General features: G+C 64.9%; 51 protein-coding genes (2 of these 51 cut by a window edge). 29 read left to right on the top strand and 22 right to left on the bottom strand.

All coding sequences use genetic code 11. The features are described 5' to 3' along the window. From XH83_RS34710 to XH83_RS34700, 3 genes are all read right to left on the bottom strand, one after another. On the bottom strand, positions 1-601 hold the start of the coding sequence (locus XH83_RS34710) for an ABC transporter substrate-binding protein (RefSeq protein WP_194405046.1). It extends 626 nt beyond the left edge of the window; only the first 601 of its 1227 coding nucleotides appear in the window; it begins with the start codon at positions 599-601; the stop codon falls past the left edge of the window. 269 nt (positions 602-870) lie between these two features. Next, entirely contained in the window at positions 871-2109 is a 1239-nt protein-coding gene (locus tag XH83_RS34705; RefSeq protein WP_194405045.1) for an ABC transporter substrate-binding protein, read from the bottom strand. A gap of 144 nt (positions 2110-2253) precedes the next feature. Continuing rightward, entirely contained in the window at positions 2254-2610 is a 357-nt protein-coding gene (locus tag XH83_RS34700) for a DUF1304 domain-containing protein (protein WP_194408497.1), read from the bottom strand. A 99-nt stretch (positions 2611-2709) separates the two neighbouring features. Here XH83_RS34700 and XH83_RS34695 point away from each other — a divergent pair, with 99 nt between their 5' ends. Then, on the top strand, positions 2710-3252 hold the full coding sequence (locus XH83_RS34695) for a methylated-DNA--[protein]-cysteine S-methyltransferase (RefSeq protein WP_194408496.1): 543 nt from the start codon (positions 2710-2712) through the stop codon (positions 3250-3252). Between the two features lie 54 nt (positions 3253-3306). On the opposite strand, the gene XH83_RS34690 is transcribed toward XH83_RS34695, so the two are convergent. Next, on the bottom strand, positions 3307-3675 hold the full coding sequence (locus XH83_RS34690) for a nuclear transport factor 2 family protein (protein WP_194405044.1): 369 nt from the start codon (positions 3673-3675) through the stop codon (positions 3307-3309). Between the two features lie 198 nt (positions 3676-3873). Between XH83_RS34690 and XH83_RS34685 the strand changes: the two genes are divergently transcribed. After that, positions 3874-4761, top strand: coding sequence for a LysR family transcriptional regulator (locus tag XH83_RS34685; protein WP_246776380.1), 888 nt, complete (start codon positions 3874-3876; stop codon positions 4759-4761). An 86-nt stretch (positions 4762-4847) separates the two neighbouring features. Here the strand turns inward: XH83_RS34685 and XH83_RS34680 are convergent, their stop codons facing one another. After that, complete coding sequence (locus tag XH83_RS34680) at positions 4848-7640, bottom strand: [protein-PII] uridylyltransferase (RefSeq protein ID WP_194405042.1); 2793 nt, start codon at positions 7638-7640, stop codon at positions 4848-4850. 188 nt (positions 7641-7828) lie between these two features. On the opposite strand from XH83_RS34680, the gene XH83_RS34675 reads away from it, so the two are divergent. The 6 genes from XH83_RS34675 (at position 7829) to XH83_RS34650 (ending at position 14265) form a co-directional block, all read left to right on the top strand. Continuing rightward, a complete protein-coding gene (locus XH83_RS34675; RefSeq protein WP_194405041.1) occupies positions 7829-8800 on the top strand; it encodes an aliphatic sulfonate ABC transporter substrate-binding protein in 972 nt (323 codons plus the stop codon). 213 nt (positions 8801-9013) lie between these two features. Then, the gene (locus tag XH83_RS34670; protein WP_194408495.1) at positions 9014-9859 is read left to right on the top strand and encodes an ABC transporter permease; all 846 of its coding nucleotides are present in this window, start codon (positions 9014-9016) and stop codon (positions 9857-9859) included. A 17-nt stretch (positions 9860-9876) separates the two neighbouring features. Continuing rightward, positions 9877-10662, top strand: coding sequence for an ABC transporter ATP-binding protein (locus tag XH83_RS34665; RefSeq protein WP_194405040.1), 786 nt, complete (start codon positions 9877-9879; stop codon positions 10660-10662). A gap of 55 nt (positions 10663-10717) precedes the next feature. After that, positions 10718-11227, top strand: a complete 510-nt coding sequence (locus tag XH83_RS34660; protein WP_194405039.1) for an OsmC family protein — start codon at positions 10718-10720, stop codon at positions 11225-11227. Positions 11228-11409: 182 nt separating this feature from the next. Continuing rightward, positions 11410-12219, top strand: coding sequence for a hypothetical protein (locus XH83_RS34655; protein ID WP_194405038.1), 810 nt, complete (start codon positions 11410-11412; stop codon positions 12217-12219). A 369-nt stretch (positions 12220-12588) separates the two neighbouring features. Continuing rightward, positions 12589-14265, top strand: a complete 1677-nt coding sequence (locus XH83_RS34650) for a PAS domain-containing methyl-accepting chemotaxis protein (protein WP_194405037.1) — start codon at positions 12589-12591, stop codon at positions 14263-14265. 141 nt (positions 14266-14406) lie between these two features. Here XH83_RS34650 and mutS read toward each other — a convergent pair whose 3' ends face one another. Continuing rightward, the gene (gene mutS, locus XH83_RS34645; RefSeq protein ID WP_194405036.1) at positions 14407-17145 is read right to left on the bottom strand and encodes a DNA mismatch repair protein MutS; all 2739 of its coding nucleotides are present in this window, start codon (positions 17143-17145) and stop codon (positions 14407-14409) included. A gap of 216 nt (positions 17146-17361) precedes the next feature. Between mutS and pcaF the strand changes: the two genes are divergently transcribed. The 6 genes from pcaF (at position 17362) to XH83_RS34615 (ending at position 24126) form a co-directional block, all read left to right on the top strand. Further along, on the top strand, positions 17362-18570 hold the full coding sequence (pcaF, locus tag XH83_RS34640) for a 3-oxoadipyl-CoA thiolase (RefSeq protein WP_194405035.1): 1209 nt from the start codon (positions 17362-17364) through the stop codon (positions 18568-18570). 138 nt (positions 18571-18708) lie between these two features. Beyond that, positions 18709-19602, top strand: coding sequence for a dioxygenase (locus XH83_RS34635; RefSeq protein WP_194405034.1), 894 nt, complete (start codon positions 18709-18711; stop codon positions 19600-19602). A 128-nt stretch (positions 19603-19730) separates the two neighbouring features. Next, positions 19731-20432 carry a protocatechuate 3,4-dioxygenase subunit beta gene (gene pcaH, locus XH83_RS34630; protein ID WP_194405033.1) on the top strand — a complete coding sequence of 234 codons (702 nt, stop codon included), beginning with the start codon at positions 19731-19733 and terminating at the stop codon, positions 20430-20432. Continuing rightward, the gene (gene pcaG / locus XH83_RS34625) at positions 20433-21035 is read left to right on the top strand and encodes a protocatechuate 3,4-dioxygenase subunit alpha (RefSeq protein ID WP_194405032.1); all 603 of its coding nucleotides are present in this window, start codon (positions 20433-20435) and stop codon (positions 21033-21035) included. It abuts the gene before it with no gap. A 262-nt stretch (positions 21036-21297) separates the two neighbouring features. Further along, positions 21298-22986, top strand: a complete 1689-nt coding sequence (locus XH83_RS34620; protein WP_194405031.1) for a methyl-accepting chemotaxis protein — start codon at positions 21298-21300, stop codon at positions 22984-22986. Between the two features lie 48 nt (positions 22987-23034). Next, on the top strand, positions 23035-24126 hold the full coding sequence (locus XH83_RS34615) for a phosphotransferase (protein WP_194405030.1): 1092 nt from the start codon (positions 23035-23037) through the stop codon (positions 24124-24126). Between the two features lie 167 nt (positions 24127-24293). On the opposite strand, the gene XH83_RS34610 is transcribed toward XH83_RS34615, so the two are convergent. From XH83_RS34610 to XH83_RS34600, 3 genes are read right to left on the bottom strand one after another with little or no spacing between them, the layout of a single operon-like run. Further along, the gene (locus XH83_RS34610) at positions 24294-25850 is read right to left on the bottom strand and encodes an MDR family MFS transporter (RefSeq protein WP_194405029.1); all 1557 of its coding nucleotides are present in this window, start codon (positions 25848-25850) and stop codon (positions 24294-24296) included. A gap of 14 nt (positions 25851-25864) precedes the next feature. After that, positions 25865-27034, bottom strand: coding sequence for an HlyD family secretion protein (locus tag XH83_RS34605; RefSeq protein WP_194405028.1), 1170 nt, complete (start codon positions 27032-27034; stop codon positions 25865-25867). After that, complete coding sequence (locus XH83_RS34600) at positions 27027-27509, bottom strand: MarR family winged helix-turn-helix transcriptional regulator (RefSeq protein WP_194405027.1); 483 nt, start codon at positions 27507-27509, stop codon at positions 27027-27029. Before XH83_RS34600 ends, XH83_RS34605 begins: the two co-directional genes overlap by 8 nt. 157 nt (positions 27510-27666) lie before the next feature. Between XH83_RS34600 and XH83_RS34595 the strand changes: the two genes are divergently transcribed. The 6 genes from XH83_RS34595 to XH83_RS34570 all read left to right on the top strand — a co-directional run bounded on the left by XH83_RS34595 (position 27667) and on the right by XH83_RS34570 (position 33794). Next, entirely contained in the window at positions 27667-28161 is a 495-nt protein-coding gene (locus XH83_RS34595; protein WP_194405026.1) for a Fur family transcriptional regulator, read from the top strand. A 36-nt stretch (positions 28162-28197) separates the two neighbouring features. Then, positions 28198-29151: a DMT family transporter gene (locus XH83_RS34590; RefSeq protein WP_194405025.1), complete on the top strand. Its 954-nt coding sequence runs from the start codon at positions 28198-28200 to the stop codon at positions 29149-29151. 12 nt (positions 29152-29163) lie between these two features. Next, positions 29164-30447, top strand: coding sequence for a flavodoxin-dependent (E)-4-hydroxy-3-methylbut-2-enyl-diphosphate synthase (gene ispG / locus XH83_RS34585; RefSeq protein WP_194405024.1), 1284 nt, complete (start codon positions 29164-29166; stop codon positions 30445-30447). Between the two features lie 149 nt (positions 30448-30596). Next, positions 30597-31493, top strand: a complete 897-nt coding sequence (locus XH83_RS34580; RefSeq protein WP_194405023.1) for a TauD/TfdA family dioxygenase — start codon at positions 30597-30599, stop codon at positions 31491-31493. 144 nt (positions 31494-31637) lie between these two features. Continuing rightward, positions 31638-32975 carry a Rieske 2Fe-2S domain-containing protein gene (locus XH83_RS34575; protein WP_194405022.1) on the top strand — a complete coding sequence of 446 codons (1338 nt, stop codon included), beginning with the start codon at positions 31638-31640 and terminating at the stop codon, positions 32973-32975. Between the two features lie 3 nt (positions 32976-32978). Then, the gene (locus XH83_RS34570; protein WP_194405021.1) at positions 32979-33794 is read left to right on the top strand and encodes an N-acetylmuramoyl-L-alanine amidase; all 816 of its coding nucleotides are present in this window, start codon (positions 32979-32981) and stop codon (positions 33792-33794) included. Positions 33795-33803: 9 nt separating this feature from the next. Here XH83_RS34570 and XH83_RS34565 read toward each other — a convergent pair whose 3' ends face one another. From XH83_RS34565 to XH83_RS34555, 3 genes are all read right to left on the bottom strand, one after another. Further along, on the bottom strand, positions 33804-35411 hold the full coding sequence (locus XH83_RS34565) for a Na+/H+ antiporter (protein WP_194405020.1): 1608 nt from the start codon (positions 35409-35411) through the stop codon (positions 33804-33806). Between the two features lie 46 nt (positions 35412-35457). Beyond that, entirely contained in the window at positions 35458-36315 is an 858-nt protein-coding gene (bla, locus tag XH83_RS34560; RefSeq protein ID WP_194405019.1) for a class A beta-lactamase, read from the bottom strand. 216 nt (positions 36316-36531) lie between these two features. After that, on the bottom strand, positions 36532-36906 hold the full coding sequence (locus tag XH83_RS34555; RefSeq protein WP_194405018.1) for a nuclear transport factor 2 family protein: 375 nt from the start codon (positions 36904-36906) through the stop codon (positions 36532-36534). A 93-nt stretch (positions 36907-36999) separates the two neighbouring features. Between XH83_RS34555 and XH83_RS34550 the strand changes: the two genes are divergently transcribed. Together XH83_RS34550 and XH83_RS34545 are read left to right on the top strand one after the other, a co-directional pair. Next, complete coding sequence (locus XH83_RS34550) at positions 37000-37428, top strand: GFA family protein (RefSeq protein ID WP_194405017.1); 429 nt, start codon at positions 37000-37002, stop codon at positions 37426-37428. Between the two features lie 183 nt (positions 37429-37611). Then, positions 37612-39438: a caspase family protein gene (locus XH83_RS34545; protein WP_194405016.1), complete on the top strand. Its 1827-nt coding sequence runs from the start codon at positions 37612-37614 to the stop codon at positions 39436-39438. 32 nt (positions 39439-39470) lie between these two features. Here XH83_RS34545 and XH83_RS34540 read toward each other — a convergent pair whose 3' ends face one another. Together XH83_RS34540 and XH83_RS34535 are read right to left on the bottom strand one after the other, a co-directional pair. Further along, the gene (locus tag XH83_RS34540; protein ID WP_194405015.1) at positions 39471-40163 is read right to left on the bottom strand and encodes a DUF1345 domain-containing protein; all 693 of its coding nucleotides are present in this window, start codon (positions 40161-40163) and stop codon (positions 39471-39473) included. Positions 40164-40172: 9 nt separating this feature from the next. Continuing rightward, positions 40173-41096: a polyprenyl synthetase family protein gene (locus XH83_RS34535; protein ID WP_194405014.1), complete on the bottom strand. Its 924-nt coding sequence runs from the start codon at positions 41094-41096 to the stop codon at positions 40173-40175. A gap of 161 nt (positions 41097-41257) precedes the next feature. On the opposite strand from XH83_RS34535, the gene mtgA reads away from it, so the two are divergent. The 3 genes from mtgA (at position 41258) to XH83_RS34520 (ending at position 43074) form a co-directional block, all read left to right on the top strand. Further along, a complete protein-coding gene (gene mtgA / locus XH83_RS34530; protein WP_194408494.1) occupies positions 41258-41932 on the top strand; it encodes a monofunctional biosynthetic peptidoglycan transglycosylase in 675 nt (224 codons plus the stop codon). A gap of 163 nt (positions 41933-42095) precedes the next feature. Continuing rightward, positions 42096-42278: a 50S ribosomal protein L32 gene (gene rpmF / locus XH83_RS34525; protein WP_007598106.1), complete on the top strand. Its 183-nt coding sequence runs from the start codon at positions 42096-42098 to the stop codon at positions 42276-42278. 142 nt (positions 42279-42420) lie between these two features. Beyond that, positions 42421-43074, top strand: a complete 654-nt coding sequence (locus XH83_RS34520) for a hypothetical protein (protein WP_194405013.1) — start codon at positions 42421-42423, stop codon at positions 43072-43074. 6 nt (positions 43075-43080) lie between these two features. Here XH83_RS34520 and XH83_RS34515 read toward each other — a convergent pair whose 3' ends face one another. Further along, the gene (locus XH83_RS34515) at positions 43081-43341 is read right to left on the bottom strand and encodes a hypothetical protein (RefSeq protein WP_194408493.1); all 261 of its coding nucleotides are present in this window, start codon (positions 43339-43341) and stop codon (positions 43081-43083) included. Positions 43342-43561: 220 nt separating this feature from the next. Between XH83_RS34515 and XH83_RS34510 the strand changes: the two genes are divergently transcribed. Continuing rightward, the gene (locus tag XH83_RS34510) at positions 43562-45256 is read left to right on the top strand and encodes a bifunctional diguanylate cyclase/phosphodiesterase (RefSeq protein ID WP_194405012.1); all 1695 of its coding nucleotides are present in this window, start codon (positions 43562-43564) and stop codon (positions 45254-45256) included. 98 nt (positions 45257-45354) lie between these two features. On the opposite strand, the gene XH83_RS34505 is transcribed toward XH83_RS34510, so the two are convergent. The 7 genes from XH83_RS34505 to XH83_RS34475 form a co-directional block, all read right to left on the bottom strand. Next, positions 45355-46863 carry a tripartite tricarboxylate transporter permease gene (locus XH83_RS34505; RefSeq protein ID WP_194405011.1) on the bottom strand — a complete coding sequence of 503 codons (1509 nt, stop codon included), beginning with the start codon at positions 46861-46863 and terminating at the stop codon, positions 45355-45357. 3 nt (positions 46864-46866) lie between these two features. Next, positions 46867-47352, bottom strand: coding sequence for a tripartite tricarboxylate transporter TctB family protein (locus tag XH83_RS34500; protein ID WP_194405010.1), 486 nt, complete (start codon positions 47350-47352; stop codon positions 46867-46869). Positions 47353-47505: 153 nt separating this feature from the next. Further along, on the bottom strand, positions 47506-48483 hold the full coding sequence (locus XH83_RS34495; protein ID WP_194405009.1) for a tripartite tricarboxylate transporter substrate binding protein: 978 nt from the start codon (positions 48481-48483) through the stop codon (positions 47506-47508). Positions 48484-48686: 203 nt separating this feature from the next. After that, positions 48687-51554 (bottom strand): PAS-domain containing protein, encoded by a 2868-nt coding sequence (locus XH83_RS34490; protein ID WP_194405008.1) that lies wholly within the window; start codon positions 51552-51554, stop codon positions 48687-48689. 208 nt (positions 51555-51762) lie between these two features. Further along, a complete protein-coding gene (locus XH83_RS34485; protein ID WP_194405007.1) occupies positions 51763-52638 on the bottom strand; it encodes an acyl-CoA acyltransferase in 876 nt (291 codons plus the stop codon). Positions 52639-52676: 38 nt separating this feature from the next. Continuing rightward, positions 52677-53657 (bottom strand): amino acid--[acyl-carrier-protein] ligase, encoded by a 981-nt coding sequence (locus XH83_RS34480; RefSeq protein WP_194405006.1) that lies wholly within the window; start codon positions 53655-53657, stop codon positions 52677-52679. Positions 53658-53711: 54 nt separating this feature from the next. Further along, positions 53712-54929: an acyl-CoA dehydrogenase family protein gene (locus tag XH83_RS34475; RefSeq protein ID WP_194405005.1), complete on the bottom strand. Its 1218-nt coding sequence runs from the start codon at positions 54927-54929 to the stop codon at positions 53712-53714. A gap of 358 nt (positions 54930-55287) precedes the next feature. On the opposite strand from XH83_RS34475, the gene XH83_RS34470 reads away from it, so the two are divergent. The 3 genes from XH83_RS34470 to mtnA all read left to right on the top strand — a co-directional run. After that, positions 55288-55560, top strand: coding sequence for a phosphopantetheine-binding protein (locus XH83_RS34470; RefSeq protein WP_194405004.1), 273 nt, complete (start codon positions 55288-55290; stop codon positions 55558-55560). A 159-nt stretch (positions 55561-55719) separates the two neighbouring features. Then, complete coding sequence (locus tag XH83_RS34465) at positions 55720-56595, top strand: S-methyl-5'-thioadenosine phosphorylase (protein ID WP_194405003.1); 876 nt, start codon at positions 55720-55722, stop codon at positions 56593-56595. 30 nt (positions 56596-56625) lie between these two features. Beyond that, on the top strand, positions 56626-57184 hold the 5' portion of the coding sequence (gene mtnA / locus XH83_RS34460) for an S-methyl-5-thioribose-1-phosphate isomerase (RefSeq protein WP_194405002.1). The gene runs 548 nt beyond the window's last position; 559 of the gene's 1107 nt are visible here — the first part of the coding sequence; the start codon lies at positions 56626-56628; the stop codon falls past the right edge of the window.

Below are 57184 nucleotides of genomic sequence, written 5' to 3'. Positions count from 1 at the left end.
TGTCTCCAAGCCCGGCCTTGATGCCGTTCAGATAGTCTTTTCCGAGATCGTCGTTCTGGTAGAGGACGCCGACCTTCGCGTTCGGATGATTCTTGATGATGTACTGGCCGTAGATGCGGCCTTCGACGAAGTAGTTGGGATTGAAGCCCATCGTCCAGGGGAAGTTCTTGGGGTCGGTGAACTTCGATGCGCCAGTGGCCGCGAAGAGTTGCGGCACCTTCTTGGCGTTGAGATATTTCTGCACGGCCGCGTTCGAGGGGGTGCCGAGAAGCTGGAAGGTCAGCAGCACCTCGTCGCTCTCGACCAGCTTGCGCACCTGCTCCACGGCCTTCGGGGGCGAATAGGCGTCGTCATACTGGATCAGGTTGATCTTGCGGCCGTTGATGCCGCCCTGATCGTTGATCATCTTGAAGTAAGCGGCCTGGGTCTTGCCGATCGTGGCATAAGCGGAGGCGGGACCGCTGAACGGGTTGGTCTGACCGATCTTGATTTCGGTGTCCGACGCGCCGGGGTCATATTTCTTCTGGGCATTGGCCGCCGAGACCGACAGCGCCAAAGCGAGCGCCGTGCCAGTGACCAGATGCAAAAATCCGTTCCTCATTCGCAATTTCCTCGGTTTGTTATCGCGGACGATCTTTCCATCGCCCCGTCGGCGGCGGACGTCATCGCGGGGCGGGAGTGTGGCGGAGGCTCTGCTGCGACGCAAGATTACATGCTGGTCACGAAAGTGACTTTAGTCGAACCGACGCTGGGACCTTCAGGTATGGTTGACGGCGCGGCCAGCCGCGGAAAGCAGGACGCCCGCACCCCGGGGAGGGCGAGCGTCCGTTACGTGCTCTGTCCGGGCAGAGGCGAGGTATCCGGGTCTCGCTAGCCCGACGGTCCCGTGTCCTCGATGATCGGTCCGAACAGCTCCCAGCGTTCGCCGTTGAACTTCATCATCTGCATCTGCTTGTTGACGCGGAAGTCGTTCGGCCCGGTGTTGATCTTGATGCCGGGGAGCGCGAAGCTCGGCGTGAAGTTCTTGATGTTGGCGACCTGCTTCATGATGTTCTCACGCGTCAAGTCGTCGCCGCATTGCTTCAGGACCTGCACCAGCAACTCCGCCACCGAATAGGCATAGGTGTTGACGGTGTTGAGCTTGTCGCCTTCCGGGAAGTACTTGTCCATGAAGGCGAAGAAGGCCTTCACGCCGGGATCGTCCTTCCACTGCGGATCGCTCGGCTCCTTGCCATATTGGGTCGAGATGATGCCCTTGGAGATGTCGAGGCCGGCCGGCTTCAGCGTCGCCGAGATCGGGCTCGCATTGATGTCGAGGATGTGCACCGGCGTCCAGCCGAGGTCGGCCAGCTTCTTGATCGCCTGCGCCGCGAATTTCGGCGTCGAGGCATCGAAGAACACGTCGACACCCATCGACTTCAGCTTGACCACCTGGGAGTCGACGGTCGGGTCGGTGACCTCGTAGGAGACTTCGCCGACGATCATGTTGGCCTTGTCGCCGAGGCCGCTCTTGAGGCCCGCGAGATAGTCGCGGCCCATGTCGTCGTTCTGGTAGAGCACGCCAATCTTGGCGTTCGGATGCTCCTTGAGAATGTACTTGGCGTAGATCCGTCCCTCGGACACGTAATTGGGATTGTAGGCGATGGTCCAGGGATAGTTCTGCGGATCGTTGAAGCGCGCCGCGCCGGTCGAGGCCAGCAACTGCGGGACCTTCTTGCCGTTCAGATATTTCTGCACGGCCGCGTTCGCCGCGGTGCCGATCAGCTGGAAGGTGAACAACACCTCGTCGCCCTCGACCAGCTTGCGCACCTGCTCGACCGTTTTCGGCGGCGAATAAGCGTCGTCATACTGGATCAGGTTGATCTTGCGGCCGTTGATGCCGCCCTGATCGTTGATCATCTTGAAATAGGCGGCCTGGGTCTTGCCGATATTGGCGTAGACGGAATAGGGGCCGGAGAACGGCACCGTCTGGCCGATCTTGATCTCGGTGTCGCTCGCCCCGGTGTCGTATTTCTTCTGCGCGAAGGCCTGGCTTACAAGGGCCTGGTTCGCGGAGAACGCGACGGCGAGCGCCGCCGTGGCAGCTAGAAAGGCTCTGCGATTGTTCATGTGGGTGTTCCTCCAGACGGAATTTTCCGCCGATGGTCTTTTTCCGTTGATTGCAACGGTCGCCATCGCTGCCGTGGATTGTGGAGGAAGGTTCGCCGCCGCGCAAGGATCGCGGCGCTGCGCCGTAGCGTCTCAGGCCAGAAGCTAAGCCAGGAACAGCGCCGCCAGCGCGATCGCCGCCGGCAGCGCCTGCACCATCAGGATGCGGCTGCTGACGGTCGCGGCGCCATAGGCGCCGGCCACGATCACGCAAAGCAGGAAGAACGCCTTGATCTGGAACGCGAAGGCCGGGTTGCCGTGGACGAGACCCCAGATCAGTCCGGCCGCGAGGAAGCCGTTATAGAGACCTTGATTGGCGGCCAGCACCTTCGTGATCTCGGCTTTCTCAGGCGTGTTGCGAAACACCTTCAGGCCCTGTGGCTTGTCCCAGAGAAACATCTCCAGGATCAGGAAGAAGACGTGCAGCGCGGCGACCAGCGCCACCAGGACATTGGCGATCAGAATCAAGGTGAGCTCCCCCAAAGCGTCAGCTTTCGGGTGGACGTTACCATGGCCGGCATGGCAAGTGCGATGGGCGTGTTTCGATGCAATGGTGCCGCAATGGCCAGTCGGTCAACCAAATCCTCAGTCAGCTTCGGCCTCGATCGCCTGACGACGCCGATCGGCACCGCGTTGCTCGTCACCGACGCGGAAGGCGCGCTGCGCGCGCTGGATTGGGATGATTACGAGCACCGGATGCGAGAGCTCCTGCGCCTGCACTACGGCGTGGTGGAGCTGCGTGACCGGCCTGCGCCCGTTTCCATGCGGACGGCGCTGTCAGGCTATTTCGACGGCGATCTCGGCCAGCTCTCGGGCATCGCGTGGCGCATCGCCGGCACCCCGTTCCAGCAGAAGGTCTGGACCGCGCTCGCGCAAATCCCTGCGGGCACCACGATGAGCTATGGCGCACTCGCCGCGAAGATCGACCTGCCCAAAGCAATTCGCGCCGTCGGCCATGCCAACGGCTCCAATCCGATCAGCGTGGTGCTGCCATGTCATCGGCTGATCGGGGCGGATGGTTCGCTGGTGAAGTATGGCGGCGGGCTCGAACGCAAACGCTGGCTGCTGCGGCACGAGGGGGTGAAGATTCGGGAGTCCCTTTGAGAACGAGCGATCGTCGGGCGATCTCTTGGATGTTCTCCCTCTATGCCGAACTCGTCAGATTTCCGACGTCATCACCTTCTGCACGATCTTCCAGGTTCCATTCACCTTTAAGCACGACAACAGGTCCGTGAAGGAACGCGGCGGAATTTGCAGTTTCACCTTCAAGAGCGCGAGCTCTCTCTCGACATCTATCGACACGATCTGATCATCGCGCTCGCAGCCCTGTTGCTTCGGAGCCTTCATGTTGCGGACCACTGCCAGCCAGGCCGCAATCGGCGTCACGCCGACATTGCCGTCCTCGGCGACCTTCGTCACGGAACTCGATGGGTGGAATATGGACGCAAATTTCTCAGCATCCATTTCATAGGCAGCATCGAAATAGGTCTGCGCCAGGGAGCGCAAGGCAGAAACGTCCGTGTCCATGGTCTTCCTCGAGTTGTCGTGCCGGACTCATTCATGCGGCTCGGTCGGCTGTGCTGAGCCTCGACCTGCCCTGCGTTCAGGAAAGCTGCTGCAAGTCGTCTCGTTGCCCGCAAAGACCTACGGCAAAGTGCCTCATGAAACTAGATACCTTGCTTGGCATAGGCTCGTGAGCAATATTCATGAACGATGACCAACGAAATGAACGAACTCGCCGCGTTTGCGGTCGTAGCCAACGAACGAAGCTTTACACGCGCTGCGATAAAGCTCGGTGTATCCCAATCTGCCTTGAGCCATACAATCCGGAGACTGGAGCAGCGGCTAGAGTTGAAGCTGCTCGCCCGAACGACTAAGAGCGTTGCGCCGACCGCCGCCGGGGCAGCCCTTTTGGAAGACTTGTCTCCGGCCCTCGAGCAAATTCGTCAGGCCCTCGACAAGGCCCGAAGCGTTCGGCGTCGGCCCCAAGGCCGCCTTCGAATCGTGATGTCACGATCGGCCGCCGTGATGGTCTTATTGCCGCGGCTGAGAGCTTTCGCTGAGGCCTACCCTGACATCGTTCTGGACATTGTCACCGTCACTGGTCCCGTGGATCTTGTGGCGGGCGAGTTCGATGCCGGTATTCAGCTTGGCGAGTACATCCAAAAGGACATGATCGCGGTTCGTCTCACGCCCGACCTGCGGCTGGCGGTCGTAGGTTCGCCGCGATATTTCGCTTCACGACGCATTCCCGAAAATCCAAAGGACCTTAACGATCATCGGTGCATTACCTTGCGTCTTGCGAGCGGTCCATATCGGTGGGAGTTCGAGCAGGGTCGAAAGTCGGTCACGATCAACGTGAACGGCCCGCTGATCATTGACGATACTCACCTGGTGATCCAGGCGGCGCTCGCCGGGGTTGGTGTCGGACTCGCCTATGAGGAGCAGGTCGCCGGGTATGTTGCGCAGCGCCGCCTTATCAGGGTGCTGGAGGACTGGACGCCGCCAATTCCCGGCTTCTTCTTGTACTATCCCAGTCGTCAGCATCAACCGGCTGCGTTGTCGGCGCTAGTGAACGCGCTACGACTTTCCGGACAAGGGTCGGTGCGATGATCAGGAGAGGGGAAGGCGTGGCCTGCCGGCCTCTTCCCTTCTCAATCCGGGCGCCGCACCGCGGCCAGTCCGGACATGAGGAAAACTCACGCCGCCGGCGCCGCAACCGCCTTGTCGCCGGCCATCACATGGGTCAGCGCGCTCTTGATCGCGGCCTGGCGTGTCGGTGCGCTGATCTGGGCGCCGAGGAGGTCGGTGACGTAGAACACGTCGCGCGCTCGCTCGCCGAAGGTCGCGACGTGAGCTGACGCAATGTTGAGGTTGAGCTTGGAGATCGCGGTGGTCAGCTCGTAGAGCAGGCCGGGCCGGTCGAGGCCCGAGACCTCGATCACGGTGTAGCGGTCGGACCATTGGTTGTTGATGGTCACTTCCGGCTCGATCACGAAGGGTTTTGCCTTGCTGCGCACGGTGCGGCGGGCCACCACCTCGGGCAGACGCAGCTTGCCTTCCAGCACGTCCTCGATCATCTCGCCGATGCGGGTGGCGCGCCGTCCCTCGTCCTCGTCGCGGTCGTATTCCCGGGAGATCGAGATCGTGTCGAGCGCGCGGCCGTCGGTCGTGGTGTAGATCTGGGCGTCGACGATGTTGGCGCCGGCCGAGGCGCAGGCGCCCGCGATGATCGACAGCAGCCAGGGATGGTCGGCCGCGAAGATCGTGAGCTCGGTGACGCCGCGCACCTCGTCGAAGCCGACATTGATCGCGAGCTTGTGGCCGGCCTGCTCGCTGGAGCGGACGAAGCGCGCGTGGCGGATTTTTCGCGGCAGCTCGACCTTGAGCCAATAGGCCGGATAGTGCCGGCCGATATAGGCGTCGAGCTCCTCCGCCGGCCATTCTGCGAAGGCCATGCGGAATTCTGCGTGGGCGGACGCAAGACGTTTGCCCCGGTCGACCTCCGAGAAGCCGCCTGTGAGCACCGGCTCGGTCTCATAATACAGCGAGCGCAGCAGCTGCGCCTTCCAGCCGTTCCACACGCCCGGACCGACGCCGCGAATGTCCGCGGTGGTCAGGATCGTCAGGAGCTTCATCTGCTCGACCGACTGCACCACGGCTGCGAAATTCTCGATGGTCTTGCGATCCGAGAGGTCGCGCGACTGCGCGACCGTGGACATCGTCAGATGCTCCTCGATCAGCCAGGCGATGAGCTCGGTGTCGGCCGGGCTGAAGCCGAGCCGCGGGCAGAGCCGGCGCGCGACCTTGGCGCCGGCGATCGAGTGGTCCTCCGGCCGGCCCTTGGCGACGTCATGCAGCAACGTGGCGATATAGATCACCGCGCGGTGCTCGGGCCGCGTCTTGCGCATCAGATCGCTGGCGAGCGTGAACTCCTCGACGCCGCCGCGCTCGATGTCCTGGAGGAAGCCGATGCAGCGGATCAGATGCTCGTCAACGGTGTAGTGATGATACATGTTGAACTGCATCATCGAGACGATCTTGCCGAAGGCGCGGATGAAGTGGCCGAGCACACCGGTCTCGTTCATCCGCCGCAGCACGATCTCGGCGTTGTCGGAGGTCAGGATCTCCATGAACAGCCGGTTGGCCTCGGGATTTTCGCGCATTTGCGCATTGATCAGGCCGAGCGAGCGCGTGACGTCGCGCATCGCGTCCGGATGGAAGGCGAGGTTGTTCTTCTGCGCGAGCCGGAAGATCCGGATCAGATTGACCGGATCGTGCTTGAAGACATCCGGGGCTGCGACGTTGATGCGGTTGTTGTCGACGATGAAGTCGTCGCTGTCGGGGACGCGCCGTTTCGCCGCGGTCGGCCGCAGCCGCGCCATCATCCGGCTCAACACCGGCGCGGGCTTGGCCTGCTGGTCCTCGAGCTTGGCGCAGAGGATGGCGGTGAGGTTGCCGACCTCCTTGGCGACAAGGAAATAATGCTTCATGAAGCGCTCGACGTCCTGCATGCCGGGATGCGAGGTGTAGCCGAGCCGTACCGCGATCTCGCGCTGGAGGTCGAAGGAGAGGCGTTCTTCGGCGCGACCAGAATAGAAATGCAGATTGCAGCGCACCGACCACAGGAAGTCGGCGCAGCGGCGGAAGCTGCGATATTCCTGCGCGTCGAACACCCCGCGCTCGACCAACTCGTCGGTGTCGCGCACGCGGTAGACGTATTTGGCGATCCAGAACAGCGTGTGCAGGTCGCGCAAGGCGCCCTTGCCGTCCTTGACGTTGGGCTCGACCAGATAGCGCGACTGGCCGCCGCGCCGATGGCGCTCCTCGCGCTCGGCGAGCTTTGCGGTGACGAATTCCGACGCGGTGCCCTGCACCACCTCCTTGTCGAAGCGCGCGACCAGCTCGTCGTAGAGCGGCTTGTCGCCGGTCAGGAAGCGGGTCTCCAGGATGGCGGTGCGGATCGTCATGTCGCCGCGTGCCTGCCGGATCGATTCGTCCACCGAGCGCGTGGCGTGGCCGACCTTCAGCCCCATGTCCCACAGGCAGTAGAGGATGGCTTCGGCGACCTGCTCGCCCCAGGCGGTCTGCTTGTAGGGCAGGATGAATAAGAGATCGATGTCGGATTCGGGCGCCATCAGGCCGCGGCCGTAGCCGCCGGTCGCGACCACCGCCATGCGCTCGGCGCCGCTCGGGATCGGCGAACGGTAGAGATGACGGGTCGCCGCCGAATACAGGATGCGGATGATCTCGTCCTGGACGTGACAGAGCCGCTCGGCGCAGCGGCGGCCGTGGCGGTCCTTCAGAAGGATGTCCTGCGCCGCGGCGCGCGCCGCGACCAGCTCGGCCTTGAGCAATTGCGCCATGGCCGTGCGGAACGCGTCTTCGCGTCCCCCATGCTTTTCGACAAGCGCATCGACGGCGGCGGTGATCCGCGCAGTATCGAAACGCTCGTCCACCTCGGCCTTGTGCTCAGTCGCGACGCTGTCCATGCCTCACCGGATATAAGAGGTGACAGGCGCTGTCACCCGCCATTCTCTGGCAATAGTCGTTCCATGCTGGAAAGCGGCGGCTTCGGGCAAATCTGTTCTCGGCCGGCGGGCTTTCAAGGGGCGGATTTTCTCGTTGATTTCTAGATTTAACTCATTGAAAAACAATGAAGTTTTGGAGGAGGCTGGGCATGACTGGGATGACACGGCGCATTCTGCTGGCAGGCGCGATTGCGCTCGCGGTGGCGCCTGCGGCAAAGGCGGCGGATCCGCTCAAGGAAATCCGCATCGACTGGGCGACCTACAACCCGGTATCGATGGTCCTGAAGCAGAAGGGCCTCTTGGAGAAGGAGTTCGCCAAGGACGGTATCACCATCACCTGGGTGCAGTCGGCCGGCTCCAACAAGGCGCTCGAATTCCTCAATGCCGGCTCGATCGATTTCGGCTCGACCGCGGGGTCGGCGGCGCTGGTGGCCAAGATCAACGGCAACCCGATCAAGTCGATCTACGTCTATTCGCGCCCTGAGTGGACCGCGCTCGTGACGGGCAAGGATTCCAAGATCGCTGGCGTTGCCGATCTCAAGGGCAAGCGCGTCGCGGTGACGCGCGGCACCGATCCGCACATCTTCCTGGTCCGCGCGCTGCTCAGCGCCGGCCTCACCGAAAAGGACATCACGCCGGTGCTGCTGCAGCACGCCGACGGCAAGACCGCGCTGATCCGCGGCGACGTCGATGCCTGGGCCGGCCTCGATCCGATGATGGCGCAGGCCGAGGTCGAGGAAGGCGCAAAGCTGTTCTATCGCAAGGCGGACGCCAACACCTGGGGCATCCTCAATGTGCGCGAGCAGTTCTTGAAGGATCATCCGGACGCCGCCCGCCGCGTGCTTGCGGTTTACGAGGAGGCGCGAAAGTACTCGCTGGCCAATTACGACGATCTGAAGAAGACCTTCATCGCCGTGACCAAGCTTCCCGAGGCCGTCGTCGACAAGCAGCTCAAGGAGCGCACCGAGCTCACCCATAGCCGCATCGGCGCACCCCAGCGCGAGTCGATCCTCGCCGCCGGCCTCGCCCTGCAGCAGGCCGGCGTCGTCGATGCCAAGGTCGACGTGAAGGCGACGCTGGATGCCTTGATCGACGATCAGGTGCCGTTGCCGACGAATTGATCTTCTTTTACCCTCCCCCCTTGTGGGGGAGGGTGGCTTCGCAAAGCGAAGCCGGGTGAGGGGTATCTATCCTCACGATCAGTGTTGCGAGTGGAGAGAACCCCTCATCCGGCGCTTCGCGCCACCTTCTCCCACAAGGGGAGAAGGAAGGGCAGCGGTGGCCGCGGCAAGAGTAGTGTTGCATTCCCCGACCAGACGCGCTTGCTAATGGCCATGATCTCCGACGCGCCAGTGCTGCAACAGACCTCGGAACCAGCGGAAAGCGCTGCCTTGCCTTCGCGCCTGTCGCGCTATGCGCGGCCGATGTTGGGGCTGCTGCTGCCATTGATCCTCGCGCTCGGCTGGGAACTCCTAGTCTGGCTCGGCTGGTCCAACGGCCGGCTGGTGCCGCCGCCCTCGCGCGTGTTTGCCACCATCGCCGAGCTTGCCCGTTCCGGCGAGCTGGTCCGCCACATCACCGCGACGCTGTGGCGCGTCGCGCTCGGCTTCGCCTTCGGCGTGGTCGCGGGCACGGTGCTTGGGGCCATCTCCGGTTATTGGTCGCTGGCGCGGCGGCTTCTTGACCCCACTGTACAAGCCTTGCGCGCGATCCCCTCGCTGGCCTGGGTGCCGCTGTTCATTCTCTGGCTCGGCATTTTCGAGACCTCGAAGATCGCGCTGATCGCGGTCGGCGTGTTCTTCCCGGTCTATCTCGGCGTGATGGGCGCGATCCTCTCGGTGGACCGCAAGATCGTCGAGGTCGGCCGCACGTTCCGCCTGTCCGGGCCGGCCATGATCCGCCGCATCCTGCTGCCTGCGGTGCTGCCGGCCTATGTCGTGTCCTTGCGCGTCGGTCTCGGCCTCGGCTGGATGTTCGTGGTGGCCGCCGAGCTGATCGGCGCCTCCGAGGGCCTCGGCTATCTCCTGCTCGACGGCCAGCAGCTCGGCAAGCCCGCGCAGATCCTCGCCGCGATCGTGATCTTCGCCATCCTCGGCAAGCTCACGGATTGGCTGATCGAGATTGCCGCAGCGCCGTTCCTGCGCTGGCAGGACGCCTTCGGGCGTGCCAAAGAAACTTGACAAGGGGGCGTAACGCGATGCTGGCGCTCGACCGGGTCAGCAAGACCTATCCCAACGGCGTGCATGCGCTGGCGCGCTTCTCCGCAGAGATCAAGCAGGGCGAGATCATCGCCATCATCGGCGGCTCCGGCTGCGGCAAGTCCACTTTGCTCCGCGCCATTGCCGGTCTCGACCGCGCCAGCTCGGGCACGGTGAGCCTCGACAACGAGGCGATCTCTTCGCCGCATGCCAAGATCGGCATCATCTTCCAGGAGCCGCGGCTGCTGCCTTGGCTCAGCGTGGCCGACAATATCGGGTTTGGCCTTGCCGACCTGCCTGCGGTCGAGCGGCGCCAGAAGGTCGCGCGCGCGCTCGAGCGCGTCGGCCTCGCCGAGAAGGCGCAGGCCTGGCCGCGCGAGCTGTCGGGCGGGCAGGCCCAACGCGTCGCGATCGCACGCGCGCTGGTGCCACAGCCGGAGGTGCTCCTGCTCGACGAGCCGTTCTCGGCGCTCGACGCCTTCACCCGCCGCGACCTTCAGGATCATCTGCTCGACCTCTGGGCCGACACGCGACCGACGCTGATCCTCGTCACGCATGACGTCGACGAGGCCGTGGTGCTGGCTGACCGCGTGCTGGTGATGCGGCCGCGGCCGGGCCGGCTGTTCGACCAGATCGAGATCAATCTCGGCCGCCCGCGCGACCGCAATTCGCCGCTGTTCGAGACTTTCAAGCGAAGTGTGCTGACGTCACTCGACCGGTCGCTCGACCGCAACGTGCCCGACCGTGACGCAACCCAGGGTCCCGGTCAGGCCATGTGGTGGTGACAATTTCTCTCTAAGCCGGTACATCGAAGAGCAATTTTTCCCGGGAGAGAACGAGATGGATGCCGCAGAGCTGCGCCAGATGCAGGCCCCGATCAAGGAGCGCTACAAGACCGATCCCAAGACCGCGCTGATCACACTGAAGGCCAAGGGCTCGACCGACAGCGAGGGCATCGCCTGCAAGGTCGAGACCGGCCGCGCCATCGCGCTTGCGGGCCTGCATCCGGCCACTGGCGGCTCCGGCCTCGAGCTCTGCTCCGGCGACATGCTGCTCGAAGCCCTGGTCGCCTGTGCCGGTGTCACCCTGAAATCGGTGGCGACCGCGATCGAGGTGCCCTTGAAGACCGGAAATGTCTATGCCGAGGGCGATCTCGATTTCCGCGGCACGCTCGGCATCGACAAGGAGACGCCTGTCGGCTTCGCCGAGATCCGCTTGCGCTTCGAGGTGGACACCGACGCGCCGCAGGACAAGCTCGATCTCCTGCTCAAGCTCACCGAGCGCTATTGCGTGGTCTATCAGACCATCAAGAACGGCCCGAAGGTCTCGGTGTCGATGCAGCGGATGTGAGGCGAGGGTCGTAACCCGATCATTGGTGTCGTCCTGGGGCGCGCCGCCTGGCGTGAGCCCGGGACCCATAATCCCAGGCCGTCGCGATTTCAGACGGTTGTTTGCCTTAGCTCTTAAATTACGCCGGCCTGTGGCTATGGATTCCGGGCGCGCGCTTCGCGCGCCCCGGAATGACAGATAGAATGTCCCCCGACCTCCACTTCATCCTCCTCCTTGTCCTGCGCATGGCGATCGCGGCGACCTTCGTCGTGACGGCGTCGATCATCACCGAGCGGTCGGGGCCGGTGATCGGCGCGCTGGTCGCGACCCTGCCGATCTCGGCCGGTCCTTCCTACGTCTTTCTCGCGCTCGACCACGACGCCGCCTTCATCGCGCAAGGCTCGCTCGCGAGTCTTCCGATCAATGCGGCGACGATCTTCATGTGCCTCACTTACGTCGTGCTGGCGCAGCGGCACAGCCTTCTGGTGAGTTGCGGCAGTGCGGTCGCGGTCTGGATCGTGCTGGCTTCCATCATCCGTCAGTTCGACTGGTCGCTCACCGCGGGGCTCGCCGCGAACCTGATCGCCTTCGGCATCTGCATTCCCCTGCTGGCCGGCTACCGCCACGTGAAGATGCCGCTGGTGACGCGCCGCTGGTACGACGTGCCGATGCGAGCTGCGCTGGTGGCGACCCTCGTCGCCATCGTGGTCTCGACCTCGGGCTGGGTCGGTCCCCGCATCAGCGGCATCATCGCGCTGTATCCCGTGGTGTTCTCCAGCATCATGGTGATCCTGCATCCGCGGATCGGTGGCCCGCCGACCGCCGCGGTGCTCGCCAACTCCGCCTGGGGCCTGCTCGGATTCGGCACGGCGATCGCCGTTCTACACGTTGCGGTCGTGTTATTCGGCTCGGCCGTCGGCCTGTGTCTCGCGCTCGGCACCTGTATCGCCTGGAACCTGACGCTGTGGGCGATCGGCCGGCGAGCAATGCACATGGCGCGACGACAGCCGTGAGACTACGGACATGCGCGACACCCCGTCGCGAAAAGTCGTTCCGGCGTGCCCGATTGGCGATGCCGCATCTTCGCAAGCCATTGAATGAGATGCGTCATTTCAAGTCGTGACGCCGGCCGGGACTGACTGCTACACGGGCGGGGGCCGTTCCACTTCCGCTGATTTCCGACACTTCTATTAGAACTTTGTTCGAGCTTTTCCCTTACGAACAATAATGCGTACCCGCTTCCGGCGTGATCGGCGCGGACGTGCCCGAGCTGCATCCGAGTGCAGGGACTCGCGCTAATTGCAATTTGAGTGCGGCTGTTTCGCCGCGAGAGTCGCTTCCCCCAAGAGCAGTCCACGTCATTTCGAGATGGAGATTCTTTGATGTTCGGTCGCAAGTCCCAGATTGATGCGCAAGCGCGGCTCGATGCGATCGGCCGCTCCCAGGCCATCATCGAATTCAATCTGGATGGCACGATCATCACGGCCAACAAGAACTTCCTCGACGCCCTCGGCTATCAGCTTGGCGAGATCCAGGGCAAGCATCACTCCATGTTCGTGCCGGCCGACCAGCGCGACAGCGCCGAGTACAAGGCGTTCTGGGCCGCGTTGAACCGTGGCGAGAGTCAGGCGCGCGAGTTCAAGCGGATCGCGAAAGGCGGCCGCGAAGTCTGGATCGAAGCAGCCTACAATCCGGTACTCGACGGCAATGGCAAGACGGTGATGGTCGCCAAGATCGCGACCGACATCACCGCGAAGAAAATGCGGAGCATGACCGATGCTTCGAAGATCGCCGCCATCGGCCGCGCCCAGGCCGTGATCGAGTTCAGGCTCGACGGTACCATCGTCACCGCCAACGAGAATTTCTGCAAGGCGCTCGGCTATTCGTTGTCCGAGATCGAGGGCAAGCATCACAGCCTGTTCGTGGCCGAGACCGACCGCAACAGCGCGGCCTATCGCGAATTCTGGGCCGCGCTCAACCGCGGCGACTACCAGGCCGGCGAGTTCAAGCGCATCGGCAAGGGCGGCAAGGAGGTGTGGATTCTCGCGTCCTACAATCCGCTGCTCGACGAGGCGGGCAAGCCCTACGGCGTCGTCAAGTTCGCGACCGACGTGACTGCGGAGAAGCTGAAGAACGCGGATCTAGCCGGTCAGATCGCGGCGATCGACAAGGCGCAGGCCGTGATCGAGTTCAACATGGACGGCACGATCATCACGGCGAACGGCAATTTCCTCGGTGCGCTGGGTTACTCGCTGGCCGAGATCAAGGGCAAGCATCACAGCATGTTCGTCGAGCCCAGCGAGCGCGACGGCTCTGCCTATCGCGAGTTCTGGGCCGCGCTCAACCGCGGTCAGTACCAGGCGGCCGAATACAAGCGCATCGGCAAGGGCGGCAAGGAGGTCTACATCCAGGCGTCCTACAATCCGATCCTCGACCTCAATGCCAAGCCGTTCAAGGTCGTCAAATATGCCACCGACGTCACCAAGCAGGTGCTGGTCCGGATGGGCAACGAGCGCGTGCGCGGCATGATGGAATCCGTCGCGGCGGGTTCGGAGGAGCTGAACGCCTCGGTGCGCGAGATTTCCGAGGCGATGACCAAATCCCGCGAGACCGCGATGAGCGCGGTGGACCAGGTCGCCTCCGCCGACGCGCAGGCGCAGCGCCTCACCGAAGCTGCGCAGTCGATGAGCGGCATCGTCGAGATGATCAACAGCATCACCGGCCAGATCAACCTGCTCGCGCTCAACGCCACGATCGAATCCGCCCGGGCCGGTGAAGCCGGCCGCGGCTTTGCCGTGGTCGCCTCCGAAGTGAAGAGCCTCGCCAACCAGGCCAAGCAGGCGACCGACAAGATCGGCCAGGAGATCGGCAGCCTCAACGGCATCTCCGGCGATGTCGTCAGCGCGCTCGGCTCGATCAAGCAGGCGATCAACAATGTCAGCGAATACGTGACATCGACCGCGGCCGCCGTCGAGGAGCAGAGCACGGTGACGAACGAGATGTCGACCAGCATGCAGCGCGCCGCGGCCGAAGCGGCCGCGATCGCGGCGAGGGCGTAGTTTCCCTCGAGTCATTCCGGGGCGATGCGCAGCATCGAACTATGGTGCGCAATTGCGCACCTAAGAAACTCGAGATTCCCCGGTGCGCAATTGCGCACCTGGGGTCTGGTCCTTCGGACCATCCCGGAATGACCGTTCCCTTCACTGCTTCGGCAGCCTGGCCTTCAGCGCATAGAGCGCATCGAGCGCCTCGCGCGGCGACATCTCGTCCGGGTGCAGCGCCTTCACCGCTTCCATCAGCAGCTCGGCCTCGCTCGGCGGCGCGGCTTCCGCCGCGGCGCGCGAGGGCACGGCGAACAGCGGCAGATCGTCCACCAGCGCGCGTGCGGTCTGGCCGCGGTCCTGCGCCTCCAGCTTGGAGAGCACGGATTTCGCGCGCGTGATCACCGCGGGCGGCAGGCCGGCGAGTTTTGCCACCTGGATGCCGTAGGAGCGGTCGGCCGAGCCCGGCAGCACCTCGTGCAGGAACACGACATTGCCCTGCCACTCCTTCACCCGCACGGTGGCGTTGAACATCCGCGGCAGCTTGGCCGAGAGCGCGGTCAGCTCGTGATAATGCGTCGCGAACAGCGTGCGGCATCGGTTGCTCTCGTGCAGATGCTCGATCGCGGCCCAGGCGATCGAGAGGCCGTCGAACGTCGCGGTGCCGCGACCGATCTCGTCGAGGATCACGAGCGAACGCTCGCCGGCCTGGTTCAGGATCGCCGCGGTCTCGACCATCTCCACCATGAAGGTGGAGCGGCCGCGCGCGAGATCGTCGGCGGCGCCGACGCGCGAGAACAGGCGGTCGATGATGCCGATCCGCGCGCGCGCCGCCGGCACGAAGCTGCCGATTTGAGCAAGAAGGGCAATGAGCGCATTCTGGCGCAAGAACGTCGATTTGCCGGCCATGTTGGGACCGGTGAGCAGCCAGAGCTGGCCGGACTTCTGGCCAGGCGCCGGTGACAGATCGCACGCATTGGCGATGAACGGCTCGCCATTGCGTTTCAGGGCTTGCTCGACCACGGGGTGGCGGCCGGCTTCGATCGCAAAGCCGAGGGAGTCGTCGACGTCGGGTCGCACATAGTGATCGTCGACCGCGAGTTTGGCGAGCGACGTTGCGACGTCGAGCAAGGCGAACGCATGGGCGGCGGCGCGCAGATCGTCGCTGATCGCCATGGCCTTCGCGGACAGGCGCTCGAAAATCTCGAGCTCCAGTCCAAGGGCACGATCGCCGGCATTGGCGATCTTGGCCTCGATCTCCCCTAGTTCCGACGTGGTGAAGCGCACCTGCCCCGCCAGCGTCTGGCGGTGGATGAAGGTCGCGTTCAGCGGCGCCGACATCAGCTTGTCGCCGTGCTGTGCGGTGACCTCGACGAAATAGCCGAGCACGTTGTTGTGGCGAATCTTGAGGCCTTTGACGGCGGTCGCGTCGGCGTAGCGGGCCTGCATCGAGGCCACCACCAGGCGCGAGGCGTCGCGCAGGTTTCGTGCCTCGTCGAGGGCGGGCTCATAGCCCTGTCGGACGAAGCCGCCGTCGCGCTTGATCAGCGGTAGCTGCTCGTCGAGCGCGCTGGCAAATTCGGCCGCCAGATCGCGCGACGGTCTTTGCAGCGCCGCCATCACCGCGGCGATCTCCTGCGGCGGCTGGTCGAGCTCACCGAGCCGCGCCAGCACCTGGTCCGCGGCGATGATGCCGTCGCGGATGCCGGCGAGATCGCGCGGTCCGCCGCGGCCGACCGAGAGACGGGCCAGCGATCGCGACATGTCGGGCGCGCCGCGCAAGATGCTGCGGATGTCTTCGCGCGCCGCCGGGTCTGTAACGAAGGCGCTGACCGCATCCAACCGCCGCGCGATCGCGGGCGCGTCGGTCAGCGGTGCCGCCAGCCGCTGCGCCAGCAGGCGCGAGCCGGCCGAGGTCACGGTGCAGTCGATCGCGTCGAGCAGCGAGCCGCGGCGTTCGCCGGCAAGCGTCCGCGTCAGCTCGAGATTGGCGCGGGTGGCGGGATCGATCGCCATGGTCGCGCCCGACGCTTCACGCGCGGGCGGCGACAGCGGCGGATGCTTGCCGACCTGGGTGCGGTCGACATAGGTGACGGCTGCTGCTGCCGCCGTGGCTTCGAGCCGCGTCAGTTGCGCCAACCCGTCCATGGTCGCGACCGCAAAATAATCGCACAGGCGCTTCTCGGCGGTGGCGCCGTCGAAGACGTCGCGGGTCAGCGGCGTCACGGCCGGCAATTCGCGCAGGGTCTGTCCGAGCTCGCTGTCGTTATAGAGTGCGTCGGTGACGATCGCCTCGTTCGGATTGATGCGCGCCAGCGTCGCGGCGAGCTCGCCGCCCGAACATTCCGTGACCATGAATTCGGCGGTCGAGATGTCGATCCAGGCAAGGCCGAAGCGATCGCCGCCGCCGGAGGCGCGGGCGCGAGCGATCGCGAGCAGGTAATTGTTGGCACGCGCGTCGAGCAGATTGTCCTCGGTCAACGTGCCCGGCGTGACCAGCCGGACCACGCCGCGGCGAACCACGCTCTTGTTGCCGCGCGCTTTCGCAGCGGCGGGATCCTCGGTCTGCTCGCAGACCGCGACGCGGTGGCCGGCCGAGATCAGGCGGTGCAGATAATCCTCGGAGCGCTCGACCGGCACGCCGCACATCGGGATGTCGGCGCCCTGGTGCTTGCCGCGCTTGGTCAAGACGATGCCGAGCGTCCGGGAGGCGATCTCGGCGTCTTCGAAGAACAATTCGTAGAAATCGCCCATCCGGTAGAACAGCAAGAGGCCCTGGTGCGCCGCCTTGATCTCCAGGTACTGTTCCATCATCGGCGTGACGCGCGCGGCGGCTTCCACCGGCGCTGCGGGCGCTTCGTCGGCGGGCGGGAGGGGTATCGGCTGTTGCACTGTCATGGGCGGCGCAACCTACAAAATTTCGGCACCTGCTCCTATCGCTTTGGCCGCTAGGAGCGGGTTTTCCACGTTGTCCGCATTGCGGCATGCGTGGCCGGCGTGCAGCCCCCTCGGAACACGCGTGTATCAGTCAATTGACCTGCCGGGGGCACCCTCCTAAAACTCCGCCGACATTGAAGAAATTGGGCCGAACCGCGGCATTCAGGGAGAACAACGATGCGTGACGTCTTTATTTGCGATGCCGTGCGGACCCCGATCGGCCGCTTCGGCGGCTCGCTCGCCAAGGTGCGCGCCGACGATCTCGCCGCCGCCCCGATCAAGGCGCTGATGGCCAAGCATCCCAATCTCGACTGGGCGCAGGTGGACGAAGTCTTCTTCGGCTGCGCCAACCAGGCCGGCGAGGACAACCGCAACGTCGCGCGCATGGCGCTGCTGCTCGCGGGTCTGCCGGATTCGGTTCCCGGCCAGACCCTGAACCGCCTCTGTGCCTCCGGCCTCGATGCGGTCGGCGCCGCGGGCCGCGCCATCCGCTCCGGCGAGATCGAGTTCGCCATTGCCGGCGGCGTCGAGTCGATGACCCGCGCACCCTTCGTGATGGGCAAGGCGCAGGAGGCCTTCTCGCGCTCGGCCGAGATCTTCGACACCACGATCGGCTGGCGCTTCATCAATCCGCTGCTGAAGGCGCAGTACGGCGTCGATGCCATGCCGGAGACCGGCGAGAACGTCGCCGAGGAATTCCAGGTTTCGCGCGCCGACCAGGACGCCTTCGCCATCCGCTCGCAGCAGCGCGCCGGCAAGGCGATCGCGGCGGGTTATTTCGCGGAGGAAATCACGCCCATCACGATTCCTGGCGGCAAAGCCGGTCCTGTTACGGTCGACAAGGACGAGCATCCGCGTCCCGAGACCACGCTGGAAGGTCTGGCAAAACTGAAGCCGATCGTGCGCAATCCCGGCACGGTGACCGCCGGCAATGCCTCGGGCGTCAATGACGGCGCTGCTGCGATGATCCTGGCCTCAGAGGCTGCGGTGAAGAAGCACGGCCTGACGCCGCGCGCGCGCATCCTCGGCCTGGCCTCGGCCGGCGTGCCGCCGCGCATCATGGGCATCGGCCCGGTGCCCGCGACCCGCAAGCTGATGGAGCGCCTCGGCAAGAAGATCAGCGATTTCGACCTGATCGAGCTCAACGAAGCGTTCGCCTCGCAAGGCATCGCCTGCATGCGCCAGCTCGGCGTCGCCGATGACGCCGATTTCGTCAATCCGCATGGCGGCGCCATCGCGCTCGGCCACCCCCTCGGCATGAGCGGCGCGCGCCTCGCGCTCACCGCGGTGCACGGCATGGAAAAGCGCGGCGGCAGGCTGGCGCTCGCCACCATGTGCGTCGGCGTCGGCCAGGGCGTCGCGGTCGCGATCGAGAAGCTGAACTGACCGAACGCTTTGCGTTCGGTCATCCCGGAGCCGCCCGATGAGGCGGAGTCCGGGATCTCGAGATTCCCCGGTGCGCAATTGCGCACCTGGGGTTTGGTCCTTCGGACCACCCCGGAATGGCTGGGAGAGATTGGCGCCATGATCATCGAGCGCGAGCAGGACGTCACGGCTGCTGCACTGGCGGTGATGGAGCGGACCTCCGATCCGCGTATGCGCCAGATCATGCTCTCTCTGGTCAAGCATCTGCATGCCTTCGTCCGCGACGTCCGCCTGACCGAGAAGGAGTTTCGCGACGCCACGGCCGTTATCGCCGAGCTCGGCAAGCTCTCGACCGACACGCACAATGAAGTCGTGCTGATGGCAGGCTCGCTCGGCGTTTCATCCCTGGTGTGCCTGCTCAACAATGGCGATCAGGGCAACACGGAAACCGATCAATCGCTGCTCGGGCCGTTCTGGCGGCTGAACTCGCCGCGGGTCGAGAACGGCGGATCGATCGTGCGCTCCGAGACCCCCGGCGCGCGGCTGTTCGTGAACGGCCGTGTCGTCGACAAGGACGGCCGTCCCCTTGCCGGTGCCGAGGTCGATGTCTGGCACGCCTCGCCCGTCGGCCTCTACGAGAACCAGGATCCTGAGCAGGCCGACATGAACCTGCGCGGCAAGTTCACGACCGACCAGGACGGGCGCTTCTCCTTCCGCTCGGTGATGATGGTCGGCTATCCCATCCCGACCAATGGCGTGGTCGGCGGCTTGCTGGCCGCGCAGGGCCGGCATCCCTATCGACCCGCGCATCTGCACGCCCTGATCTTCAAGCCCGGATTCAAGACGCTGATCTCGCAGGTCTACGACCCCGCCGACCCGCATATCGACAGTGACGTGCAGTTCGGCGTGACGCGGGCCCTGATCGGCAAGTTCCAGCGCCATGAATCGCCGCATCCGGCAGTGCCTGATGTCGCCGCGCCCTGGTATTCGCTCGACCACACCTATCGGCTCGAAGCCGGCGAGGCCACGCTGCCGCGGCCGCCGATCAAATAGGGCACCCCAGGCCAAATCCGGCGCGCGGGCGGGCCGCGAAACCGGCTTCCCCAAATTAGTTATGTCATATAATGATTGGCGGAAGTGTTGACCGGCCGGACCGAGAATGGCCGGGGAGGAGTCCGCCAATGACATTCATCTATCCGACCGACAGCAACAAGGCGCATCCGCTGCCGCTGTCGCCCGACTACAAGAGCTCGATCAAGCGCGCGCCGAACAAGCCCTTGATCCCGATGCGTCATACGCTGTCGGAGCTGACCGGACCGGTCTACGGCCATGAGACCGTGCGCGAGGGCGACAGTGATCTGACTACGCAGCATGCCGGTGAGCCGATCGGCGAGCGCATCATCGTTCACGGCCATGTGCGCGACGAGGACGGCCGCGGGGTACCGAGCTCATTGGTCGAGATCTGGCAGGCCAATTCCTGCGGGCGTTACGTCCATGTCCGCGACCAGCATCCGGCGCCGCTCGATCCGAATTTCACCGGCGCGGGCCGCACGGTGAGCGACGCCTCCGGCTATTATCGTTTCGTGACGATCAAGCCCGGCGCCTATCCCTGGGGCAATCACCACAATGCCTGGCGTCCCGCGCACATCCATCTGTCGGTGTTCGGCCATTCCTTCGTCACGCGCCTGGTGACGCAGATGTACTTCCCGGCCGATCCGCTGTTTCCGTTCGACCCGATCTTCAACTCGGTGCCGGACGAGAAGGCGCGGGCGCGCATGGTCTCGTCCTTCGACCTCGAGAATACCCAGCCCGAATGGGCGCTGTGCTACCGCTTTGACATCGTGCTGCGCGGCAAGAACGCCACCCCCATGGAGAACCATTAAGTGCAAGAGTCTGGGAAGCCTGATGGGATCACGCCATCGCAGACCGTCGGCCCGTTCTTCAAATACGGCCTGACGCCGACCGGCGAGTACGCCTGGAACGACGCGTTCATCAACTCGACGCTGACCCCCGACGTCACGGGCGATCGCATTCGTATCGAAGGCCGGGTGTTCGACGGCGATGGCGTCGCTGTGCCGGATTGCATGCTGGAGATCTGGCAGGCGGACGCGCAGGGCCGCTTTGCCGATCCGCAGGACAAGCGTGCGCTGCCGAATGCGAGCTTCCGCGGCTTTGCCCGTTGCGGCACCGACAAGGACGGCAATTACGCATTCGAGACCGTCAAGCCGGGCGCGGTGCCGAATCCCGACGGCAAGCCGCAGGCGCCGCACATTCTGCTTGCGGTGTTCGGTCGCGGCATGCTGCGGCATCTCTACACCCGCATCTATTTCAGCGACGAGGCCGGCAATGCCGCCGATCCCGTGCTGGCGCTGGTGCCCGCCGATCGGCGCGCCACGATCACCGCCGTGCGGGAGGCCGGCAAGCCCGTGTATCGGCTCGATCTGCGGCTGCAGGGCGACAACGAGACGGTGTTCTTCGACGTGTGAAGGCTTGGCGTGCCGCGGAGGGGCGCTCCTCGGCACGCAGGTCTCATTGAGCGCATCGAAGCCGACCTCGGGTCGCGCCGTGCCGGAACGACTGTCTTTTGGATCTGTGCGTCAGCTCTACTGACTCAAATACCGATAGCTTGACGCCAAATTCCCGTACTTATGCGGGGATCGCGCGATGCAATTCCCGCGCGAAGCAATCCCGTATTTACCGTATCCGGTTAGGGTGGCTGCAGTTTGGACGCCGCCCCGGATTGTTTTCATGAAATTTCGTCTGTCGTTGTCCTCTGCGATCATTGCGTTTGGGATCGTTCTCGCCATCGGCTTCGCCGCCGTGGTCTCGACCAGTCTGTACGCCCTGAAAGAGCTCAAGGTCGGCGGTCCGCTCTACTCGGACATCAAGCTGGGCAACGACCTCATCGCGGACATTCTGCCGCCGCCGGAATATGTCATCGAGGCCTATCTCGAGGCGACCCTCGCCATGCGCGAGCCGGATCAGCTGGCGGCCCACGGCGAACGCCTGGTTCAGCTCCGCAAGGACTATGACGAGCGCAAGGCATTCTGGGTCTCCTCCAGCCTATCGGCCGACCTGAAGACGGCGCTGGTGTCGAAATCCGACGCCGAAGTGCAGAAATTCTGGAAGGCGTCCGACCAGCTCCTGCCGGCGCTCAAGGCCAAGGACGCAGCTGCGTCCGAGCGCATCTACGCGCAGCTCAAGGATGCCTACACCGCACATCGCGCCGTCATCGACAGCATCGTCGAGAGCGCCAACAAGCAGAATTCCGCCATGGAAACGCTGGCCGCGGGGCGCGACAGCTCGATGCTTTGGATCCTCCTCGGAGTCTCCGCCGCCGTCCTCGCTTTCGTTGCCGCGGGCCTGCTCGGCGTCGCCGTCGGCGTGGTGCGCCCGATCGTGCGCATGACGGAGACGATGCAGAAGCTCGCGACCGGCGATCTCACCGCCGACATTCCGTTCGCCCACCGCCAGGACGAGGTCGGCTCGATGGCGGGTGCGCTTCTGGTGTTCAAGCAGGCGGCGGGCGAGAATTCCCGCCTGCGCGAGGAACAATTGCGCCAGGAACAGGAGGCGGCGCTCGCCAAGCGCGGCGCCCTGCATCAGATGGCGGAGACCGTCGAGCGCGAGACCGGCCGTTCGGTCGACACCGCGAGCGCGGCGAGCCATGGCGTGGAGCGGGCTGCGTCCAGCCTGTCAGAGATCGCAAGTTCGCTCTCCGCGCAGTCGCAGGCCGTCGCGGCGGCCTCCACCCAGGCCCTCGGCAGCTCGCAGACCGTCTCGGCCGCGGCCGAAGAGCTCAGCGCCTCGATCCGCGAGATCGCAAGCCAGGTCGCGCGGACCAGCACGGTGACGAAATCGGCGGTCGCCGGCCGCGAGCAGGCGCGCTCGACCATCCAGGCGCTGGCCGGATCGGTGAAGAAGATCGCCGAGGTCTCCGACCTGATCGGCGGCATCGCGGGCCAGACCAACCTCCTGGCACTCAACGCGACGATCGAGGCGGCGCGCGCCGGCGAGGCCGGTCGTGGCTTCGCCGTGGTCGCCGCCGAGGTGAAGTCCCTGTCGGACCAGACCGCCAAATCCACCGAGGAGATCGCGCGGCTGATTGCCGAGATCCAGGCCTCGACGCAGGCCGCGGTCGATGCCGTCGAGACGATGGGAGGGCACATCGTCGAGATCGACGGCGTCGCCACCTCTGTTGCCGCCGCGATGGAAGAGCAGGACGCCGCGACGCGGGAGATCACGCGCTCGATTTCCGAATCGGCGTCGGCCGCCAAGGAGGTCTCGGCCAAGATCGGAAATGTCAGCCGCGACGCCGCTTCCGTGAACGAGCGCGCCGAGGAGGTCAGGCGGGCGATCGCCGGCATGGCGGCCAATCTCGAACAGCTCCGGTCGGTCGTGGTCAGGACCGTGCGCGAATCGACCGCCGCGGCTTGAGCCGGGCGCGATGCCTGCCGCTGGTGCCGGCGGTTGTGATCGTGCAGTATGGAGCGGCACGGGGGCATCGTGGTTATGACACCTCCACAATTGCCTGACATCATTGAGCCGGCTCGGCTGACGGCCGCGCTACGCCGGGGCGGCGTGCTGGATGCCGGCGCGGTGCGCGAGGTAAAGGTGCTGCACCAGCGCGACACCGTCGTGTCCCATATCGTCCGGCTTGGCCTGCGCTATGTCGGCGAATCCACGGGTGCCCCGCAATCGCTGATCCTGAAGACCGCGAATTCCGCGTTCGCCGAGAAGCTTGCCAATGGCGGCCGGCGCGAGGTGGAGTACTACACGCAGCTGGTGCCGAATATGCCGCCGGGACTCGTGCCACTCTGCTTCGACGGACATTTCGACGAGGACAGTCTCGCCTGGCATCTTCTGCTCGAGGACCTCACCGACAGCCACGACGTCGCGGCGGCCTGGCCGCTGCCGCCATCGCGCGAGCAGACGATCGCCATCATCACCACGCTCGCACGTTGGCATGCAGCCTGGTGGGACCATCCGGGCCTCGGCGACACCGTCGGCACCTTCGCGAGCCCCGAGGACAGTGCGGAGCGCATCGAGACCTTCGCGGGCCATTACGACCGCTTTGCAGATTCTCTCGGTGACCGCCTCAGTGAGGAACGGCGTATCCTCTATCGCCGCCTGATCGATCAGTCGGACCGGCTGTCCCAGCGCTACCACTCGCGCCGTCACCTCAGCATCACCCATGGCGATGCCCATGTCTGGAATTTCCTGCTGCCGCGCTCAGGCGTTGCCGATACCGCGCGCATCTTCGATTTCGACCTGTGGAGCATCAACGTTCCAAGCCACGACCTCGCCTATATGATGGCGATGCATTGGTATCCGGAGCGCCGGCAAGCGCTGGAACGCGCGCTGCTCAACCTCTATCACGACACGCTGATCGACAGCGGCATCACGGGCTACACGCGCGGCGCGCTCGATCGCGACTACCGCTGGGCGGTGCTCTGGCAGATCACGCGGCCGGTCTGGCAGTGGAGCTTCAACATCCCGCCGGTGATCTGGTGGAATAATCTGGAGCGGATATTCGCGGCGGTGGATGATCTGGGCTGCGAGGAGTTGCTAGGGTGATCTCTCGTGCCCCGGACGCAGCGCAGCACTCCCGGCGATGCGAAGCATCGTCCGGTGTGATGCGCTGCTGAGCCGGGCCCAGATCCGACAGCAGAATGGTCCCGGTTCTGCGGCGCATCGCTCCGCGCTGTACCGCGCCCGGGACACGAGATCGCGTGAAACTGTGCCTACTCTATCACCGCATGTTCCGGCCCGGCCGCCTGCTTGCGCAGCGTGGCCTTGGTCGATCCGATCAGCAGAGCGAGCGGGATGGTGCAGAGGATGAAAAGCATCACCAGCTGGTAGTCATGCGCGAAGGCGATGATCTGCGCCTGCACGCTGACCATCCGGTCCGCCATGGCGCGGCCGGCGTCGGTGGACAGATTGATCAGGCCACGGACGTCGGGCATCTGCAGCGCGTGGTTGAACGGGTTGATGTGCTCCGACAGGATTGCGTAGGTCCGCCGCGTTCCCTGCGTCAGCTGCGCGATGACGACGGAGATGCCGACCGAGCTCGCGACGTTGCGCATCAGGGTCAGCATCGCGGTGCCGTCGGTGCGCAGCTCGTTCGAGAGCGTCAGGAACGCCACGGTCGAGAGCGGCACGAAGACGAGGCCGAAGCCAAAACCCTGGATGACGCTGACGGTGACGATCTCCGGCACCTGGGTCAGGTCGGTCCAGCCCGTCATCTGGTACAGCGAGCCCGCGGTCAGCGTCAGGCCGGAGATGATCAGCGTGCGCGCCTCGAAATAGCGCATCATGCGGCCGACCAGCATCATGGCGAAGAAGGTGCCGAAGCCGCGGCTCGCCAGCAAGAGGCCGGCGGTGATGATGGGATAGCCGATCACGTTCTGCATGTAGGGCGAGGCCAGCGCCATGGTCGAGAACAGCACGAGCCCCATCACGACCATGAACATGCAGCCGGTGACGAAGTTGCGATCCCGGAACAGCGCGAAGCGGATGAACGGTGTCGAGGTCGTGAAGGAGTGCGCCAGGAAGAAGTAGAAGGCGACGGCCGAGACGATGAACTCCGCGAGGATCTCATTGGATTCCAGCCAGCCTAATTGCTCGCCGCGGTCGAGCGCGAGCTGCAGCGCGCCGATCGCAACCGCCAGCGCGGCGAAGCCGAACCAGTCGAATCTGAGGCTGAAATCCTTCCGGGTCTCGTCCATGAACACGATCAGGCCGAGCACCGTGATGAAGCCGAACGGCAAATTGACGAAGAACACCCAGTGCCAGGAATAGGTCTCGGTCAGCCAGGCGCCGAGCGAGGGGCCCATGATCGGACCCATCATCACGCCCATGCCCCAGATCGACATCGCCTTGGCGCGCTCCTGAAGCGTGTAATAGTCGAGCATCACCGATTGCGACAGCGGCACCAGCGCCGCGCCGAACACGCCCTGCAGCAGGCGGAACAGCACCATCTGGTTGATGTCCTGCGCGAGGCCGCACAGCACCGAGGCCATGGTAAAGCCGGCCGAGCAGATGATGAAGATGCGCTTGCGGCCGAAGCGGTTGGCGATCCAGCCCACCGGCGCCGTCATGATCGCGGCGGCGACGATGTAGGAGGTCAGCACCCAGTTGATCTGGTCCTGCGAGGCCGACAGCGTGCCCTGCATGTAGGGCAGGGCGACGTTGGCGATGGTGGTGTCCAGCGCCTGCATGATGGTCGCGGTCATGGCGCAGATCGTCACCATGTTCCGGCGCAGGCCGGGGACCATCAGATGGGCATTGGGACCGGACATCCGATCAGTCCTTGTCAGTCTTTATCTTGATCTTGGCTCGCGGTCGCCGACAGGCCGAGCAGGCCCGCGAGCGAGCGCTGATGGCCGGTGTCGATGGTGGCGTACACGCTCATGCCGGCCTTCAGCTTCCGCACGTATTTGTCGGTCTCGTCGAAATAGATGCGGATCGGCACGCGCTGGACGACCTTGACGAAATTGCCGGTGGCGTTCTGCGGCGGCAGGATCGCGAATTGCGCGCCGGTGCCGGGCGAGAGCGAGCCGATCTTGCCCTTGAAGACATGGTTCGGGAACGCGTCGACCTCGAGCGTGACGGGCTGTCCCTCGGTGACGTGCGTGAGGTCGCTCTCCTTCGGATTGGCGTCGACCCAGGGATGGGCGACGTCGATGATCGAGAAGACGGGCGTGCCCGCGGTGACGAAACGGCCGAGCTGAATCTGCTCGACCTGCGTCGCCACGCCGTCCATCGGCGCGCGCAGCACGGTGTGGTCGAGATTGCGCTGGGCATCGTCCAGCTTGGCTTTCGCCTGAGCGTAGGGCGGGAATTGCTCCAGCGGCAATTCCGCGTCGCCGAGCAGCTGCGTCTTGGCGTTGGAGAGTTGCTGCTTGATGTATTGCGCCTGCGCGCCGGCGGTCACCAGCGCATTCGAGGCGTTGTCGAGATCGAGCTGCGAGCCGTAATTGTTCTTCACCAGCGCCTGCTTGCGCTCGACATCGCGCTTCTTCAGATCCATGCCCTGCTGGGCGAGATCCAGCATGTCGCCATAGATCTTGATGTTGGCGACGAGGTTGTCATAGGTCGTGCGCGCTTGGGCGAGCTGCGCCTTGGCTTCGTCCACCGCGTGGCGAAACGGAACGGGGTCGATCTCGAACAGCTCGTCGCCGTGCTTGACCGACTGGCCTTCCTTCACGACCACCTTCAGGATCTTGCCGGAGATATCGGGCGTCACCAGCACCTTCTGGGCGCCGACATAGGCGTCATCGGTGCCGACATAGCGGCCGCCATGCAGGTAGAAGGTGAGGCCGCCGATGGCGGCGGCTACAGGCAGCACGACCAGCAGCAGGAAGCGGCGATAGCGGCGCAGGCCTGCGACCAGGCGGCGGCGCGGATCGGTGCCGGCCTTCTTGGTCGGCTTGCCGCTGTCGGTCTTCTGTTCGGGCTGGAATTTGAGGACCTGGTCAGCCATAGCGCTGCTCCTTACGTGCTTGCTCCGCGCCCGACGTCTGGATCGCGTTGCGCACGTTTTCCTTGATGGTTTCGAGCTGGGTCAGGAGACGGTGGGCGTCGGCCGGGCTGATGCCGTCGAGCGCGTTCGCGGTGAGCTCCGACTTCAGGCCGCTCATCCGGCCGAGCAGCTGCCGGCCGGCCTTCTTGAGGTGCAGGCGCTTGACGCGCCGGTCCGAGGCATCGTTGCGCCGCTCGATCCAGTCATTGTCGCAGAGCTTGTCGATCAGGCGGGTCAGCGTGATCGGCTGCATCTCGAGCAGCTCGGCGAGCTCCGACTGCTTCATGCCTTCGCTGCGCTCGACCTTGGCCAGCACGGCCCATTGCGCGCGCGTGATGCCGAAGCGCGAGGCTTCCTTGTCGGCATAGACGCGCAACAGGCGGTAGAGCTCACCTAGCGTAAACAGGAAATTCTGGTCCACGGACCCGCGGCTCATGAGCTTGGTCTCCAATAAGCTTGGAATATAATAAGCAAGCTTATGATTGTTGCACGGTGGCTTACCGGGTGGCTGTCCCGCCATGAGAGCATGGCTGACAGCCGCCGCGCCCGTCGCGCTTTGGGTTCCATCGGCGAAATGCTAGAAGCTGTGTCGCATGACCCCCGCGAAGACGGCCTTTCCCGCGCCAGACCACGATCACGGCCGCTGCACCGCGGATGCGCTGGCGCATGCCGAGGAGGTCTGCGAGCAGCGCGCGCAGAAATTCACGCCGATCCGGCGCCAGGTGCTGGGCGCCTTGCTCTCCAGCCACCGTCCGCTCGGCGCCTATGAGGTGATCGACGAATTGGCCAAGTCGATGCCGCGGCCGGCGCCGATCACGGTCTACCGGGCGCTCGATTTCCTGATGGCCAACGGCCTCGTGCACCGCATCGAAAGCCGCAACGCCTACCTCGCCTGCGCCGCGCACGACCATGACGCGACCTCGGCGGTGGCGTTCCTGATCTGCGAGCGCTGCGGCCTGGTCGGCGAGATTCCCTCGGCGTCCTTCGCCGGCGATCTCAATGCCGCGGCGCGCAGCTCGGGCTTTGCTCCCAAATTGTCCGTGGTGGAGATCACGGGCGTCTGCACCCATTGTCAGAAAGCTGCTTGAAGCAACAACGGCGCAAAGCCGGATTTCCAGGAAGACATGTCCGCAACCCAAGCCAACCTATCCGCTGCACGCCCCCTCAGTGCCGGCGCCATTGCCCTGATGCTCATGCTGTGCCTGACCTGGGGGTTCAACCAGATCGCGGTGAAGCTGGTGCTGCCGGACATCCCGCCGATGCTCCAGGCCACGATCCGCTCGGCGGGCGCGCTGCCGGTGCTGTTCATCATCGGCACGCTTCGCGGCGTCAAATTCTTCGAGAACGACCGCACGTGGAAGCCGGGCCTGGTCGCCGGGCTGATGTTCGGCATCGAATTCGTGCTGATCTTCCAGGGCCTGCGCCTCACCTCGGCCTCGCGCGCGGTGGTGTTCCTCTACACCGCGCCGTTCTTCGTCGCGCTCGGCTCCTATCAGGTGCTCGGCGAGCGGCTCGGCGCCTCGCAATGGCTGGGCCTTGCCATCAGCTTTGCCGGCGTCGCGCTCGCAATCGGCGTGCCGCAGCCCAATGTCGATTCACATGTGCTGCTGGGCGACCTCATGATCGTCGGTGGTGCCGCGCTGTGGGCGGCGACGACGCTGGTGGCCAAGGGCACGCGGTTGCGGTTCGCTGCGCCGGAGAAGGCGCTGGGCTATCAGGTCGCCACCTCGATCCCCATCCTGGGGCTGGCGGCCTGGCTGTTCGGCGAGACCATCACCCACACCCCGGCGCCGCTCTCGCTCGGCCTGATGGCGTTCCAGGCGATCTGGGTGGTTGGAACCACGTTCACGCTTTGGTTCGCTCTGGTGAAGGCCTATTCGGCCAGCAAATTGTCGGCTTTTACCTTCATCACCCCTTTGTTTGGCGTGGTGGGTAGCTATTTCATCATGCACGACACCCTAAGCTTGGCGTTCGGGGCGGCTGCTGTCCTTGTAATTGCTGGGCTTTTTCTGGTTAACCGTCCGAGCCAAACGGCTGCGGCGCCAGCTGATGCATTGCTGAACGTCACCAAAACCTGATATTTGGACCCCATGAACAAGCCCGAAACCACCATCGATTCCGATCTCGCGGGACCCGCACCGCGCCATCGTACCACCCAGGTCAAGGTCGGCGACGTCGCCGTCGGCGGCGGTGCGCCGATCGTCGTGCAGTCGATGACCAACACCGACACCGCCGACATCGACGGTACCATTGCCCAGGTCGCAGCGCTCGCGCGCGCCGGCTCCGAAATGGTCCGCATCACCGTGGACCGCGAGGAAGCTGCGGCCGCCGTTCCGCACATTCGCGACGGCCTCGCCAAGCGCGGGATCACGACGCCGCTGATCGGCGACTTCCACTATATCGGCCACAAGCTGCTCGCGGCCTATCCGGCCTGCGCCGAGGCGCTCGCCAAGTACCGCATCAATCCCGGCAATGTCGGCTTCAAGGACAAGCGCGACACCCAGTTCGCCGACATCATCGAGATCGCGAACAAGAACGGCAAGCCGGTCCGCATCGGCGCCAATTGGGGCTCGCTCGACCAGGAGCTCCTGACCAAGCTGATGGACGAGAATGCCGCCTCCGCCAATCCGCGCGACGTGCGCGCGGTGACGCGCGAGGCCATGGTGCAGTCCGCGCTGCTCTCGGCCGCGCGCGCCGAAGAGCTCGGCATGCCCAAGAACCGCATCATCCTCTCCGCAAAGGTCTCGGCGGTGCAGGATCTGATCGCGGTCTATCAGGACCTCGCCAGCCGTTCCGATTACGCCATCCATCTCGGCCTCACCGAAGCCGGCATGGGCTCGAAGGGCATCGTGGCGTCCTCGGCCGCGCTCGGCATCCTCTTGCAGCAGGGCATCGGCGACACCATCCGCATCTCGCTGACGCCGGAGCCCGGCGGCGACCGCACCCGTGAAGTGCAGGTCGGCCAGGAGCTCTTGCAGACCATGGGCTTCCGCACCTTCGTGCCGCTGGTCGCGGCATGCCCCGGCTGCGGCCGCACCACCTCGACCACGTTCCAGGAGCTGGCCCGCTCGATCCAGGATTTCATCCGCGACGAGATGCCGGCGTGGAAGACGAAATATCCCGGCGTGGAAGAGCTCAACGTCGCGGTGATGGGCTGCATCGTCAACGGCCCCGGCGAATCCAAGCACGCCAATATCGGCATCTCCCTGCCGGGCACCGGCGAAGCCCCGGCCGCGCCCGTGTTCGTCGACGGCAAGAAGTTCCGCACGCTGCGCGGCCCCACCATCTCCGCCGACTTCAAGGCGCTGGTGATCGACTATATCGACCAGCGCTACGGCCAGGGCGCCAAGGTGCCGGTGACCGCGGCGGAGTAGGCGCCTCCTCAACATTGGATCGTAGGGCGGGTTCGCGCAGCGTAACCCGCCTTATTTTTTTTGCGGACGCGAAGTGGCGGGTTACGCTTCGCGAACCCGCGCTACGTTGCTACCATGGCTCCCAATCAACAATGATCGGGAGACACGCCATGAGCTCACTCGCCGGCAAGCAGGGTCCGCGCTATCGCCACACGGCCGAGGACGGCGCGCCTTACGAGACCATCGCGGTCGAAAAGCTCACGCCCATCATCGGCGCGGAGATCTCCGGGATCGACATCGGCTCGCTGGTTGATGGCGACGCGCGCTCCAACCGGCAGATGGACGAGATCCACCGCGCGCTTGCCGAAAACCTCGTCATCTTCTTCCGCGACCAGCACATCACGCCGCAGCAGCACCTCGCCTTCGGCCGCAAATTCGGCGAGCTGCATTTTCACCCCGCAGCGCCGCATGAGGACGAAGACCCCGCCCTGATGAAGATCTACGCCGACAAGAACTCGCCGCGCGCCAATGGCGAGGGCTGGCATTCCGACGTGTCCTGCGATCTCGAGCCGCCGATGGGCTCGATCCTCTACATCAAGCAATGCCCGCCGCGCGGCGGCGACACGCTGTTCGCCAACATGTATGCGGCTTACGAAGCCTTGTCGGACCGCATGAAGGCCTATCTCGACGGCCTCACCGCGCTGCACGACGGCGAGCCGATCTACCGTGGGCTCTATGCGAATTATGGCGTTGCCGATCGTCCCTCCTATCCGCAAGCCGAGCATCCCGTGGTGCGAACCCATCCGGTCACGGGCAAGAAGGCGCTCTACGTCAACCGCGGCTTCACCCGCCACATCAACGGCATCCCGCGCGATGAGAGCGATGCGATGCTGGCTTATCTCTACCAGCACGCCGAGAACCCGCTGTTCCAGTGCCGCTTCCGCTGGACCGAGAACGCGATCGCGTTCTGGGACAACCGCTGCACCCAGCATCGCGCGATGTGGGACTACTGGCCGCACACGCGCTCCGGCACGCGCGTGACGGTGAAGGGCGAGCGGCCGGTCTAGGGCTGCTTGTGCCCCACGCAGCGCAGCGCTGCTTCAGCCTCATTTCACGCCGCGCCGCGTCGGGGGACAAGTGCTTCGTTCTTGCGTTGACGTCCTCCTGCTCCCGCGCCAATCTTCCCAAAAAACACATCGGGAGGCTTCTTCATGCTTCGCGCAGAGGACAATAAATTCCTGACCGAGGCCGGCCCCGGAACCGGCATGGGGGAATTGCTGCGCCGCTTCTGGATTCCCGTCCTGCTCTCGGAAGAACTTTCCGAGCCCGACGGCGATCCGAAGAAGATCGTCGTGCTCGGCGAGGAGCTGCTCGCCTTCCGCGATACGCGCGGCGTCGTCGGAATCATCGACCAATACTGCCCGCATCGCGGCGCCAATCTCTGGCTGGGGCGCAATGAGGAGTGCGGCATCCGCTGCGTCTATCATGGCTGGAAGTTCGACACCGACGGGCGCTGTGTGGACATGCCGACCTCCTATCCCGATCTCAATGCCAAGGACCTGATCCGCATCAAGTCCTACCCGGTGCGCGAATGGGGCGAGATGATCTGGGCCTATATGGGGCCGCTCGAAGCCATGCCTGAGCTGCCTGATCTCGAAATGGCGCTGTTGCCGGAATCACACCGCTACGTCAGCAAGAAATGGCAGGACTGCAACTGGGTGCAGGCGCTGGAGGGTTCGATCGACACCGCGCATTTCACCTTCGCCCATCTCTCCTTCGACAAGCAGGAGAACGAGATCCTGGACATCAAGAAGCATTTTGTGAATCCCATCGCGCGAATGTCGAGCGATCACATGCGCTGGATCGCGGAGGACCCGCGCCCCGTCATCAAGGTCGCTCCGCACGAGGCCGGGCTGACGATCGCCGGCGGCCGGCTCACCGGTGGCGACAACATCTACTGGCGCATCGCGCAGTTCCTGATGCCGTTCCATGCCTATGCCCCGAGCGCGATGCCGGGCGAGAATATTTTTGGCCAGACCTTCGTGCCCGTCACCGATACCAATTGCTGGATCTACACCTATGTGTGGAATCCGGAACGACCGCTCTCGCAAGCCGAGCGCGACGCCTATGACCACGGCAACGGCGTCATCGCGGAGGTCGACGACAATTACGTGCCGCTGCGCCACAAGGGTAACGACTACCTGATCGACCGCAAGCTGCAGAAGACCCGCAGCTACACCGGCATCAAGGGCGTCTCCGAGCAGGATGCCGCCGTGCAGGACAGCCAGGGCCCGATCGCCGACCGCACCCGCGAGCATCTCGGACCGACCGATCTCGGCATCATGCATTTCCGCAAAGTCGTGATGGATCTGGCCCGCGCGCTCCAGCAGGGTGAGCCGCCGCCGCAGGCCGCGCATCAGGATCGCTATGCGGTGCGCTCCGGGGCCTGCGTCACCAGCAAGTCCAAGGATCTGCCCGCCGTGATGCTGGAACGTTTTGGCGATGTCGCGGGCTTCGTCGGCCGACCCAGGACCGCAGCGGCGGAGTAACGCGTGGGGCAATCGCGCAGCATCATCGCCGGACTGGTCGCCGCGATCCTGTTGTCATGGCTTGCGCCTGTTGGCCGCAGCGAGGCCGCGGCCGCGCGAAAGGCCGCCAAGGCCACGCTGAAGCAGCCGCAATCATCGGCCAAATGCGAGATGCCGAAGTTCCGGATCGTCGTCGATGTCGGGCACACCCCGGACTCCTACGGCGCACTCAGCGCGCGCAACGATCCGGAGTTCGGCTTCAACCTCGTTCTCGCGCGCCTCGTCACGGCGAAGCTGAAGGCTGAGGGTTTTGCGGCAACCCGCCTGCTCGTCACCGACGGCAAGGCGCGGCCGAGCCTGTTCAAGCGGGTCAGTGCCGCAAATGACGGCCGGGCCGATCTCTTCCTGTCGATCCATCACGATTCGGTCCCGGACAAATTGCTCGAGACCTGGGAATTCGACGGCGCGAAGAGCTATTTCAGCGATCGCTTTTCGGGCCACTCGCTGTTCGTGTCGCAGCAGAATTCGCATTTCGCCACCAGCCTGAAACTGGCCCGGATGATCGGCAGGCAGTTGAAGGAACAGGGCCTGCATTATGCCAGCCAATATACCTTGCCGCTGATGGGCCGTTACCGGCGCCAGCTGCTCGACAAGGATGTCGGCGTCTACCGCTATGACGGGCTCGTCGTTCTCTCACGGACCAGCAGCGCCGCGGTGCTGCTCGAAGCCGGCTCCATCATCAACCGCGACGAGGAGATGGCGATGAACTCGGCGGAGCGGCATGAGGTGGTCGCGGGCGCCGTTGCGGCTGCGATGAGGGAGTTCTGCGAGAGGCGGTAGCTCACGACGCTAAAGCGGCACGTCCCGATACTCCCGGTTCGCCAGGCCCGCCTCCTCCAGATCCAGGTCGCGCTCGATCCGTCGCCGTGTCTCGTCGGTGATCTGGCCGTCGCGCAGCAGGTTGTGAATGAATTTGCGCTCGGCGGCGATCAGGTCGCGGGTCAGCGCGGTGCCGGCGGCGGAAACGTCATGGCGGGTGGGATCGAGCGACTCCGGCAGTTGGTTGGCGCGAATCTCGTGACGTGCACGCAGAAGCCGCATGACCTCGTCCGAGACGTCCTTCGCCTCGGTCATTGCGTCAAGCGACTTCAGCGCGGCGTCGAGCGCCTGGCGCCGTGCCGCGATCTCGGCCTCGTGCTCGGCGACATGCTCGTCGCGGCCGGCCTGCGCGACACCGAGCCAGCGCACCACCGGCGGCAAGGTGAGGCCGACGCCGATCAGCGTGACGAAGATGACGCCGAAGGCCACGAACAGGATCAGGTCGCGATACGGGAAGGCTTCGCCGCCAGGCAGCGTGAACGGCAGCGCCAGCGCGGCCGCGAGCGACACCGCGCCGCGCACGCCGGTGAAGGCGAGCACGAAAGGCCACTGCCATGGCGGCGACGGATCGCGCTCGCGCAGCGACTTGCTGAGCATTCGCGGCAGATAGGTTGCAGGATAGAGCCAGGCGAAGCGCGCCGTCACGACGATCACCAGCACCACGGCGGTCGCGATCAGGATGTCGTCGAGCGGGAACGCCTTCGATTTCTCGTAGAGCGCGCGCATCTGAAAGCCGGTGAGCAGGAACAGCACGCCCTCGATCAGGTAGATCACGAGATCCCAGAAGAAGATGCCTTGCAGGCGCGTCGCCGACGAGATCAGCAGCGGGCCGTTCCAGCTGACATAGAGACCGCAGGCGACCGTCGCGATCACGCCGGAGCCGCCGACATGCTCGGGCAGCCAATAGGAGACGTAGGGCGTGATCAGCGACAGCGTCAGCTCGACCTGCGGATCTCCGGACCATTTGCGGAAGCGGAGGGAGAGCCAACCGACGCCGATGCCGAAGGCGATCTCGCTGGCGACGATGAGGAGGAATTCTCCGGCCGCCAGCGGCAGCGAGAAATGCCCGACCATGATCGCGGCCAGCGCGAAGCGGTAGAGGATCAGCGCCGTGGCATCGTTGGCGAGCCCTTCGCCTTCGAGGATGACCACGAGCCGCCGCGGCAAGTTGAGCCGGCGCGCGATCGCGAGCGGCGCCACCACGTCGGGCGGCGCGACGATGGCGCCCAGCAGGAAGCCGATGGTCCAGGGCAGGCCGATCACGTAGTGGGTCGCGGCCGCCACCATCGCCGCGGTGAAGATCACCGCGCCGACCGCGAGCAGTACGATCGGACGCAAATTCTTCCTGAACTCGCGCCAGCTCATGGCGACGCTCGCCGAGTAGATCAGCGGCGGCAGCACCATCAGCAGCACCAGCTCCGGCGGCAATTCCACCGAGGGCATGCCCGGAACGAAAGCGAGGCCGACGCCGGCCAGCATCAGCAGGATCGCGGGCGCGATGTTGAAGCGGCGCGCGGCGAGTGCGGTGCCCGCCAGCACGGCGAGCAGGATGAGAAAGGTCTGAAATTTCGCTTCCATAGTGGCCTGTCTTGACCCGGAAGCGACTGCTGCGTCAATGCGCGGCTTACGCCAGCCGCTCGGCCACCATGCGCCCGATCCGCGCGAACACGGCTTCGATCTGCGCCGCATTCGGCGTGCCACCCTGGGTATAGGCCGTGATCAGGATCGGCGTGTCGGGTTTGGGCCAGACGACCGCGATATCACCCGATGCATCCTTGCCGTTGTTGCCGGTCTTGTCGCCGATGGTCCAGCTTGCGGGCAGGCCGCCGCGCAGCCGGTTCGCGCCGGTCTTGCAGTTCACCATCCAATCCGTAAGCAGGGCGCGCGAGGCCGGCGACAGGGCTTCACCCACCACCAGGCGCCGCAAATTGCCCGCCATCGCTGCCGGCGTCGTGGTGTCCTGGGGATTGCCCGGCGGTGAGCGGTTGAGCTCGGGCTCATTATGATCGAGCCGCGAGGTGCTATCGCCGATCGAACGCCAGAATGCCGTGAGGGCAGCCGGCCCCCCGATCCGTGCCAGCAGCAGATTGGCGCAGGTATTGTCGCTGAGCTCGACGATCGCCTTGCACATCTCGGTCACGGACATCGTGCCGGCCGCGAGATTTTGCTTGGCGACCGGTGCATAGTCCAGCAGATCGGCCTTGCCGTAGGGTATCATGGCCGCCAGCTGCTCCTCACCGCGATCGACCCGTGCCAGCACGCAGGCCGCGAGCGAGGCCTTGAACGTCGAGCACATCACGAAGCGCTCATCAGCGCGCCAGGCGAGCTTCCTGCCGGTTGCAAGGTTCTCGGCATGGACCCCGATCCGCCCGCCGCTCTCGCGCTCATAGGATTCGAGCTCGGGCGGCGCCTCGGCTGCGAATGCGGGCGATGCGGCCATCCAGACGAGCGAGGCGAGCAGGGAACGGCGGTCGAGATGCATGGGGGGCTTTCAGGGAAGAGGAGACGGAAGAAATAGCGCACGCTTCATCCGCGCCGTCATAGCGAGCGCAGCGAAGCAATCCAGAGTCTGTCCGTGGAGGGATTCCGGATTGCTTCGTCGCAAGAGCTCCTCGCAATGACGGGGCGAGAGACTTACGCGTCGCGGAGATTGGAGGGTGAGCGCGGCAGATATTGGGCAGCGGACGATCAGGCCCCGTCACTCCCTCAAATCATAGCGATACGATTTCGATACGATCTGCCAGCCGTCGGCGAGCTTCATCGCCACCAGATAGTCGGTGAAGAAGCGCGGCGGCAATTGGCACCGGACCTTGATGAAGGCGGTCTTCTCGTCGGAACGGTCGATGGTGACGATGAAGTCCTCGCGCGGCTTGCCTTCGGCCTTGCCGGAGGGGCGCTTGCGCACACGGTCGAGCCAGTCGGGCACGGTCAGCACCTGCAGCTCACCCTTCTCGACCCAGCGCAAATCCGCCGAGGGATGGAAGATGGCGCCGAGCTTTTCGGCGTCGCCCTCGTAAAGGCCGTCAAAATAGCATTGCACGACGGCTTCGACGCTCGAGCGGTTCTGGTTCATGGGTCATCCTTTTGCATGATGGCTTGCGGCGAACTTAGTCGTAGACATCAAAATGCGCTATGGGTGTGTCAGCCATTTGCGTGAGGCGTCGCCATGACCGGATCAGAAAATTCGAACGCTCGTATCCTGATCGGCGAATGCTGCTGCCGCACCGTGCGCTTCGAGGTCGCCGACGCATTCTCCTATGCGATGAACTGCCATTGTTCGAATTGCCGTCGCACCACCGGCTCCGCCTTCAAGCCGTTCGCCGGCATCGCGCAGGACAAGCTCCGCATCGTCCGGGGCGACGACCAGCGGCTGATTTTCGGCGACGACACCACCCACGACGCGCATTGTGCGCGATGCGGATCGCTGCTTTATTCCCGGGTGCGAGATGGACAATGGGTCCATGTCGCCATGGGAACCCTGGTCGATACCCCCTCGATCCGGCCGAGCGCCCATATTTTCGTGGCCTCGAAGGCGTCCTGGCACGACATTACGGACAATCTGCCGCAATATCGGGGGCATATCGGCGATGGCTAGGGGAATTTGGTCCGCACGCCGGCTTGGCCGCGAACCGCGACCGGACTGGCGCGACAAACAGAGGGGGACTTTCGGGCTGTCGCCGGTGCTGTCTTCGTGACCTCCATCACAAGCGCCGCCGCCAGATCCTGCTAAAGCGGTCCCAAAGGGGCTCGAAACGTCCCGAACTTCGGAAGTTGTGTCATGCGCAATCTGCTCAGACTCTGCCCGCTTCTCCTCGCCGCAGCGCTGCTGTTCGGCGCAGAGCCCGCGTTCGCGGGCAACCGCGTCGCGCTGGTGCTTGCCAACTCGGCTTATCGGCACGCGCCGTCGCTCACCAACCCCGTCAACGACGGTGCGGTGATGGCCAAGACGCTGAAAGAGGCCGGTTTCGACACCGTCGATTACCGACACGATCTGTCGGCCCAGGAGACGCGGCGCGTGCTGCGCGATTTCGCCGACGCGACCCGCAATGCCGACATTGCCGTGGTTTACTATGCCGGTCACGGTATCGAGGTCGAGGGTTCCAATTACCTGATCCCTGTCGACGCCAAGCTCGAGCGCGACACCGACGTCTATGACGAGGCGCTCTCGCTCGATCGCGTGCTGGTTGCCGTCGAACCGGCAAAACAGCTTCGTCTGGTGATCCTGGATGCCTGCCGCGACAATCCGTTCGGCAAGACGATGAAACGTACGGTGGCCTCGCGCGGCATCGGCCGTGGCCTCGCCCAGGTCGAGCCGACCAGCCCCAACACGCTGATCGCCTATTCGGCGAAAGCCGGCTTCACCGCCCAGGACGGTGACGGTGCCAACAGCCCCTTCACGGTTGCACTGTCGAAATATCTGACGACGCCGGGCCTCGACGTTCGCCGCGCCTTCGGCTTCGTGCGCGACGAGGTGCTCAAGTCGACCGGTAACAAGCAGGAGCCGTTCGTCTACGGCTCGCTCGGCGGCGACGACGTGCCGCTGGTTCCGGTCAAGGTCGCGGCGGCCGCACCCGTGGCGCCCGTGGCGAACCCGCAGGCCGATATCCGCCGCGACTATGAGCTCGCGCTCCAGGTCGGCAACAAGGCGGCATGGGACGCCTTCCTCGCCCAGCACCCCGATGGTTTCTATGCGAACCTCGCCAAGCTCCAGGTCGAAAAGATCGGCGCCGAGCAGGCCCACGCAGCGGCGATCGCAAAGGCGAAGCAGGCCGAGGCCGAGCGGGATCGTCTCGCCGCCCTCGGCGCCCAGAAGGATGCGCAGGCCAGAGCCGCAGCCGATGCCAAGGCCGCCGAGCAGGCGCAGCTTGCCGCGCAGAAGACGAAGGAGCAGGCACAGCAGCAGGCTGCTGCCGCCGAGCAGCAGCGCGTCAATCTCGCCGCTGCGGCCCCGAGCGCGGCGCCGGCCAGCACGGCGAGCCCCGCCGGCACCAACGTCGCGTCGCTGACGCCGGCGACTGCGCCGGCCGATCTCAGCCGCTCGGTGCAGACCGAGCTCGGCCGCGTCGGCTGCTTCTCGGGCGCAGCCGACGGCAACTGGAGTACGTCCTCGCAGCGCTCACTGTCGCAGTTCAACCGCTACGCCGGCACCAAGCTCGACGTGAAGGTTGCGAGCACCGACGCGCTCGACGCCGTCAAGGCCAAGCCGTCGCGCGTCTGTCCGCTGGTTTGCGAGCATGGCTTCAAGGCCGACGGCGACAAGTGCAGCAAGATCGTCTGCCGCGAGGGCTATGCGGTCAACGACGACAATGAGTGCGAAAAGCAGCGTGCGGCCAAGCCGGCCAAACCCGCGACGGCCAAGCGCGACGACGGCGATGAGCGTCCTGCGCGGCAGCGTCGTCAGGCCGGCGGTGCGGCGGCCGGGGCCGCGGGTGGTTATGGTGCTGCGGCCGGCATTGCCGCTGCCGCTGGCGCCAGCCGTGCCTCGGGCGGCGGGCAGATGTTCTGCAACAGCACCGGCTGCCGTCCCGTCAGCCGCGGCTGCCATCTCGAATATCGCGGCGGTGGCGGCCCCTCCAATGACGCCAATGCCGAGGTCTGCAACTGACAATTCTGATCGTCCCGGCAACGCCGGGACGATCAGTTCGAAATCGCGCTCGCCGCGATATTCACGGTCAGGGCCAGCAGGGCCGTGTTGTAGATGAATGACACGATCCCATGCGCGGTGGCCGTGCGGCGGATGGTCTTGTCGGTGATGCCGACGTCGGAGACCTGCGCGGTCATGCCGATCACGAACGAGAAATAGACGAAGTCCCAATAGTCGGCGTGGTCTTCCTTGTCGCCGCTCGGGAATTGCAGGCCGCCGGGCTTGGCGCCGCGGTAATAATCATGCGCGTAATGCAGCGCGAACGTCGTGTGCACGGCGGCCCATGACAGCGCGATGGTGGCAATCGCGATCGTGAGCTCCCACACGCCGCGATGCGGCGTGCCGAGCTCGGAGACGATCGCGGCGATGCTGGCGAATGCGCCTGTGGCCGTCACCAGCAGGATCAGGAAGCGGCCGTCGTCCTGCATCGCGGCGGAGCGGCGGATGTGCTGGTGGTCGTTGCACAGCATCATCGCATAGACCAGCACGAGATAGACCGCGATCAGCGCATCCCAGCCGAACAACAGGCGGGTCACCAACCGGTACGAGCCCGGCAGCAGCAGGCCGACCAGGATGCCGGCCGCAACCGCGATGAAGGTCCGCGGCCGCGCATAGATCAGCCGCACCGGTCGCGACATCTTGCGGAAGCGGGCGAGGGCGGGATCTTCCTTGCCGTTGCCCGCCATAGCAGCGCGTCAGTTCTTCCGCTCGGCGACGAAGCGCGCGGCGGCCTGCAGCACGGCGGCGCGGTCGCCGAAGATCGACACGGCGCTGTCGGCCCGGGCGAGCAGGTCGCGCACGCGCTGCTTGGCGCCTTCGATGCCGAGCTGGGTGACGAACGTGGTCTTGCCGAGCGCGGCATCGGCGCCGGCCGGCTTGCCGAGCGCGGCGGCATCACCTTCGACGTCGAGCAGATCGTCGGCGATCTGGAAGGCCTCGCCGAGCGCGCGGCCGTAATCGTCGAGTGCCTGATACTCTTTCTGCGAGGCCTGGCCGAGAATCGCACCGGCGATGCAGCCGTAGCGCAGCAGCGCGCCGGTCTTCATCTGCTGGATGCGGGCGACATCGATCGGCTCGTTGCCGCCGAAGCGGCCTTCGCCGGCGAGATCGAGGATCTGGCCGCCGACCATGCCGCCGATGCCGGCGCAGCGCGCCAGCGCGCGTGTCAGCAGGAGGCGCACATTGGCGTCGCGATGGATCTCGTCGCGGGTGACGATGTCGAAGGCGAGCGTCAGGAGGCCGTCGCCGGCAAGGATCGCGGTCGCGTCATCGGTCTGCTTGTGCAGGGTGGGACGGCCGCGACGCAGGTCCGAATTGTCCATCGCCGGCAGATCGTCGTGGATCAGCGAATAGCAGTGGATGCATTCGAGCGCGGCGCCGACGAGCAGGGCGGCCTCGCGCGATACGCCGAATACGGCCGCGCTCTCGACCACCAGGAACGGCCGCAGGCGCTTGCCGCCGTTGAGGCTCGAATAGCGCATTGCGTCCATCAGTCGCTTGGGCCGGGCGATCTCATCGTGCAGGATGTCGTCCGACAGCAGGCGCCCGAGCAGGGCTTCGGTGTCATCAGCGGTCTTGTCCAGACGTTTGGCGAAATCGGACGGGGACGTGCCGGTCATCAAGAAAGGCTCCAGAACTAAAATTCGGCGGGACAATCCTTTATGCGCCCGCCCCAGTCAATCGTTTGGAAGGCCTAAAAAGTGCTGGAAAAGGCCCGAATTATCACAGACTTAATGGGGTGATCCGTGGCCGCTTCTCGTTCCATGCCGGAAAGGTCGATTTGCGCATCGTCAAAATCCTGCTCGTAGCGCTCGCGGTCGTCATTCTCGCGCCTTATGTGATCGCGCCGTTCTACCGCATCGGCCATCCCGTTTCGACGCTGATGGCGTGGCGCTCGCTCCGCGGCGCGCCGATGCAGCGGGAATGGATCGATCTGGCGGCGATGTCGCCCTATCTGCCGCGAGCGGTGATCGCAGCCGAGGACGCCCATTTCTGCAGGCATCACGGCATCGATTGGGGCGCGCTGCGCGAGGCGATCGACGATGCCCAGGAGGACGGTACGCCGTTCCGGGGCGCATCGACGATCACCCAGCAGGTCGCGAAAAATCTGTTCCTCTGGCAGGGGCGGGATTTCGTCCGCAAGGCGCTCGAATTCCCACTGGCGCTCTGGATCGATCTCGTCCTGCCCAAGCCGCGGATCCTGGAGATCTATCTCAACATCGCCGAGTTCGGCCCCAAGGGCCAGTTCGGCGTCGAGGCCGGCAGCGCCTATGCTTTCGGCAAGTCGGCCGAGGACCTTTCCCCCCGGGAGGCGGCCCTGCTGGCCTCGATCCTGCCGAATCCGGTCAAACGCAGCGCCAAAACCCCCGGCCCGGGTGTCCGGCGGCTGGCGGCCACCTATATGGCCCGGGGGCAGGCGAGCTCGCTTGCCACCTGCTGGCGCGAAAATCGCTGATTTTGGGCCCATTCGGAGCGTATTTTCCGGCCCAAAAGCCTAGCTTTACGCCCGGCCTTCCTCTATAAGCCCGGCCTTGATCGGCATTTCGCTCGCCCCGTTTGGGTGCTGAGCCGTCCGGCGGACGATGCCCTGATGACACCAATCCCTAGAGGATATTGAAATGGCCGTTCCGAGAAGAAAAACCTCGCCGTCGCGCCGTGGCATGCGCCGCTCGGCAGACGCCATCAAGAAGCCGACCTATGTGGAAGACAAGGACTCCGGCGAGCTCCGTCGTCCGCATCATCTCGACCTCAAGACCGGCATGTACAAGGGCCGGCAGGTCCTGAAGAAGAAAGAGTCCTGATCCCCGGACCTTTCTCCGGGCAGGAGGATTTCGCCTGCCTGATTTCGGCCCACCCATGAGATAGACGGTGACGGCGGCGGAGCGAATGCTTCGCCGCTGCATTGTTCTGTCCGGATATCATGCTTGAGAAGGCATTTTGCCGATGGTCGGTTTCCCGCTGCTTCTGATCCCGCTCGCGGTGTACAACATCATCGCTTTCCTGATGCCCAGCGTGTCCTTCTCGGACGTGCTGTTTCGGGTGCCGATGATCACGGGCGAGGCCTGGCCGGTCACGCTGGCCGATCTCATGCTCGCGCTCGGCGTGGTGCTGCTGTTGCTCGAGGTGGTCAAGGGCGCGCGGCCCGGATCGAAATTCCTGATGGACCATCTGCTGTCGCTGATCATCTTCGGCGCGGCCGCGGCCGAATTCGTGATGTGGCCCAAATTCGGCAACTCGACCTATTTCCTGCTGGTGCTGCTGGCGATGGCGGATTTCCTCGGCGGCATTGCCCAGCGCACGCGCCGCCGCGTCACCTATGTCGCCGAGACCACGGTGCCGGCGCCGCGCAAGGCCAAGCGCCAGGCCGAGGCGCCGGTGGAGGATGCGGCGTCCGAGCGCAAGTTCGAGCCGGTGATTGCGTCGCAGCCGGTGCCGGGAGAGCCTCCCGCACCCTCGGCGCAGTCCGTCGCGGAATCCGTGCTGATGGATCATCCTGCGCCCAAGCCCGTGCAGGGCGCGTCTTCGCCGGAAATTCCCTCGCCGCAGCTTCAGCCGGGTAACGGCACGCCGCCGTCTTCCGAGACGCCGCCGCGCTGACCGGCCTCAAGCCACCTGCCGTGTCCGTGCGCTGACGCTCTGCAGCGGGCGTTTGCCGCCATAGGCCATCTGCACGTCTTCGAAAGAGCCGCGGCGCAGCCGGCTCGCCTGGGGCAGCTGCTCGGCATTGGCGATGAGCTGGGTGACGAAGCTCGGATCGGGGCGCAGTATCGGCGTCTTGTGCACCCAGCGTAATGTCGGCATCAGCGGGACCAGGGCCGTGCCGCCCTGCCGCTTGATCTCTTCGATTCCATCCGTCGTCGCCATCGCAACACCGTTCATCAGGTTGAGCTGGCGCGTTTTCGGACATCGGCGCCGGTGCATGTGATGGTCTCGCAAGGCCTATGCCGGCCGAGCTTAATCGTTCCTGGGCGGCTCGGAAACGTGGTTTCCAAATTGTTTATGAACTTTGCCTAGGGTCGAAGGCGAATCTGGTCCTATTCTGTGCCGGCCCAGGACTTACCCGCTGTCCCGAAACGAGGCGATCTTGACCCCTGCATTGCCGCAAGCCTCCGACATTCTGGCCGCGCTCGGCCAGGCCGTGTTCGCCTGGGACGTCGCCAGCGATGCCATTGTCTGGGGTGACCAGGTCGCCAGCATTTTTCCCGGCATTCCCACCAAGCGCCTCGCGACCGGCGCCGAATTTGCCAAACTGATCGAACCCGCGCCGTCGCTGCGGACCACGGCGCTGGCGCAGACGTCCGCCGTGCACGGCGCCGACGGCACGCCCTACCGTGTCGAGTACGGCGTCCGTATGAGCGCCGCCGATCCCGTGATCTGGATCGAGGAGACCGGCCGCTGGTTCGCCGGCCCCGACGGCCGCCCCACGCGCGCGATCGGCTCGATCCGTATCAACAACGAGCGCCATGCCCGAGACGAGGAGCTGACCAAGCTGGCACGGCTCGATCCGTTGACCGGCGAGCTCAACCGCTCGCACCTGATCGCGGCGCTGGCCGAGGCGATCGAGGAGACGACCCGCTTCCGCTCCACTGCGGCGTTCATGCTGGTCGGCATCGACCATCTCGCCCGCGTCAACGACGCCTTCGGCTTCGACGTTGCCGACGCCGTGATCCTCGACATCGCCAAGCGCATCCGCTCGCGCCTGCGTGGCGGCGACGTGCTCGGCCGCTTTTCCGGCAACAAGTTCGGCCTGATCCTGAAGAACTGCACCGTCGACGACATGAACGTCGCCGCCGAGCGTTTCCTCGCCGGCATTCGCGACGAGGTGGTGCCCACCAAATCCGGCCCGGTCTCGGTCACCGCCTCGATCGGCGCGGTCAGCCTGCCGCGCTACGCCCGCAACACCGACGAGGCCGTCAACCGCGCCCATGAGACGCTGGACGCCGCCAAGCGCCGCCGCGCCGGCTCCTTCGCGGCATGGCGTCCGGATGCCGCGCGCGACGCGCAGCGCCGCGTCAATATCCGCGTCACCGACGAGATCGTCACCGCGCTGAACGAGCGCCGCATCAAGCTGGCCTATGAGCCGGTGGTGTCGGCCGCCTCGCGCGAGCGTGCCTTCCACGAATGCCTGGTGCGGATGGACCAGGGCGGCGGCCAGGTGCTGCTCGCGCCCGACATCGTGCCGGTCGCCGAACGGCTCGGCCTGATCCGCCTGGTCGATCACCGCGTGCTCGAGCTCGTGGTCGCCGAGCTCGCCGCCGCCCCCGACATCTGCCTCAGCCTCAACATCTCGCCCGATACCACCATGGATCCGGACTGGTGGGCGGGAATCGAATCGCTGATGCTGGCCCATCCCGGCGTTGCCGAGCGGCTGATCGTCGAGATCACCGAGACGGTCGCGATCCAGGACATCGACGACGTCCGTGGCTTCGTCACGCGGCTGAAGAATTTCGGCAGCCGCATCGCCATCGACGATTTCGGCGCCGGCTACACCTCGTTCCGAAACCTGCGCAAGCTCGGCGTGGACATCGTCAAGATCGACGGCGCCTTCGTGCAGAACATCACCCATTCCGCGGACGACCGTGCCTTCGTGCAGACGCTGATCGATCTCGCGCGACGGCTCGACATCAAGACCGTGGCTGAATGGGTGCAGGACGAAGAGGCAGCAAGCATGCTGCGCGACTGGGGCTGCGACTATATCCAGGGCCGCCTGATCGGCTTGGCATCGGCAGAGCGGCCGTGGGGCGCGCCGACGGATAGCGCGCTGCCGGCGGCGGGGTAGCGTGTCACGCTAGAATTTTCCCTGTGAAATCAATCCCCCATCTACTGTGCATGGGGTTGTTTTCGCGAAATTGCATCTTAGCCGACCTCTGCAAAACGTCACGCCCCCTCGTCCAGCGCCACCAGCTCGCGCTTCTTGCGCAGTGCGGGCAGGAGCGGTGCGATCAGCAGCATCATTGCGAATGCGAGGCACACCGCCGAGATCGGCCGCTGCACGAAGGTCCAGAGATCGCCCTGCGACAGGATCAGCGACTTGCGTAAGTTATTCTCCATCATCGGTCCCAGCACGAAGGCCAGCACCAGCGGCGCCGGCTCGTAGCCGAGCTTGCGCATGAAATAGCCGATGATGCCGAACGCGATCATCACATAGACGTCGAACACGTTGTTGCTGGAGCAGTAGACGCCGAGAATCGTGAACAGGATGATCAGGGGAAACAAGATGTTGTAGGGCAGCTTGAGCAGCTGCACCCACATGCCGATCATCGGCAGGTTCAGGATCAGCAGCATGACGTTGCCGATATACATGCTGGCGACGATGCCCCAGAACAGGCCGGGGTTTTGCGTGATCAGCAGCGGCCCCGGCTGCAGGCCGTGAATGACGAAGGCCCCGAGCAGCAGCGCCATCACCACGTTCGGCGGAATGCCGAGCGTCATCAGCGGAATGAAGGCGCCGCCTGCCGCCGCGTTGTTCGCCGATTCCGGCCCCGCGACCCCTTCGATCGCACCATGGCCGAAACGCTCGGGCGTCTTCGACAGCCGCTTCTCCAGCGCGTAGGACGCAAAGGACGCCACCACCGCGCCGCCGCCCGGCAGGATGCCGAGGAAGAAGCCGAGAATGGTGCCGCGTCCCACCGGGCCTGCGCTCGCCTTCCAGTCCTCCCTGGTGGGCAGCAGATGCGTGATCCTGGTGTTGATGACGTCGCGCTTGATCGCCTGCTCGGTGTTGAGCAGCACCTCGGCGACGCCGAACAGGCCCATCACGACGGGCACGAGCCCGATGCCGTCGATCAATTCCATGCGGCCGAAGGTCAGGCGCGGCTGCGCCGTGATGCTGTCGAGCCCGATCAGTCCGAGCACGACGCCGATGCATGCCATCAGCAGCGCCTTCGGCATCGAGCCCTGCGTCAGGAAGGTGAGCACGACGAGGCCGAGCACCATCAGGCTGAAATATTCGGCCGGGCCGAACGCAATGGCGACGCTGGCAAGCTTCGGCGCGACCAGCATCAAGGCGATCAGCGCGAACGTGCCGGCAATGAAGGAGCCGAAGGCCGAGATGCCGAGCGCAGGGCCGGCGCGGCCCTGCTTCGCCATCTGGTGGCCGTCGATGCAGGTGACGACGGAAGCCGCCTCGCCGGGGATATTGACCAGGATCGAGGTGGTCGATCCGCCATACATCGAGCCGTAATAGATGCCGGCCATCATGATGATGCCGGATTCCGGCGTGCCCGACAGCGTCACGGGCAGCAGCAGCGACATTGCCGAGATCGGCCCGATGCCCGGCAGCACGCCGACCAGCGTGCCGATGAAGACGCCGATGAAGCAATAGAGCAGGTTGACCGGCAGCAGCGCGACGCCGAATCCATGCGCGACGTTGACGAGTGTATCCATGGGTCAGCCGATCCCGAACAGGCCCGAGGGCAACTGGATCAGCAGCAGCCGCTTGAGCACCCACCACATGCCCATGGGCACCAGCACGGCGATCGGAATCGCCAGTGTCCAGCGCACCGGATCGATCAGCCGCAGCAGCAGCAGCATCAACGGGATCGACGACAGCAGAAAGCCGAGCGGCTCCAGTGCAACGGAGAATGCCACGAGACATGCGATCAGCAGCAGCGGCTTGCTCCAGCGCACATTCTCCCAGCGCGAGGCCAGCGTCGGGCCGCCCTCGGTGACCGCCGAGACGATGATGGCGCCAGCGAACAGGCACATCAGGATGCCCGTGTAGAACAGCACGTAGCCGGAGCCGGGATCGTTGATGGTGCCGAGCTTGAGCTTCATGCCCGACCAGATCACGAAGCCGCCGAGCGCGAGCCCGATCAGCCCGCCCCAGAGCTCGGAATTGTCGAGGCGGAGTTTGACGTTGGTTTGGTTGGTCATCGACACCCTCTCGGCCGTTCCCCGGACGCTGCGCGGCACGAGTGACGCGCTGCAGATCCGGGGTCCATGGATGCTTGGCAGGATGGGTCCGGCTCTGCGGTGCACCGCTGAAGAAGCGCTGCACCGCGTCCGGGACACGCTGGTGGCTCAGTCCTATTTCTTCGCTAGCCCGAGCGTCTCGATCACCTTGCGCTCGGACTCCGTGACCTCGACCACGAACTTCTTGTAGTCCTCGGTGTTCTTGTAGTTCGGCACCATGTCGTATTTGGCGAGCGTTGCCACGACGGCGGGGTCCTCGAGCGCCTTCTTGAAAGCATCGTGCAGCTTGGCGACGATCTTTGGATCGAGGCCCTTCGGGCCGGCGATGCCGAACGGGGAATCATAGACCATGGGATAACCGAGCTCCTTCAGCGTCGGCACATCGGGATAGTTCGGCGAGCGTGAGCCGGTCCACACCATCAACAGGCGCAGCTTGCCGGCGTCGACCAGCGGTCGCCATCCCGTGGAATCGGCCTGAAGCATCGTGTGCTGTCCCAGCACCGCGGCGTTGGTCTCCGCGCCGCCCTTGAACGGGACTTGCGTCAGCTTGATGCCGGACATTCCGGCGATCTGCTCCATGCCGATATGCAGCGAGGTGCCAGCGCCCGGCGTGGCATAAGTGACCTTGCCCGGGTTGGCCTTGGCGAACTCCACCACGTCCTTCCAGCTCTTGAACTGCGACTCTGCGCTTGTGGTCACGCCGAACGTGTAGCCGGTGAGATGGACGATGTAGGTGAAATCCTTGGCCGGATCCCATGATACCTCCTGCATCAAGGGCAGGCGGAAGACGGTGATCGGAATCTGCGAGATGGTGTAACCGTCGGGCTTCGCGGCCGCGGCCATGGTCGCGGGCCCCACAGTGCCGCCGCCACCGGCCTTGTTGTCGATCACGATCGGCTGCCCCAGCACCTTCGAGGCGCTGTCGGCGATGGCGCGCATCGAGATATCGGTCGAGCCGCCGGCCGGCCATGGCACGATCAGCGTGATGGGTTTGGTGGGATAGTCCTGCGCCATTGCGGCGGTCGAGAGCAATGTGCCCAGGACAGCGTGCATCGCGGCAAATGCGATCGTCTTCAGCCCGTATCGCGGCATCGGAATTCCTCCCTCGGGGCCGCTTGGGGGCCGCCGTTCTTCCTTCTTGTGAGAGGATTGTTCCCGAAATCGCGGGAGAAGAAAAGCGCGTTGCGCGATAGGCGCGCGGCGGTCGGTGCAGCAATGCCGGTCAAACCGGCACATGCGACAATTCGTCGTTTGGCCGTGTGCCGAGAGGCGGAACTTGAGCGAGCAGAAAGCCGTTACGCCACGCGCCGGACCGTGTTCAGCGTCTCGATGGTGCGGCCGACTTCCGATGCGGGGCAGGGCTTGCCGAAATAATAGCCCTGCACGGCCGTGCAGCCGCATTCGCGCACGAAGTCGAGTTGCTCCTCGGTCTCCACACCCTCAGCCGTGGTCTCGACGCCGAGCACGGAACCGAGGCTGGCGATGGTGCGGACGATGGCAACGCTCTCGGGGCTTTCGCCGAGCGTGCCGACGAAGGAACGGTCGATCTTGATGCGGTCGAACGGAAATTTGCGCAGGTAACTCAGCGAGGAATAGCCGACGCCGAAGTCGTCGAGGCTGACGCGGACGCCCAGCGCGCGGAGCTGGTGCAGGATCTCGATGGTCGCTTCACTGTCGTCGAGCAGGGCCGTCTCGGTGACTTCGAGCTCGAGACGCTGCGGCGGCAGGCCGGCTTCGGCGAGCGCGCTCGTGACCATTGCCACCAATCCGCGCGAGCGGAATTGCACCGGCGACAGGTTCACCGCGACGGCGACACCAGGCCAGGACGCGGCGGTCGCACAGGCGCTGCGCAGCACCCATTCGCCGAGCGGCACGATCAGCCCGTTTTCTTCCGCGATCGGAATGAACTCGGCCGGCGAGATGAAGCCGCGCGACGGATGTTTCCAGCGCAGCAGGGCCTCGAAGCCGGTGAGCTCCGACGAATCGAGCCGCATCTGCGGCTGGAACACCAGGTGGAATTCGCGTGCCTCCAGCGCGCCGCGCAGATCCTGCTCGAGCGCGTGGCGGCTGCGCGCCTCTTCCTCCATCTCGGGCTCGAACAGCTGATAGGCCCCGCGCCCCTTGGCCTTGGCCTGGTACAGCGCGAGGTCGGCGCATTTCATCAATTCGTCGGCATCGAGCCCGTGATCGGGCGCGATGGCGATGCCGACGGAGGCGCCGACATGGATGGACTGGCTCTCCAGCGGCGGGGGACGGCCAATGATCTCGACCAGGCGCCGCGCAAGCTTCTCCGCCGATTGTGGTTGCGGCCCGCGCTGCAGCACGGCGAATTCGTCGCCGCCAAGACGCGCGACGGTGTCGTGCTCGCCGACATTCTCCTTCAGGCGCGCCGCGACCCAGCGCAGCAGGCGGTCGCCCGCGGCATGGCCGAGGCGGTCGTTGACCGTCTTGAAATTGTCGAGGTCGAAGCACAGCACCGCCATCGCGCCGCCGGCGATCGCGACCTGGTTCAGACCCTCGCTCATCTTCTCGCGGAACAGCGTGCGATTGGGCAGATCCGTCAGAGAATCGTGCCGCGCCATATGCGCCACCCGGGCCTGGGCCTTGTGCCGCTCGGTGACGTCCTCATAGGTGACGACCCAGCCGCCTTGCTCCATGCGCTTGTGATTGAGCTTGATGATGCGGCCGTCGTTCAGGTGCCGGTGCAGCGTGTGCTCGCCCTCGCGCAGCCGTTCGACATAGTCGGCATAGAGCCTTGCCCCCGTCATGTTCGGGTGGATGCCGAGCTCGCAGCTATGCTCCATGATCTCGCGCATCGAGACGCCGGGCTTCACGATGTCGGGCGACAGGCCGTACATCTCGATATAGCGGCGATTGCAGACGATCACGCGCAGGCTCGAGTCGAGCATGCACAGACCCTGGCTCATGTTGTTCAGCGCCGCGTCGAAGCGGCGGTACTGCTCGCTCAGCTCCCCGATCGCATGTTCGCGCTCGGTGATATCCTCATAGGTGGCGACGAAGCCACCCTCGGGCAGCGCGCAATAGCGTACCGAGATGACCGTGTCGTTCGACATGCGCCGTCGCATCGGCGAGCAATCGCGGCTCGCGATCCGCGCGCGGGCAGCTTCGAGGATCTGCTGCGGGCTGTATTCCGAGGCAAACGCGCCGTTCGCTATCGAACGCTCGATCAGCTCGGCGAGATGCGTGCCGGGCCTGGTCTCTTCCGGCGACAGCAGGTAGATCTTGCGATAAGTGGTGTTGCAGACGCGCAGGCGCATGTCGCTGTCGTAGAAGGCGAGCCCGTGCGCCATGTTCTCCAGCGCCGCGTCGAGGATGAAGTTCTGCTGCCTCAGCGTCTCCTCATATTGCAGCCGCTCCGTGACATCCTCGTGCACGGTCACCCAGCCGCCATCGGGCAGGAAACGGGAGACCGTCTGCACCATGCGTCCGTCATAGCGCATCACCAGCATGGTCTTGGCCCGCCTGGCGCGCACGTCCTCCAATCTGGAATGCTGGAATTCGTCGGCCGGCATGCCGGGCATGTTGCCGCGCGACAGCCAATGGTCGAGCACCGCATGATGCGAGACGCCCGGTTTCACGATTGCGGGATCGAGGTTGTAGAGGTTCAGGAAGCGCTCGTTGCAGACGACGACGCTGCTGTCGGCGTCGTACATGATGAGGCCGTGCGACATGTTGGCGAGCGCGTGCTGGCTGCGCTCGGTCTGCACGCGCAATTCCGCTTCGAGCCGGGCGAGGCGGGTGACATCGTCGCAGATCGTCATCCAGCCGCCGCCGGGAAGCGGCTTCAGCTCGAGCGACATGACGAGGCCGGTGGCTAGCCGCTGCTCGGTCCGGAACGGTTTTCCCCCCGCGATCTCCGCGATCCGCGCCGAATAGAGCGCATCGATCTCGCTTTCCGGAAAGTTGCCGCGGCCGGCGCTGTGCGCGAGCACCTCGCGGTAGCTCGTCCCCACCCGCACGATGTCGGCCGACATGCCGAACAGGGACAGGTAGCGTTGGTTGACCAGCACGATCCGGTTGTCGGCATCGTAGACGCAGACGCCCTGTTCCATGTGGTCGAGCGCAAGCTGGCTCAGCGCGACCAGGGCTTCCGGGCCCTGCTCGCGGCGTGCACCAAGCTCGTTGTCGCAGGTCGAAATCATGGGATCGGCAGGATCTCGGCGGGCAATAGACTTAACGCAACCTAATTCAGCCACCGAGGGTAACGAAGAGGCCGGAAAATTCCCTTAAGCGCAGTAGTTTACGGGATGTGACCGGCGATGAAGAGAGGGGCGGAATGCCGAGGCGCCTGCAAGAGTTGGCCGCCAGGACGCGGCAAATTCCAGAGATGATTGGGTCCGAAAGCCTTCGCTACGGCCCGTACAACACGAGTTCCGTATCCGTGAGATCTCCGAGCTGCGGCCGATGCGGGCCCTTGAAATATTTGCGGCCGCGCCGCTCGGTATAAATACCGACAAGGCCGGGAACCGGTCCATTGGAATCGATCGCCACCGCGATCTTGCCGAGCCGAAGCAGCAACCGGCCGATACGGCCTGCGCAGGCGGAATATTCCGCGGCGCTACGGCAATAGATCAGCTTCATCGCTGGGGGCGCAATGAAGCCGCGGCGGATGCGCACCGGTTGCAGAATGAACGGAAATGTTCCCTTCGGCGTGCGGCAGACGAGGCTGAGGCAATTGTAGCGCGCATGCCGCGTCAGCAACTCGGTTTCGGCTTCGGAAAGTCCCTCGATCGTCTTGGCGTGAGGCGAGATGACCTCGATCTCGCTCCAGCGCGGGACGCGCGCCAGTGCCGGCACCGAGAAGAATATGCCGCGGCAATAGGCGCGAAAGCCCTGGGTCTCGATGATCGGCCAGGTCCACGGCGCCGGGCTGATGTTGAAATAGGTCACGTCCTTGTGCCGCTGGGCGATCTTGGTCAGCAGCGGGGCGTAGTTGCGGTAGGCCGGATCGACATACCAGCTGGACAGGTTGCACTGAATGGCGGTCTCTTCGCCGTTCTTGCGTTCCGTATAGATCAGCAGCAGCACGCCGACCGGCGTGCCCTCATTGTCCAGCATGTAGCCGAAGCGCGGATAGCCCTCCGGCACGGGCCGGAAGGCCTGCCGGCGCAGGCCCTGGATCCAATAGTTACGCGAGCGGCCCACGAAGCCACGCGTCAGCAGGTCCGCGACCGCTTCTGCGTCGGACTCGGTGATCTCGCGGCATCGGATTTTGGTGTGGATCACGCTCGTCTTACCCGTGGAAATGGCAGACCTCGTTCGCTTTAGCGCCAACCTTCGCCATGGGCGCCGACCGTCGCCGGCGGCTGCATGCCCATGATCTCCCGCACTTTGGCGGGCCAAGCGGAAAGGTCGGTGCCGTGGGTGTGGAACATGGCGACCGCCAGACGATCCATGCCGAAGGCGACGCACCCCGTGTGGGCCGGCTCGCCATTGGCATCCTGGATTCCCCAGGTCGTGCCGAAATGCTCGCGGTGATAGTTGAAGCTCATGCAAGCCGTCGGCTGCTCTTCCGAGCGCAGCGGAATGAGGAGCTCGAATTTGAGCTGCTGCTGCTTCTGGCTCACCGCCTTCATCTGTCCGACGCGGCCGAAGAAGGGGTCGCTGGCATAGTCGACGCGGAAGGTCAGGCCGAGGTCCGTCGCGATCTTCTGCGCGCGCACCATCCAGCGCTCGCGGAAGTCGGCGACGTCGTCGGGCGTGCCGATGCAGACATATTCGCGCATCCGGAACGATTGCAGCCGGTCGAGGTGCTTCGACGGCTCGCGGCGGAAGCAATCCGCGGCAACGTCGAAGCGCAGGCCGCCCTTCGGCAAGGGGCCGCGGCTCGCCGCGATCGGATAGACCGGGTAGCAGGCAGCCGGCGACAGCACGAGATCGGCGGGCGAGAGCGAGGTGGTCCAATCGCCGCCGGCATCGAAGCGGCTCACCGCGGCGTTGATCTCGCGCTCGGTGCCGTGCAGGCCGCAAACGCAGCCGAGCAGGTTCGGAAAGCTCTTGAGGTAGCCGGATTTTTCCAGCTGGGCCCGGCTCATCACCGGCGGGAAGCGCATCACCTCGGTGCCGGCCTCGCGATGGCCGGTGATGAGCGCGGCGAGCTTCTCGACGACGCCTTCATAGAGCGCGGTGCGGGCATAGACGCCGTCGGCGCCCATGCGATGGAACAGCTTGTCGGCGAGATGATCGAGCGGATCGATCATCTGCGGCGCGGTGGCGGGCGAATCGGGGAGGACGGCAATGTTCATGGTTCGGTGTCCTGCTATCTCAAAATTGTTCTTGTTGGTTCAGTCGCCAGGTACTTAGTCACGAAGGCTTGTCGGCACCCCGCTCATCAGCGTCGATGTTGCGGCGTTGGCCAGAATGCGGTCGTTGTTGATCATGATCGGGGACGACAGCACGTCGCGGAGATGCCGGCCCATGGTGAACTCGCCGTCGTTGCGATAGCCGGAGAGGCCGGCCGTGCGCATCGCGTGCATCACGGTCTCGACCGCGAGCTCGGAGGCCTGCACCTTGAGAAGCGTGATCGAGGACTGGAAGTCGAGCGAGGCGAGGGCGCGCTCGTCGTGTTCGGCGTGGGCGAAAGCATCGATGTTGGCCGCGATCAGCGCGCGCAGCTTGGCCAGCGACATCTTCGCGGCGGTGAAATGCGCAGCGGCCGGCGGCATCTGGCCGCCGGAAGAGCGCGCCGCCTTGCGGATGAAGGCCTGCGCGCGGGTCACGGCTGCGGCGGCGATGCCGGCCCAGGCCGACGACCAGCACAGATGTGCGAACGGCGTCATGGTCTGGGCATGGATCTTGTCATAGGCTTCCGGGAAGACGCGGTCGGCGGGGCAATCGACCTTCAGCTCGAAGCCGGTCGAGCAGGTGCCGCGCATGCCGAGCGTTTCCCAGCCCAGCGTCCGCTTCAGCGAGTAATCGTCCTTGGCGAGCGCCAGCAGCACCTGGTCGGAGGCTGCGGCCTCGGTGGCGCGTCGAGCGATGGTGACGAGGCCGTCGGCCTCGGCGCCGTAGGAGATCACGGTGGCGTCGCGCACCAGCGAAACGGTATCGCCCGCGTGGTCGACGGCCGCGGCGCTGGCGCGGATGTTGCCGCCGTTCTGGCCTTCGGTGGTGGAGGAGGCGAGCAGCCACTGGTCGCGGGCGACCCGGCGCATCATGGTTTCCATCCAGGGGATGCCGTGGCCGTGCCTGACGACGCAAGCGACCTTGGTCTGGTGCATCGCGTAGATCATCGCGGTCGAGGCGCAGGCGCGTCCCAGCGTGTAGCAGATGTCGGTGACGTCGTAGATGGAGGCGCCGAAGCCGCCGAACTCGACCGGGATCATGACGCCGAGCAGCTTCTGCTCACGCGCGACCTCGAAGGCCTTGTGCGGGAAACGGGCGTCGCGGTCGACGCCGTCGGCGTCGGCCGCAGCAGCAGCAGCGGTCCGGGCGGCGCGCTCGATCAGGGAAGGCGTCTGCTCCAGGAAGCTTGTCTGCGTTTCGTCGACAGTGAGGACTGCTTCACGCACGTTCATACTCGTCCGCCTCCGGTTTGCCGTTCGAGATCGCCGGCATCATTCGCGATGCGCGTAAGCGATCCTCCGGCCATCTTTGCTTGTGAGATGAGGCTACGGATTTAATTCAAATTCGTCGATGAAATAGAGGGTAAACAAAGCCCAATTCCGAACGAACAGTTAAGTTCGGGTTGTTTGCATCTCCTGATTTTCCGGCATCGCGTTAGGATTCTGGAAGAAGGGCGAATTCCAGACAATCTGAGTCATCGTTTACTAAGAAACGCGAAGTATTGGTGCTGGCCATTGCGGGACCGGCGGGCCGCGCCCATCGTAGCGGCAAGCCGGTCCGGACCTTCGACAGACAGACGGGAATTTGCCGATGCAAGCCTTTGATACCGAATTGCGCAATCGCATCATCAAGCTGGTGAAGGGCATCCTCGAGCAGAATTCGCTCAGCGCCGACGTCACGCCGTCCGCCAAGCTGGTCGATGCCGGCCTGACCTCGATGGACATGGTCAATCTGATGCTCGGCGTCGAAGCCGAGTTCGACTTCACCATCCCACAGTCCGAGATCACGCCGGAGAACTTCCAGTCCGTCGAAACGCTGGAGCGGATGATCGCGGCCCAGCTGCGGTTGGCGACCGCGGCTTAAGCCAAAACTGCGGCTATCGCCCCTGCGTTCGCAGGGACGACACCGAGTGTGGAGCGCGCGCCACCCACACCACCGCCATCACCCCTCCCCCGTTCCAAAACCGCCCCAAAGCTGGCATAGCTTAACCATGTCGTATGTGACGAACATGGTGGAGCAGGCATGGCGCAGGCAGTATTGGGCATCATCGGCGGCTCGGGCATCTATGACCTGCCGGGCCTCGAAGGTGCGCGCGAAGAGGTGATCAGCAGCCCGTGGGGCGAGCCGTCGGCTCCCCTCAGGCGTGGCACCATCGCCGGCTTGCCGATCGTGTTCCTGCCGCGGCACGACAAGGGGCACCGCCTGTCGCCCTCCGACATCAATTATCGCGCCAATATCGACGTGCTCAAGCGCGCCGGCGTCACGGACCTGATCTCGCTGTCTGCCTGCGGCTCCTTCAAGGAGGAGATGCCCCCCGGCACCTTCGTGCTCGTCGACCAGTTCGTCGACCGCACCCACAAGCGGGAGAGCTCGTTCTTCGGCAGGGGCTGCGTCGCGCATGTGTCGATGGCACACCCGGTCTCGCCGCGGTTGCGCATCCACCTCGCGGCAGCGGCTGAAGCCGAGAATATCGCGATCGCGCGGGGCGGAACCTATGTCTGCATGGAGGGGCCGCAATTCTCCACCTACGCCGAGAGCATGACCTACAAGACGCTCGGTTATTCCGTGATCGGCATGACCAACATGCCCGAGGCGAAGCTCGCACGCGAGGCGGAGATCTGTTACGCCACGGTGGCGATGGTGACGGATTTCGATTGCTGGCATCCCGACCACGATGCGGTCACCGTGCAGGACATCATTCGCGTATTGACGTCGAACGCCGACAAGGCGAAGGCGCTGGTGGCGCGGCTGGCCAAGGATTTTCCGCGCGAGCACGAACCGTGCCCGATCGGCTCGGACCGCGCACTCGACACCGCGCTGATCACGGCGCCCGAGGCGCGCGATCCGGAGCTCCTCAGGAAACTCGACGCAGTCGCGGGGCGCGTGCTGCGTGCGTGAGACGCAAGAGAGACGAAAAGGCAGAATGCCATGAAGGTCGACGGCAAGCATTTCCGCAGCATCTGGCGCGAGCGTGATGGGTGGTCGGTCGGCGCGATCGACCAGCGCCGGCTGCCGCATGAGTTCATCGTCGCGAAGCTGACCTCGTGCGAGGACGCTGCCGTCGCCATCCGCGACATGCTGGTGCGCGGCGCGCCGCTGATCGGCGCGACCGCGGCCTATGGCATGGCGCTCGCCATGCGCGAGGATTCCTCCGACGCCGGCTTGAAGCGTGCTTACGAGACGCTCGTGGTGGCGCGGCCGACGGCGATCAATCTGAAATGGGCGCTGGACGAGATGCGCATCGCGCTCGCGCCGATCGATCCGGTGGAAAGGGCCGAGGCGGCTTACGCGCGTGCCGACGAGATCGTCGAGCAGGACGTCGAAATCAACCGCGGCATCGCCGGCAATGGTCTGAAGCTGATCGAGGCGATCGCAGCGAAGAAGCCGGGCGAGACGGTCAACGTGCTGACCCATTGCAACGCCGGCTGGCTCGCCACGGTCGATTGGGGCACAGCGACCGCGCCGATCTATCTTGCGCATGAGCGCG

The organism is Bradyrhizobium sp. CCBAU 53351 (assembly GCF_015291745.1).
In the GTDB taxonomy this organism is placed as follows: Bacteria; Pseudomonadota; Alphaproteobacteria; order Rhizobiales; family Xanthobacteraceae; genus Bradyrhizobium.
This window is presented reverse-complemented; position numbering and strand designations above follow the sequence as displayed.

Bases quoted from the DNA above. Each gene is read 5' to 3' on its own strand.
- XH83_RS34705 (WP_194405045.1), bottom strand. From the start codon at position 2,109: ATGAACAATCGCAGAGCCTTTCTAGCTGCCACGGCGGCGCTCGCCGTC.
- XH83_RS34695 (WP_194408496.1), top strand. From the start codon at position 2,710: ATGGCCAGTCGGTCAACCAAATCCTCAGTCAGCTTCGGCCTCGATCGC.
- XH83_RS34690 (WP_194405044.1), bottom strand. From the start codon at position 3,675: ATGGACACGGACGTTTCTGCCTTGCGCTCCCTGGCGCAGACCTATTTC.
- XH83_RS34685 (WP_246776380.1), top strand. From the start codon at position 3,874: ATGAACGAACTCGCCGCGTTTGCGGTCGTAGCCAACGAACGAAGCTTT.
- XH83_RS34680 (WP_194405042.1), bottom strand. From the start codon at position 7,640: ATGGACAGCGTCGCGACTGAGCACAAGGCCGAGGTGGACGAGCGTTTC.
- XH83_RS34675 (WP_194405041.1), top strand. From the start codon at position 7,829: ATGACTGGGATGACACGGCGCATTCTGCTGGCAGGCGCGATTGCGCTC.
- XH83_RS34670 (WP_194408495.1), top strand. From the start codon at position 9,014: ATGATCTCCGACGCGCCAGTGCTGCAACAGACCTCGGAACCAGCGGAA.
- XH83_RS34665 (WP_194405040.1), top strand. From the start codon at position 9,877: ATGCTGGCGCTCGACCGGGTCAGCAAGACCTATCCCAACGGCGTGCAT.
- XH83_RS34660 (WP_194405039.1), top strand. From the start codon at position 10,718: ATGGATGCCGCAGAGCTGCGCCAGATGCAGGCCCCGATCAAGGAGCGC.
- XH83_RS34655 (WP_194405038.1), top strand. From the start codon at position 11,410: ATGTCCCCCGACCTCCACTTCATCCTCCTCCTTGTCCTGCGCATGGCG.
- XH83_RS34650 (WP_194405037.1), top strand. From the start codon at position 12,589: ATGTTCGGTCGCAAGTCCCAGATTGATGCGCAAGCGCGGCTCGATGCG.
- mutS (WP_194405036.1), bottom strand. From the start codon at position 17,145: ATGACAGTGCAACAGCCGATACCCCTCCCGCCCGCCGACGAAGCGCCC.
- pcaF (WP_194405035.1), top strand. From the start codon at position 17,362: ATGCGTGACGTCTTTATTTGCGATGCCGTGCGGACCCCGATCGGCCGC.
- XH83_RS34635 (WP_194405034.1), top strand. From the start codon at position 18,709: ATGATCATCGAGCGCGAGCAGGACGTCACGGCTGCTGCACTGGCGGTG.
- pcaH (WP_194405033.1), top strand. From the start codon at position 19,731: ATGACATTCATCTATCCGACCGACAGCAACAAGGCGCATCCGCTGCCG.
- XH83_RS34620 (WP_194405031.1), top strand. From the start codon at position 21,298: ATGAAATTTCGTCTGTCGTTGTCCTCTGCGATCATTGCGTTTGGGATC.
- XH83_RS34615 (WP_194405030.1), top strand. From the start codon at position 23,035: ATGGAGCGGCACGGGGGCATCGTGGTTATGACACCTCCACAATTGCCT.
- XH83_RS34610 (WP_194405029.1), bottom strand. From the start codon at position 25,850: ATGTCCGGTCCCAATGCCCATCTGATGGTCCCCGGCCTGCGCCGGAAC.
- XH83_RS34605 (WP_194405028.1), bottom strand. From the start codon at position 27,034: ATGGCTGACCAGGTCCTCAAATTCCAGCCCGAACAGAAGACCGACAGC.
- XH83_RS34600 (WP_194405027.1), bottom strand. From the start codon at position 27,509: ATGAGCCGCGGGTCCGTGGACCAGAATTTCCTGTTTACGCTAGGTGAG.
- XH83_RS34595 (WP_194405026.1), top strand. From the start codon at position 27,667: ATGACCCCCGCGAAGACGGCCTTTCCCGCGCCAGACCACGATCACGGC.
- XH83_RS34590 (WP_194405025.1), top strand. From the start codon at position 28,198: ATGTCCGCAACCCAAGCCAACCTATCCGCTGCACGCCCCCTCAGTGCC.
- ispG (WP_194405024.1), top strand. From the start codon at position 29,164: ATGAACAAGCCCGAAACCACCATCGATTCCGATCTCGCGGGACCCGCA.
- XH83_RS34580 (WP_194405023.1), top strand. From the start codon at position 30,597: ATGAGCTCACTCGCCGGCAAGCAGGGTCCGCGCTATCGCCACACGGCC.
- XH83_RS34575 (WP_194405022.1), top strand. From the start codon at position 31,638: ATGCTTCGCGCAGAGGACAATAAATTCCTGACCGAGGCCGGCCCCGGA.
- XH83_RS34565 (WP_194405020.1), bottom strand. From the start codon at position 35,411: ATGGAAGCGAAATTTCAGACCTTTCTCATCCTGCTCGCCGTGCTGGCG.
- bla (WP_194405019.1), bottom strand. From the start codon at position 36,315: ATGCATCTCGACCGCCGTTCCCTGCTCGCCTCGCTCGTCTGGATGGCC.
- XH83_RS34555 (WP_194405018.1), bottom strand. From the start codon at position 36,906: ATGAACCAGAACCGCTCGAGCGTCGAAGCCGTCGTGCAATGCTATTTT.
- XH83_RS34550 (WP_194405017.1), top strand. From the start codon at position 37,000: ATGACCGGATCAGAAAATTCGAACGCTCGTATCCTGATCGGCGAATGC.
- XH83_RS34545 (WP_194405016.1), top strand. From the start codon at position 37,612: ATGCGCAATCTGCTCAGACTCTGCCCGCTTCTCCTCGCCGCAGCGCTG.
- XH83_RS34540 (WP_194405015.1), bottom strand. From the start codon at position 40,163: ATGGCGGGCAACGGCAAGGAAGATCCCGCCCTCGCCCGCTTCCGCAAG.
- XH83_RS34535 (WP_194405014.1), bottom strand. From the start codon at position 41,096: ATGACCGGCACGTCCCCGTCCGATTTCGCCAAACGTCTGGACAAGACC.
- rpmF (WP_007598106.1), top strand. From the start codon at position 42,096: ATGGCCGTTCCGAGAAGAAAAACCTCGCCGTCGCGCCGTGGCATGCGC.
- XH83_RS34520 (WP_194405013.1), top strand. From the start codon at position 42,421: ATGGTCGGTTTCCCGCTGCTTCTGATCCCGCTCGCGGTGTACAACATC.
- XH83_RS34515 (WP_194408493.1), bottom strand. From the start codon at position 43,341: ATGGCGACGACGGATGGAATCGAAGAGATCAAGCGGCAGGGCGGCACG.
- XH83_RS34505 (WP_194405011.1), bottom strand. From the start codon at position 46,863: ATGGATACACTCGTCAACGTCGCGCATGGATTCGGCGTCGCGCTGCTG.
- XH83_RS34500 (WP_194405010.1), bottom strand. From the start codon at position 47,352: ATGACCAACCAAACCAACGTCAAACTCCGCCTCGACAATTCCGAGCTC.
- XH83_RS34495 (WP_194405009.1), bottom strand. From the start codon at position 48,483: ATGCCGCGATACGGGCTGAAGACGATCGCATTTGCCGCGATGCACGCT.
- XH83_RS34490 (WP_194405008.1), bottom strand. From the start codon at position 51,554: ATGATTTCGACCTGCGACAACGAGCTTGGTGCACGCCGCGAGCAGGGC.
- XH83_RS34480 (WP_194405006.1), bottom strand. From the start codon at position 53,657: ATGAACATTGCCGTCCTCCCCGATTCGCCCGCCACCGCGCCGCAGATG.
- XH83_RS34475 (WP_194405005.1), bottom strand. From the start codon at position 54,929: ATGAACGTGCGTGAAGCAGTCCTCACTGTCGACGAAACGCAGACAAGC.
- XH83_RS34470 (WP_194405004.1), top strand. From the start codon at position 55,288: ATGCAAGCCTTTGATACCGAATTGCGCAATCGCATCATCAAGCTGGTG.
- XH83_RS34465 (WP_194405003.1), top strand. From the start codon at position 55,720: ATGGCGCAGGCAGTATTGGGCATCATCGGCGGCTCGGGCATCTATGAC.